General features: G+C 60.8%; 57 protein-coding genes and 1 pseudogene (2 of these 58 cut by a window edge). 15 read left to right on the top strand and 43 right to left on the bottom strand.

The window, feature by feature from the left end:
- The 11 genes from B5F39_RS04690 to hrcA all read right to left on the bottom strand — a co-directional run.
- Positions 1–192 carry the 5' end (the start) of a DUF6138 family protein gene (locus tag B5F39_RS04690; protein WP_087364481.1) on the bottom strand. The gene continues 1191 nt to the left of window position 1, outside the view, so only the first 192 of its 1383 coding nucleotides appear in the window; its start codon is at positions 190–192; its stop codon lies off the left edge, out of view.
- Positions 193–290: 98 nt separating this feature from the next.
- Positions 291–1043, bottom strand: a complete 753-nt coding sequence (locus B5F39_RS04695; RefSeq protein ID WP_158095933.1) for a DUF4304 domain-containing protein — start codon at positions 1041–1043, stop codon at positions 291–293.
- Between the two features lie 167 nt (positions 1044–1210).
- Positions 1211–1942 (bottom strand): ABC transporter ATP-binding protein, encoded by a 732-nt coding sequence (locus tag B5F39_RS04700; protein WP_087364484.1) that lies wholly within the window; start codon positions 1940–1942, stop codon positions 1211–1213.
- 4 nt (positions 1943–1946) lie between these two features.
- Positions 1947–2714 carry an ABC transporter ATP-binding protein gene (locus tag B5F39_RS04705; protein WP_087364486.1) on the bottom strand — a complete coding sequence of 256 codons (768 nt, stop codon included), beginning with the start codon at positions 2712–2714 and terminating at the stop codon, positions 1947–1949.
- Complete coding sequence (locus tag B5F39_RS04710; protein ID WP_087364488.1) at positions 2714–3595, bottom strand: branched-chain amino acid ABC transporter permease; 882 nt, start codon at positions 3593–3595, stop codon at positions 2714–2716. Before B5F39_RS04710 ends, B5F39_RS04705 begins: the two co-directional genes overlap by 1 nt.
- 16 nt (positions 3596–3611) lie before the next feature.
- Positions 3612–4496 (bottom strand): branched-chain amino acid ABC transporter permease, encoded by an 885-nt coding sequence (locus B5F39_RS04715; RefSeq protein ID WP_204245037.1) that lies wholly within the window; start codon positions 4494–4496, stop codon positions 3612–3614.
- A gap of 109 nt (positions 4497–4605) precedes the next feature.
- Positions 4606–5754, bottom strand: coding sequence for an ABC transporter substrate-binding protein (locus B5F39_RS04720; protein ID WP_087364491.1), 1149 nt, complete (start codon positions 5752–5754; stop codon positions 4606–4608).
- Positions 5755–5967: 213 nt separating this feature from the next.
- Positions 5968–7095, bottom strand: a complete 1128-nt coding sequence (gene dnaJ, locus B5F39_RS04725; protein ID WP_087364493.1) for a molecular chaperone DnaJ — start codon at positions 7093–7095, stop codon at positions 5968–5970.
- Positions 7096–7332: 237 nt separating this feature from the next.
- Positions 7333–9150, bottom strand: a complete 1818-nt coding sequence (dnaK, locus tag B5F39_RS04730) for a molecular chaperone DnaK (RefSeq protein ID WP_087364495.1) — start codon at positions 9148–9150, stop codon at positions 7333–7335.
- 59 nt (positions 9151–9209) lie between these two features.
- On the bottom strand, positions 9210–9779 hold the full coding sequence (locus B5F39_RS04735; protein ID WP_087364497.1) for a nucleotide exchange factor GrpE: 570 nt from the start codon (positions 9777–9779) through the stop codon (positions 9210–9212).
- Positions 9776–10801 carry a heat-inducible transcriptional repressor HrcA gene (hrcA, locus tag B5F39_RS04740; protein ID WP_087364499.1) on the bottom strand — a complete coding sequence of 342 codons (1026 nt, stop codon included), beginning with the start codon at positions 10799–10801 and terminating at the stop codon, positions 9776–9778. Before hrcA ends, B5F39_RS04735 begins: the two co-directional genes overlap by 4 nt.
- Positions 10802–11057: 256 nt before the next feature.
- On the opposite strand from hrcA, the gene B5F39_RS04745 reads away from it, so the two are divergent.
- The 4 genes from B5F39_RS04745 to B5F39_RS04760 are packed head-to-tail and all read left to right on the top strand — an operon-like array spanning position 11058 to position 14200.
- The gene (locus B5F39_RS04745) at positions 11058–11705 is read left to right on the top strand and encodes a histidine phosphatase family protein (protein WP_087364501.1); all 648 of its coding nucleotides are present in this window, start codon (positions 11058–11060) and stop codon (positions 11703–11705) included.
- Positions 11705–12922, top strand: a complete 1218-nt coding sequence (folP, locus tag B5F39_RS04750) for a dihydropteroate synthase (RefSeq protein ID WP_087364503.1) — start codon at positions 11705–11707, stop codon at positions 12920–12922. Before B5F39_RS04745 ends, folP begins: the two co-directional genes overlap by 1 nt.
- Entirely contained in the window at positions 12915–13415 is a 501-nt protein-coding gene (gene folK / locus B5F39_RS04755; RefSeq protein WP_087364504.1) for a 2-amino-4-hydroxy-6-hydroxymethyldihydropteridine diphosphokinase, read from the top strand. Before folP ends, folK begins: the two co-directional genes overlap by 8 nt.
- Positions 13397–14200 carry a hypothetical protein gene (locus B5F39_RS04760; RefSeq protein WP_087364506.1) on the top strand — a complete coding sequence of 268 codons (804 nt, stop codon included), beginning with the start codon at positions 13397–13399 and terminating at the stop codon, positions 14198–14200. Before folK ends, B5F39_RS04760 begins: the two co-directional genes overlap by 19 nt.
- Before the next feature lie 93 nt (positions 14201–14293).
- On the opposite strand, the gene B5F39_RS04765 is transcribed toward B5F39_RS04760, so the two are convergent.
- The 6 genes from B5F39_RS04765 to B5F39_RS04790 all read right to left on the bottom strand — a co-directional run bounded on the left by B5F39_RS04765 (position 14294) and on the right by B5F39_RS04790 (position 19334).
- Positions 14294–15160: a MurR/RpiR family transcriptional regulator gene (locus B5F39_RS04765; RefSeq protein WP_087364509.1), complete on the bottom strand. Its 867-nt coding sequence runs from the start codon at positions 15158–15160 to the stop codon at positions 14294–14296.
- Positions 15161–15426: 266 nt separating this feature from the next.
- Positions 15427–16587 carry an NADH:flavin oxidoreductase gene (locus B5F39_RS04770; protein WP_158095934.1) on the bottom strand — a complete coding sequence of 387 codons (1161 nt, stop codon included), beginning with the start codon at positions 16585–16587 and terminating at the stop codon, positions 15427–15429.
- 38 nt (positions 16588–16625) lie between these two features.
- On the bottom strand, positions 16626–17570 hold the full coding sequence (locus B5F39_RS04775) for a radical SAM protein (protein ID WP_158095935.1): 945 nt from the start codon (positions 17568–17570) through the stop codon (positions 16626–16628).
- Complete coding sequence (locus B5F39_RS04780) at positions 17564–18031, bottom strand: ImmA/IrrE family metallo-endopeptidase (RefSeq protein ID WP_087364515.1); 468 nt, start codon at positions 18029–18031, stop codon at positions 17564–17566. Before B5F39_RS04780 ends, B5F39_RS04775 begins: the two co-directional genes overlap by 7 nt.
- A complete protein-coding gene (locus B5F39_RS04785) occupies positions 18012–18380 on the bottom strand; it encodes a helix-turn-helix transcriptional regulator (RefSeq protein ID WP_087364517.1) in 369 nt (122 codons plus the stop codon). Before B5F39_RS04785 ends, B5F39_RS04780 begins: the two co-directional genes overlap by 20 nt.
- Positions 18381–18440: 60 nt before the next feature.
- Positions 18441–19334, bottom strand: a complete 894-nt coding sequence (locus B5F39_RS04790) for a triphosphoribosyl-dephospho-CoA synthase (protein ID WP_087364519.1) — start codon at positions 19332–19334, stop codon at positions 18441–18443.
- A 104-nt stretch (positions 19335–19438) separates the two neighbouring features.
- Here B5F39_RS04790 and B5F39_RS04795 point away from each other — a divergent pair, with 104 nt between their 5' ends.
- Genes B5F39_RS04795 through B5F39_RS04805 form a run of 3 tightly spaced genes read left to right on the top strand, consistent with a single transcriptional unit; the run spans position 19439 to position 21481 of the window.
- Positions 19439–20386 carry a lytic transglycosylase domain-containing protein gene (locus B5F39_RS04795; protein ID WP_158095936.1) on the top strand — a complete coding sequence of 316 codons (948 nt, stop codon included), beginning with the start codon at positions 19439–19441 and terminating at the stop codon, positions 20384–20386.
- Between the two features lie 7 nt (positions 20387–20393).
- Entirely contained in the window at positions 20394–20888 is a 495-nt protein-coding gene (locus B5F39_RS04800) for a YbaK/EbsC family protein (protein ID WP_087364522.1), read from the top strand.
- Between the two features lie 14 nt (positions 20889–20902).
- Entirely contained in the window at positions 20903–21481 is a 579-nt protein-coding gene (locus tag B5F39_RS04805; RefSeq protein WP_087364524.1) for an SMI1/KNR4 family protein, read from the top strand.
- A 19-nt stretch (positions 21482–21500) separates the two neighbouring features.
- Here the strand turns inward: B5F39_RS04805 and B5F39_RS04810 are convergent, their stop codons facing one another.
- From B5F39_RS04810 to B5F39_RS04825, 4 genes are read right to left on the bottom strand one after another with little or no spacing between them, the layout of a single operon-like run.
- The gene (locus tag B5F39_RS04810) at positions 21501–22844 is read right to left on the bottom strand and encodes a nucleoside recognition domain-containing protein (RefSeq protein ID WP_143330655.1); all 1344 of its coding nucleotides are present in this window, start codon (positions 22842–22844) and stop codon (positions 21501–21503) included.
- Positions 22845–22876: 32 nt separating this feature from the next.
- Positions 22877–23146 carry a hypothetical protein gene (locus tag B5F39_RS04815; protein WP_143330656.1) on the bottom strand — a complete coding sequence of 90 codons (270 nt, stop codon included), beginning with the start codon at positions 23144–23146 and terminating at the stop codon, positions 22877–22879.
- Positions 23147–23151: 5 nt separating this feature from the next.
- Positions 23152–24150, bottom strand: a complete 999-nt coding sequence (locus B5F39_RS04820) for a membrane dipeptidase (protein WP_087364528.1) — start codon at positions 24148–24150, stop codon at positions 23152–23154.
- Positions 24147–24980, bottom strand: a complete 834-nt coding sequence (locus tag B5F39_RS04825; protein ID WP_239391108.1) for a ThiF family adenylyltransferase — start codon at positions 24978–24980, stop codon at positions 24147–24149. The genes B5F39_RS04820 and B5F39_RS04825 overlap by 4 nt, the downstream gene beginning before the upstream one ends.
- A gap of 196 nt (positions 24981–25176) precedes the next feature.
- On the opposite strand from B5F39_RS04825, the gene B5F39_RS04830 reads away from it, so the two are divergent.
- Genes B5F39_RS04830 through B5F39_RS04840 form a run of 3 tightly spaced genes read left to right on the top strand, consistent with a single transcriptional unit; the run spans position 25177 to position 28596 of the window.
- Positions 25177–26838: an HD domain-containing phosphohydrolase gene (locus B5F39_RS04830; RefSeq protein ID WP_087364530.1), complete on the top strand. Its 1662-nt coding sequence runs from the start codon at positions 25177–25179 to the stop codon at positions 26836–26838.
- Positions 26839–26841: 3 nt separating this feature from the next.
- Positions 26842–27423: a sulfurtransferase-like selenium metabolism protein YedF gene (yedF, locus tag B5F39_RS04835; protein WP_087364532.1), complete on the top strand. Its 582-nt coding sequence runs from the start codon at positions 26842–26844 to the stop codon at positions 27421–27423.
- 6 nt (positions 27424–27429) lie between these two features.
- On the top strand, positions 27430–28596 hold the full coding sequence (locus B5F39_RS04840) for an aminotransferase class V-fold PLP-dependent enzyme (protein ID WP_087364534.1): 1167 nt from the start codon (positions 27430–27432) through the stop codon (positions 28594–28596).
- Between the two features lie 81 nt (positions 28597–28677).
- Here B5F39_RS04840 and ilvD read toward each other — a convergent pair whose 3' ends face one another.
- The 3 genes from ilvD to B5F39_RS04855 all read right to left on the bottom strand — a co-directional run bounded on the left by ilvD (position 28678) and on the right by B5F39_RS04855 (position 31882).
- Complete coding sequence (gene ilvD / locus B5F39_RS04845) at positions 28678–30378, bottom strand: dihydroxy-acid dehydratase (RefSeq protein ID WP_087364536.1); 1701 nt, start codon at positions 30376–30378, stop codon at positions 28678–28680.
- Positions 30379–30408: 30 nt separating this feature from the next.
- Positions 30409–31437, bottom strand: a complete 1029-nt coding sequence (locus B5F39_RS04850; protein ID WP_239391110.1) for a proline racemase family protein — start codon at positions 31435–31437, stop codon at positions 30409–30411.
- Positions 31438–31597: 160 nt separating this feature from the next.
- Positions 31598–31882, bottom strand: a complete 285-nt coding sequence (locus B5F39_RS04855; protein ID WP_087364537.1) for a hypothetical protein — start codon at positions 31880–31882, stop codon at positions 31598–31600.
- 234 nt (positions 31883–32116) lie between these two features.
- On the opposite strand from B5F39_RS04855, the gene B5F39_RS04860 reads away from it, so the two are divergent.
- Together B5F39_RS04860 and B5F39_RS04865 are read left to right on the top strand one after the other, a co-directional pair.
- A complete protein-coding gene (locus B5F39_RS04860) occupies positions 32117–32641 on the top strand; it encodes a hypothetical protein (protein ID WP_087364539.1) in 525 nt (174 codons plus the stop codon).
- A 35-nt stretch (positions 32642–32676) separates the two neighbouring features.
- On the top strand, positions 32677–33594 hold the full coding sequence (locus B5F39_RS04865) for a hypothetical protein (RefSeq protein ID WP_087364541.1): 918 nt from the start codon (positions 32677–32679) through the stop codon (positions 33592–33594).
- 233 nt (positions 33595–33827) lie between these two features.
- Here the strand turns inward: B5F39_RS04865 and B5F39_RS04870 are convergent, their stop codons facing one another.
- From B5F39_RS04870 to B5F39_RS04910, 9 genes and pseudogenes are all read right to left on the bottom strand, one after another.
- Positions 33828–34574: a hypothetical protein gene (locus B5F39_RS04870; protein WP_087364543.1), complete on the bottom strand. Its 747-nt coding sequence runs from the start codon at positions 34572–34574 to the stop codon at positions 33828–33830.
- A 279-nt stretch (positions 34575–34853) separates the two neighbouring features.
- Positions 34854–35108: pseudogene (locus B5F39_RS04875) on the bottom strand (sterol carrier protein domain-containing protein); the annotation flags it as partial.
- Positions 35109–35239: 131 nt separating this feature from the next.
- Positions 35240–36364 (bottom strand): sodium ion-translocating decarboxylase subunit beta, encoded by a 1125-nt coding sequence (locus tag B5F39_RS04880; RefSeq protein WP_087364547.1) that lies wholly within the window; start codon positions 36362–36364, stop codon positions 35240–35242.
- A gap of 70 nt (positions 36365–36434) precedes the next feature.
- A complete protein-coding gene (locus tag B5F39_RS04885; protein ID WP_087364549.1) occupies positions 36435–36866 on the bottom strand; it encodes a biotin/lipoyl-containing protein in 432 nt (143 codons plus the stop codon).
- Between the two features lie 42 nt (positions 36867–36908).
- A complete protein-coding gene (locus tag B5F39_RS04890; RefSeq protein ID WP_087364551.1) occupies positions 36909–37334 on the bottom strand; it encodes an OadG family transporter subunit in 426 nt (141 codons plus the stop codon).
- 18 nt (positions 37335–37352) lie between these two features.
- Positions 37353–38912, bottom strand: a complete 1560-nt coding sequence (locus tag B5F39_RS04895) for an acyl-CoA carboxylase subunit beta (RefSeq protein WP_087364553.1) — start codon at positions 38910–38912, stop codon at positions 37353–37355.
- A 143-nt stretch (positions 38913–39055) separates the two neighbouring features.
- Positions 39056–39460: a methylmalonyl-CoA epimerase gene (gene mce / locus B5F39_RS04900; protein WP_087364555.1), complete on the bottom strand. Its 405-nt coding sequence runs from the start codon at positions 39458–39460 to the stop codon at positions 39056–39058.
- 1 nt (position 39461) lies between these two features.
- Positions 39462–39878: a cobalamin B12-binding domain-containing protein gene (locus tag B5F39_RS04905; RefSeq protein WP_087364557.1), complete on the bottom strand. Its 417-nt coding sequence runs from the start codon at positions 39876–39878 to the stop codon at positions 39462–39464.
- Between the two features lie 30 nt (positions 39879–39908).
- Positions 39909–41588 (bottom strand): methylmalonyl-CoA mutase family protein, encoded by a 1680-nt coding sequence (locus B5F39_RS04910; protein ID WP_087364558.1) that lies wholly within the window; start codon positions 41586–41588, stop codon positions 39909–39911.
- A 283-nt stretch (positions 41589–41871) separates the two neighbouring features.
- Between B5F39_RS04910 and B5F39_RS04915 the strand changes: the two genes are divergently transcribed.
- On the top strand, positions 41872–43077 hold the full coding sequence (locus B5F39_RS04915) for an FprA family A-type flavoprotein (RefSeq protein WP_087364837.1): 1206 nt from the start codon (positions 41872–41874) through the stop codon (positions 43075–43077).
- Positions 43078–43083: 6 nt separating this feature from the next.
- Positions 43084–43815, top strand: coding sequence for an RsiV family protein (locus tag B5F39_RS04920; RefSeq protein WP_087364560.1), 732 nt, complete (start codon positions 43084–43086; stop codon positions 43813–43815).
- A 70-nt stretch (positions 43816–43885) separates the two neighbouring features.
- Here the strand turns inward: B5F39_RS04920 and B5F39_RS04925 are convergent, their stop codons facing one another.
- Positions 43886–44350 carry a hypothetical protein gene (locus B5F39_RS04925; protein WP_087364561.1) on the bottom strand — a complete coding sequence of 155 codons (465 nt, stop codon included), beginning with the start codon at positions 44348–44350 and terminating at the stop codon, positions 43886–43888.
- A gap of 54 nt (positions 44351–44404) precedes the next feature.
- Positions 44405–45946 (bottom strand): Na+/H+ antiporter NhaC, encoded by a 1542-nt coding sequence (nhaC, locus tag B5F39_RS04930; protein WP_087364563.1) that lies wholly within the window; start codon positions 45944–45946, stop codon positions 44405–44407.
- A 332-nt stretch (positions 45947–46278) separates the two neighbouring features.
- Between nhaC and B5F39_RS04935 the strand changes: the two genes are divergently transcribed.
- Complete coding sequence (locus B5F39_RS04935) at positions 46279–46452, top strand: 4Fe-4S binding protein (protein ID WP_087364565.1); 174 nt, start codon at positions 46279–46281, stop codon at positions 46450–46452.
- Positions 46453–46581: 129 nt separating this feature from the next.
- Here the strand turns inward: B5F39_RS04935 and panC are convergent, their stop codons facing one another.
- The 8 genes from panC to B5F39_RS04975 all read right to left on the bottom strand — a co-directional run.
- Positions 46582–47436 (bottom strand): pantoate--beta-alanine ligase, encoded by an 855-nt coding sequence (panC, locus tag B5F39_RS04940; RefSeq protein ID WP_087364567.1) that lies wholly within the window; start codon positions 47434–47436, stop codon positions 46582–46584.
- A gap of 17 nt (positions 47437–47453) precedes the next feature.
- Positions 47454–48299 (bottom strand): 3-methyl-2-oxobutanoate hydroxymethyltransferase, encoded by an 846-nt coding sequence (gene panB / locus B5F39_RS04945; protein WP_087364569.1) that lies wholly within the window; start codon positions 48297–48299, stop codon positions 47454–47456.
- On the bottom strand, positions 48296–49168 hold the full coding sequence (locus B5F39_RS04950) for a Rossmann-like and DUF2520 domain-containing protein (RefSeq protein WP_158095937.1): 873 nt from the start codon (positions 49166–49168) through the stop codon (positions 48296–48298). The genes panB and B5F39_RS04950 overlap by 4 nt, the downstream gene beginning before the upstream one ends.
- Before the next feature lie 405 nt (positions 49169–49573).
- Entirely contained in the window at positions 49574–50983 is a 1410-nt protein-coding gene (locus B5F39_RS04955) for a rhodanese-like domain-containing protein (RefSeq protein ID WP_087364573.1), read from the bottom strand.
- Between the two features lie 99 nt (positions 50984–51082).
- Complete coding sequence (locus tag B5F39_RS04960) at positions 51083–52249, bottom strand: ELM1/GtrOC1 family putative glycosyltransferase (protein ID WP_087364575.1); 1167 nt, start codon at positions 52247–52249, stop codon at positions 51083–51085.
- The gene (gene kdsB, locus B5F39_RS04965; RefSeq protein ID WP_087364576.1) at positions 52246–53001 is read right to left on the bottom strand and encodes a 3-deoxy-manno-octulosonate cytidylyltransferase; all 756 of its coding nucleotides are present in this window, start codon (positions 52999–53001) and stop codon (positions 52246–52248) included. Before kdsB ends, B5F39_RS04960 begins: the two co-directional genes overlap by 4 nt.
- A 1-nt stretch (position 53002) precedes the next feature.
- Positions 53003–54214, bottom strand: coding sequence for a hypothetical protein (locus tag B5F39_RS04970; protein ID WP_204245038.1), 1212 nt, complete (start codon positions 54212–54214; stop codon positions 53003–53005).
- A 20-nt stretch (positions 54215–54234) separates the two neighbouring features.
- On the bottom strand, positions 54235–55301 hold the 3' portion of the coding sequence (locus B5F39_RS04975; protein WP_087364578.1) for a glycosyltransferase N-terminal domain-containing protein. 202 nt of this gene lie beyond the right edge of the window; the window shows 1067 of its 1269 coding nt (coding positions 203–1269); its start codon lies beyond the right edge, outside the window; the stop codon is at positions 54235–54237.

Here is a 55301-nt window from a genome sequence, read left to right on the forward strand (position 1 = left end):
TTGCCATGGGAGGAACGGCGTCCCGTTGTGACTGCGCACAACCGTCGGGAAGGCCGAGTGGTTTTCCAGTGCGGTTCCGTCAAACACGTCCTGAATACATACATCCGCCTCCGCCAGCAGCTCCGGCGCTGTGTCCGGCTCGTGTATCAGATAGTACCGGCCGTGCAGGCCGTCTCGTTTTGGTAAGTTCACAGCGTTTCCTCCTTGAAAATCATGATTTTTCTCGTTGGTGTGTTTCGCCCTACGGGCATATTCCCGCGGCACTCCGCGCGGCAGAGCATTGCACGCCGCTATCTCAGCCCCAGCTTCGCCGCGAGCCCGTCCAGATAGTCGAGATGCCCGCGGCTCGCGCCGTATATTGTGACGAAGCCGTCCTCCTGCGCGGTTATATCCTGCCCCATGTACACGATACGCTCGCCTTTTTTCAGATAATAACGCCGGCCGTTCTTCGTCATGTCATTGTATTCTTCCAGCTTCAGCCTGTAGTGCTTTTCAAAAAGCTCTCTCGCTTTCTCCACATCGCCGAGATGTCCGTATATCATGGATTCTTCGAGCAGTATCTGGTTTCTGCATAAAACGTCGAACGACGGGAAATCCCTGCGGCGCGTGAGTACGGCCCGTCTCTCCGAGAGAATGTCGAAAACCGGCAGAACTTTGTTCAGCACGTCGCAGAGTATCTCATTTGCGGCGGCCTCCGTGCCGTCCGTGACACGGAAGCATTTCTCCACTCCGCCGTCGATAAACCCGAGTCTCGAACGGATAGTGCATTCGTATTCCTTGTAATATTTTTTCACGGGCCTTGACGGGAAGAACTCCCTCTCAGAGCATTCCGGCACTCTTATTCCGAGGTTGACCCACATACGGTCCGTATCGCCTCTGTACGCCTGCCCGCATTGGAAACTGATTACCTGCGATATGTCCTCGGAGACGAATCTGTGAAGTGTACGCCCGTGTTTGCGGAATCCGAATTTTTTTATTCCGGCGTATACTGCACCTTCAATAGCGTTGATCGCCTCGGTTACCGGCGAAGCCGCGTTCTTCATTAAAATTCTCCTTCGTCTCGCGGCCAGCCGTTCCGCCGCGGAAATATGATCCTCTTTACCAGTATTATACCGCCGCGCGCATTTCACGCCGCCGGCGGACGATACGGAAAAGGGGCGCGGAATCATCTTCCGCGCCCCGATTTATGCTGCTTTGCCGTAATTTGAGCTTATTTTTTGCCGCCGAGGTAGGCTTCCTCGATTTCCGGATTGTGGAGCAAGTCTTCGGAGCGTCCTTCCATGATTATCGTTCCGGTCTGAATGACGTAGGCGCGGTGCGAAAGTTGGAGCGCCTTTTTCGCGTTCTGCTCGACTATCAGTATCGCCATGCCGAGCTTCCTGTTGATCTCGGTCAGCTCTTTGAATATTTCGTTGATGATGATAGGCGCGAGGCCGAGCGACGGCTCGTCGAGCAGCAGCACGCGCGGACGCGCCATAAGCGCGCGGCCTATCGCGAGCATCTGCTGTTCTCCGCCGGAGAGCGTGCCCGCGTACTGGTTCTTGCGTTCAAGCAGGCGCGGGAACAACTCGAAGACGCTTTGCTTGAGATGCTCTATCTCGGCTTTGTCGGAAAGCGGGAAGGCTCCCATGTCAAGGTTTTCAAGAACCGTGAGCGGCGCGAAGACCTTGCGTCCCTCGGGCGAAATGCTGACGCCGGCGGAGACGACCTGGAAGCTCTTCGCAGGCAGCGCTCTGCCGTCGAGCAGTATCTCGCCCGATACGCGCGGGACGTCGCCCATGATGGCGTTCATCATCGTCGATTTTCCCGCGCCGTTCGCGCCGATGACGGCGACTATCTCTCCCGGGTAGACGTCGAGCGACGCCCCTTTGAGCGCCTGTATCGCGCCGTAGCGGACTACGAGGTCTCTTACAGCCAGAATAGGAGTGCGGGCTTCCGTCATTTCCCTATTCCTCCTCTCCAAGGTACGCCTTGAGAACGTCGGGATGGCTCTGTATCTCCGAAGGCGTGCCTTCGGCTATCTTCGCGCCGAAGTTCATGCAGACGATGTGCGGGCATATCGCCATGACCATGTCCATGTGGTGTTCTATGAGCAGTATCGTGAGGTTGAAGTCGCGGTGGATGCCCGTAATCAGATCGTTGAGCTGTAAAACCTCGTCTGCGTTCATACCGGCCGCAGGCTCGTCGAGAAGCAGCAGCTCGGGTTGGAGCGATATGGCGCGCGCTATCTCAAGACGGCGCTGCAGTCCGTAGGGCAGAGTGCCTGCGGCCTGGTTCGCTCTGTCGGCGAGGCCGACGCGGTCGAGAAGCTCCATGCTTTCTTTGCGCGTGGCGGCTTCCTTGCTTCTCCAACGTCCCATGTGAGTGACGGCTTCGAGGAAGTTGTATTTGTAATGCTGCTGCGCGGCCGTCATGACGTTCTCAAGCACCGACGAGGCCGCGAAGAGGCGCAGATTCTGGAACGTCCTCGCGATGCCGCGCGATATGACCTGGAAGGTCTTGAGCTTCGCTATGCTCTCGCCTTTGAAGACGATGTCGCCGCTCGTCACGTCGTAGACGCCGGTGACGAGGTTGAATATCGTCGTCTTCCCGGCTCCGTTCGGGCCGATGAGTCCCGCGAGCTCCCCCTTCTCTATCTTGAAGGTCATGTCGCGGACGGCGTGGACTCCGCCGAATTTTTTGTTGACTTCTTTCAGTTCAAGCAATGCGCTCATCAGCGGGCTCCCTCCTCTGCCGTTCCGGTCTTTTTGCGCGAAAAGAGCTTCTTAAGGTAGGACGGCGTCAGCTCGTTCGTGCCCATGATACCCTCGGGGCGCAGAACCATGACGAGCACGAGGACGAGCCCGTAGATAAGCATACGGTACTGCGATATCGGGCGGAAAAGCTCCGTGACGAGCGTCAGTATCGTCGTGCCGAGCAGGCATCCGCTCATGGAGCCGAGTCCTCCGAAGACGACGATGGAAACGAGCTCCGTCGACTTCGCCATGTCGAACATTATCGGCTGTATGAAGGACATATATCCGGCTATCAGCGCTCCGGATACGCCGCAGTAGAAGCCCGATATTGCGAGGCTCAGGTTGCGGTAGTGCGCCGTGTTGAATCCGAGCAGCGACGCCGCCACATAGTCGTCGCGGCATGCCTTGAAGGTGCGCCCGTAGCTGCTGTTGACGAGGAAGAACATCGCAACGGCGAGCACAACGAAGAAACCGACAGCGACCGGCATACTCGTGAAGCCGTCTATGCCGGGGTAGCCGCGCGCGCCGCGCGTAACGCTGTTCCAGTTCTCGATGATGAGGCGTATCGCTTCGCCGAGGCCGAGCGAGACTATGGCGTAATAGTCGCCGACGAGCTTCAGCGTCGGAAGGCCTATCAGGTAGGCCAGTATCATCGCAAGGATTCCGCCCGCGATAATGGCCGGGATGAAGTGCAGCCCGTATTCGACAGTGAGTATAGCCGCGGTGTACGCGCCTATCGCCATATAGCCGGCGTGGCCCAGCGTGAATATGCCGGTAAAGCCGGTGAAGAGCGAGACGCCCATAGCGGCGATGCAGTTTATAGCAAGGAGGGTGATAACGCCAACGGCATAACCTTCCATAACAGACCGCCCTCCTTTACACTTTCTCGCCGACGGATTTTCCGAAGAGTCCCGTCGGACGGACGATAAGCGTGATGATCAGGATGCCGAATACGACGAGGTCGCGGAACTGGCTCGATATAAATCCAGCCGTGAGCATCTCGGCGAGGCCGAGTATGATGCTACCGATAACGGCTCCAGGCAGCGAGCCTAGGCCGCCGATGACGGCGGCGACGAACGCCTTCGTCGTTATCATGCTGCCGAGCTGCGGATAGAGCGTGTAACGGACAGACAGGAATATACCGCCGACGCCCGCGAGAAGCCCGGCGACGAAGAACACTATCGAAATCAGCCTGTTGACGTTGACGCCCATAAGTCCGGCCGTTTTAAGGTTATAGGACGCGGCGCGGATTGCGAGCCCCCACTTCGTTCTGACGAGGAAAAGCTGGAGGCCGGCGAGGAACACGACCGCGGTCACGAGAGACAGTATGTCGAAAGCGCTCGTCGTAGCGAGGCCGAGGAAATTTACCGGGTCAGTCGGGATGACTGGGGGGAGCGCGCGGAAGCGGCCTCCGACCGTCACCACGAAGATATTTTCAATGACTATGCTCATGCCCATCGACGCGATAAGCATATAGAGCGTGATGGGAGTACGTTCGCGTATCGGGCGATAGGCGAGGCGCTCGACTATTATCGCCGAAATTCCCGCGCCTATCAGCGCCGCGAACGAGGCCACCCAAATGTTGGCGCCGCCGGAACGCAGCGCGTAGTAGCATATATAGCCGCCTATTACGAGAAATCCGCCGTGGGCGAAGTTAGAAAACAGAAGTACAGAATACACAAGCGAATATCCGACGGCGATAAGAGCGTAGACCGAGCCGAGGGACAATCCGTTGATAAGCTGCTGGATAAAGGTCTCCAATAGCAACACCTCAAACTTTCTTGCCTGGATAAACGGGTAAGCGTGAGCTTATTTAATGAGACGTCCAAGGCTCTCGCACCAAAAAGCCTTGGACGTCCGTCGGATGTGCTTATTTAGGTTCGACTTTCTTGTAGAACTTAGCTTTCAGGTCGTCGCCGACTTTAAGGATGATACCGGCCTTGTTCACGGGGTCGTGGGTCGCCGGGTCGATGGTCAGGGTCGCGTGGTTGAGCTTGAGGTCCTTCGTCTCTTCGAGAGCCTTCGCTATCGCGGGGCCTTCGGCCTTTCCGGCGCGGTTGATCGCGTCTACCAGCCACGTCATCGCGTCGTAGGACATCGTGCCGTTCACGAACTCTTTGCACTCGTCGTTGTATTTTTCTTTATAGCGGGCGAATATCGGAGCCATCGCGGGGTCTTCCATGTAAGTGTGGTTGACCCAGTAGGTTCCGACCATCGCGGGGCCGGCTATCTCGTTCATGAATTCGGCGTATCCGTCGCCGCCGACGATTGTAATGTCAAGCCCCAGCTCCTGAGCCTGCTTGATGGCGAGCGCCATATCTTTTCCCATTCCGGGGAGAAGCATCATTTCGGCGCCGGAGTTCTTGATCTTCGTAAGCTGGGCGCGGAAGTCAACGTCGGTCTCACGGAAGCCTTCATCGGCGACTATCTTTCCGCCGAGTTCCTCGTAGCGCTTAATGAAGAACTCTCTGAGCCCGTGGGCGTAGTCGGAGCCGACGTTGTAAAGGATGGCGGCTTTGCTCTTCTTGAGGTCGTTGTAGGCGAGATCCGCCGCAAGAGCTCCCTGATAGGGGTCGGTGAAGCATATGCGGAAGGAATAGGGGCGGACTTTGCCTTTATTGTCTACTGTGACGAACGGGTTGGAGGCGACGGTGCCTATCTGAGGGACCTTGCCGTCGGCGACTATCGGGGCGGTGGCTATATTGATGCCGCTCGAGTTCGCGCCGACTATCGCGCAGACTTTATCTACTTCTATCATGCGGCGGACGGCGTTGACCGCGTCCTCGTTGCGCGTCTTGGTGTCATAGGGGACGAGTTCGAGCGGACGTCCGAGCACGCCGCCCTTGGCGTTTACTTCGTCAACAAAAAGCTTGGCCATGTTCACTTCGGTGATGCCGTACTGGGCATAGTCGCCGGTGAGGGCTGCGAGGTAACCGATCTTGATAGGTTCGGCCGCGAAAGCGGCGCCGGCTGCGAGGACTACGATAACAAGAGACAGAATAGCTAGTACCTTTCTCAATATAGTGCACCTCCATATTGTGTTGTGTAGCTGTGTGACTCTGGCTCTATTGTATAAGTTGTGAAGGGATATGTAAAGAAAAATCGGCATAGTTAATTTAGTTAATTAAAATTTTTGAAATGAACGAGCGGCGGAGTTCAGTTTTTACATAAAAAAACGGCTCCTCCGTTCTGTGGAGGAGCCGTTAGTATTGCCGAAAAACGCGCGGCGCCGCTAGGCTTTCACCTGCTGTCCGCTCTCGCGCGCGAGCTGGATGAGAAGCTCTCGCTCTTTTGCGCTGAGGGATTTCGGAACCTTCACGCGCACGAGTATATTCATGTCGCCGCTGCCTTTGCCGCGGAGCCTCGGCATGCCGCGCCCCTTTATGCGAAGCTTGGAGCCGGCCTGAGTGCCCGCCGGGATGTCGAGCTTCTCGACGCCGTCGAATGTGTCTACCTTCACCTCGCAGCCGAGAGCGGCCTGCGGGTAGGATATCTCTATCGTCGTGTTGAGGTCGTCGCCCTTCCTCGTGAACCTGGCGTCGGGCATCACTTCAGTAAGTATGAAGAGGTCGCCTGCCGGGCCGCCGTTGATTCCGGCCTCGCCTTTGCTCGAGACGCGGAGCCTCGTTCCGTTATCGACGCCCGCGGGGATCTTAACCTCGACGCTCTGCGTCTTCTGAACGCGGCCGTTGCCGCGGCATACGGTGCACACTCGGTCAACGGTTCTGCCTTTGCCGCCGCATTTGGCGCATGTCACTATCTGCTGCATCTGTCCGAACGGCGTGTTGACGACCTCGCGCACCTGTCCAGTCCCGTGACAGGCCGGGCAGGTCTCGACCTTGCTGCCAGGCTCGGCTCCGCTGCCGCCGCAGTGCGGGCATGTGTCGAGCCGCGGTATTTCGAGCTTGCGCTTTGTGCCTTTATATGCTTCCTCGAGCGAGATTTTTACGCTCGCCTCAAGGTCCGCGCCGCGCTTCGGCGCGTTCGGGTTGGAGCTTCTGCGGCGTCCTCCGCCGAAGCCGCCTCCGAATAAATCGCCGAAGAGGTCGCCGAGATCCTCCTGCGTGAACGTCTGTCCGCCGAAGCCGCCGAAACCTCCGCCGGCGCCTCCGAAGCCGTCCGGCGGAACGTCGCCGACATAGCCGAACTGGTCGTACTGCGCGCGCTTTTTGGGATCGCTAAGCACCTCGTTCGCTTCGTTGATTTCCTTATATTTAGCCTCGGCCTCTTTGTCGCCCGGGTTGGCATCGGGATGATACTTCCGAGTCAGAGCGCGGTAGGCTTTCTTTATCTCGTCAGCCGATGCTCCCCGGCTAACGCCCAATATTTCGTAATAGTCTTTTTTACCGGGAGCAGCCATCAGCACTTCACCTCTCAATGGGATTTATTTCCTCCGCGCCGCGCGCGAGGGAATATTTTTTATTGCGCGCCTGGTTCAGACGCGCGAACTGCTGGGCAGGATTATAACCGTCCGCAGGCATTTGTCAAGATTAGTAAAAAATTCCGGCTTCAGCCGCAGGTACCGCGGCGCAGAAAAATTTGCGGAGCCCAGCGGCATTCCGCGCCGGCTCCGCAAATACTGTTTCTTCAGTTCCTCTTACTTGTTGTCCTCTTCGTGGAACTCGGCTTCGACCGTTTCTCCGTCGGAGTTGTCGGCCTGCTGCGCGCCCGCGTTCTGCTGCGAGGCTCCGGCGCTCTGGGCGGCCTGCGCGAGTCCGTTCATCGCCTCGGTCAGTTCGCGCGTTCCGCTCTTGATGGCTTCGGTGTCTTCGCCGTTCATCTTTTCGCGTAGCGCGGAGATTCTGTCGTTCACGCGGCTCTGAGCGCCCGCGTCGGCGGAGCCGGACTCCTTTACGAGTTTCTCGGCCTGGTAGATGACGGACTCGGCCTCGTTGCGCGCCTCGATAAGCTCTTTGCGCTTCTTGTCTGCGCTTTCGTTGATCTCGGCGTCGCGGCGCATCTTCTCGATCTCTTCGTCGCTCAGGCGCGAGGACTGTATCGTGATGTTCTGCGCCTTGCCTGTCGCCTTGTCTTTCGCCGTGACGTTGACTATGCCGTTCGCATCGATGTCGAAGGTGACTTCGATCTGCGGGACTCCGCGCGGCGCCGGCTTGATTCCGTCGAGGAAGAAGCGGCCCAGCGAGACGTTGTCGCTGGCCATCGCGCGCTCGCCCTGCAGGACGTGTATCTCGACCTGCGGCTGGTTGTCCGCGGCCGTCGTGAAGACCTGGCTCTTGGATACCGGTATCGCGGTGTTCTTGTCGATTATCTTCGTGAAGACTCCGCCGAGCGTCTCAAGACCGAGCGACAGCGGCGTAACGTCTACAAGGACGATGCCCTGCTGTTCGCCGGAGAGTATCGCGCCCTGGATGGCTGCGCCCATAGCGACGCATTCGTCGGGGTTGATGCCCTTCGTAGGCTCTTTGCCCATCAGTTCTTTGACCAGAGTCTGCACCATCGGCATACGGGTAGAGCCGCCGACGAGCAGTATTTTGTGTATCTGAGAGGCTTCGAGGCCGGCGTCCTTGAGCGCCGTCTTGACCGGCGTCTTGGTTCTCTCGAGGAGGTCTCTAGTCAGCTCTTCGAATTTGGCGCGCGTCAGTTTCTGCTCCAGGTGTTTCGGTCCGTTGGCGTCGGCCGTGATGAACGGAAGCGAAATGGTCGTCTCCTGCATCGAGGAGAGCTCTATCTTCGCCTTCTCCGCGGCCTCGCGCAGGCGCTGCGCGGCCATCTTGTCTTTCAGAAGGTCGATGCCGTCGCTCTTCTTAAATTCGCCGGCGAGCCACTCGACTATCCTGTTGTCCCAGTCGTCGCCGCCGAGCCTGTTGTCGCCCGCGGTCGAGAGGACTTCGAAGACTCCGTCGCCTACGTCGAGTATCGAAACGTCGAACGTTCCGCCGCCGAGGTCGTAGACCATTATCTTGTTGTCGCTCTTCTCAAGGTTCACGCCGTAGGCTAGGCAGGCCGCCGTAGGCTCGTTGATGATGCGGAGCACGTTGAGTCCCGCTATCGTGCCAGCGTCCTTAGTAGCCTGGCGCTGTGCGTCGGTGAAGTAAGCCGGGCAGGTGATGACGGCGTCGGTAACCGACGTACCGAGGTATTCCTCCGCGTCTTTTTTCAGCTTCTGAAGGATCATCGCGGAAATCTGCTGTGGCGTGTAGCTCTTTCCGTCTATGGAGACGGTCTTGTCGCTGCCCATCGAGCGCTTGATTGATATGACCGTGCGGTCCGGGTTGACTATCGCCTGACGCTTCGCGAGCTGTCCTACGAGTATCTGTCCGTCCTTCGAGAAGGCGACGACCGACGGCGTCGTGCGCTGTCCTTCGGGGTTCGGGATTACGGTTACGTTGTCTCCTTCTTTCACCGCCACGCAGCTGTTAGTAGTTCCGAGGTCTATTCCTATTACTTTTCCCATGGTTGATTCCACCTTTATTAAAATCTCGCGGCGTGCGCGCCGCCTGGTATTTCCTTAATTTATCCGTTGTACTTGCCTACGCGGACCTGCGGCGCCTTGAGTACCCTGCCCGCGAGCTTGTAGCCTCTGCTGACGGCCCCGATGATGTGACCGTCCTTGGACTCGTCGTCCACCGGCTCCATCGAGACCGCTTCGTGCAGAGCCGGGTCAAACTCTCCTTCGGTCGGAATGAATTCGAGCCCAAGCTTGCACAGCCCGTCCGAGAACTGCTTGATGACCATCGCCATGCCTTTCGCCATCCCGCTCTCGGGGTCGTTTATCGCCGCCGCTATCCGCTCGAGGTTCTCGAACACCGGCAGCATCTCGTTCACCGCCTGTTCGGCGGCGAGCTTAGCGTTGCTCTCGCGGTCGCGCTCCATCCTCGTCCTGAGGTTGAAGTAATCCGCGCGGGCGCGCGCTACCTCTTCTTTCAGCTTCTTTATCTCTTCCGCCTGCTTCTCAAGCTCGGCGGAGAGGGCTTTCATATCCTCCGCGGTTTCGGAAGAGGCGGCCTCCCGAGCCTTCGCGTCGTTCTGCGCGGCGTCGTCCTCCCGAACCTCGCCGCGGTTCACGTTTTCCTGTTCGGTCATTTGTCTATCTCCTCTTTCTCGCCTGATTCGGAGTCGAGCTTACGCAGCACTCCGTCTATCGAAGCTATAGCTTTTTCATAGTCCATGCGTTCCGGCCCTATCAGGCCGACGACGGCCTTCTGCCCTCCGGCCTCGCCCGTTGCGGCTACGAGAGCCGAACGCTCCATGCCCGGCAGCTCGCTTTCGTCGCCTATCATGACGTTGAGTTCGTCTATCGAGCAGCGCCTGACGAGCGCAGCCATGTTCTCTTCTTCTTCCAGGAAAGAGCAGAGCGCCTGCATGCGCCCGAGATCCTGGAAATCCTGAAGGTTCATCATGTGGCTGAACGAGCCGGTGAATATCTTCGGCTCGTGAGAGCCCAGCATCGAATCTATCGCCAGTACGGCTTTCTCGCATTCGTCGCGGCAGCGTCCTATGTCGGCGAGAAGCTCCCCTTTCACCGTCTTTTTTATGTCGCTCCACGCCATGCCGGAGAAGCGGTTGAGGCGCGAAGCGAGCGCGTCGAGGTCGTCCTGCGTCATGTCCACAGCGATATCTATGAATTTCTGGTGGACGAGGCCGCCCTGAAGAACGACCAGCAGGAGCACCTTGCGGTCGTCCATGCGGACGAAGTTCACATGATGAAAGCGCACCGTGTCGAGCGGGGTTATCGCCGCAATGCCGACGTAGTTCGACACGCGGCTGAGCATGTCGGAGGCCGACGCCAGCATCTTCTCGAGCCCCTGCTTGTGCTCCATCATCTTCTTGAGAAGCTTCACAGAAGGCCCCGCGTTGTTCACGCGCTGGAGCACCGAATTCACGTAGAGCCGGTAGCCCTGCGTCGTCGGTATCCTGCCTGACGAGGCGTGCGTCTGGGTGAGGAACCCGAGGTCTTCGAGGTCGGACATCTCGTTGCGTATCGTCGCGGAGCTGCGCCCCGGAAGATAGCGGCGCGAAACAGTGCGCGAGCCGACCGTCTCGCCGTTCTTGATATATTCGTAGACGACCGAGAGCACGACTTCGAGCTGCCTTTCCGTTATCATCCGAACCTCACCGCCTTTCTCCGCATTTATTAGCACTCACTCAACCCGAGTGCTAAATACCTTCAACGCGATACATGATAATCGTCATATACATATTTGTCAATACAGGTCAAAAAAAATTTTTTTGTAAAAACTGCCTTTCGCGCGCAGCGGCATCATGCGTGAAGCGGCGCGGTTATTGTATAATCGTTAACTGTCCGGCGTTCGCCGCGGCGCGGCGTTAAGTTTAAGCCGGCGACTGGAGTTTTAGACGGAAATGGAAAAGGACAAGACGACCGTATATCTGATCCGCCACGGCGAGTGCGCGGGCAACAAGGAGAACCGCATACGCGGATGCGTGGATTTCCCGCTGAACGAGAACGGCGTGCGCCAGGCGCACGCGCTCGCCGAAGCTATGAAGGACAAGCACATCGACTATATTTATACGAGCCCGCTGTCGCGCGCGACCGCGACGGCGGCGATACTAGGCGAGACGCTCGGGCTGTCCTACGAGGCGCGTGAGGGGTTCTGCAACATACATCTGGGGCCGTGGGAGAACCGCCTGAAGGCGGAGCTCGCCGTCGAGGAGCCTGAGAAATGGCAGACGTGGCTCAACCAGCCGGAGGAGCTCGTCATCGAGGGCGGCGAGACTCTCGACCAGGTGCGCGACCGCGCGCTGGCCGAGCTCAATAAGGTCATAGAGGAGCACCGCGGCGCGAACATCGCGCTGATCGCGCACCGCGGAGTGCTGAAGCCGCTGATGGCGGGGGCCATCGGCGTGCAGCGTCCGAGCTACTGGCGGCTGCACGTGGACACGGCGTCGTACAGCGTCCTGACCTTCGACAGCCTTCACGGCTACTGCCTGATGGGCCTCAACTTCACGGAACATCTGAAAGGCCTTCCTATAATTCAGGAATTCGACTAATGATGAAGGCTCACCTTATAAAGTTCACAGGCGAGAAAGAACTCGCAGAGGCGGTCCTGCGCCTCGGGGGCAGCGAGGCATCTCTGCGCTTTTTCGAAGCGCGGCGCGAAACGCTTCAGCTATACGTCAGGGACGTGCCGTCGCCGGCCGCCTCGATAATCAAGCAGGAGGCGCTCGCGCGCGGCTGCGACGCGGCAGTCCACGCGCAGGTCATAACATGCGGCGTCGAGCGCGGCGACGTGATAATCTTCGGCTCCGCGAAGCAGCTGGGACATATCGCCGACAAGCTCGACGAAATGCCGTGGTGGGATCTCCGCGGCCTCGCTGCGGAGATACGCCGGCTGACGGCGAAGCGTGCGCCGAGGCGCGCGGCTCTGCCCTGCGGCGCGGAGCTGACATTCGGCGAGCGCACTCTGCTGATGGGCATAATAAACCTGACCGACGACTCGTTCTTCGAGGGGAGCCGCTGCTACGGCGACGCGGAAAAGGCCGCCGCGAGGGCGGTGAAGATGGCGGAGGACGGAGCCGACATACTCGACCTCGGAGCGGAATCTACGCGCCCCGGCGCGCCGCGCGTCCCTGAGGAGCAGGAGCGCGAAAGAATGGCGGCGGCGGTCGCCGCGATACGGCGCGAGCTTCCGCGAATGCCGCTTTCCATCGACACGACGCGCGCATCCGTCGCCGGGGCCGCTCTCGAAAACGGCGCGGACATCATAAACGACGTGTCCGGCCTCCAGTTCGACAACGGCGTCGCTGAGGCCGCCGCGCGCCACAAGGCTATGCTCGTGCTGATGCACATGCGCGGCACTCCGTCTGACATGCAGACGATGTGCCGCTACGACAATCTCATGTCCGAGGTCTGCTCCTTCCTCGACGAGGCGGCGGAGAAGGCCGTTTCTCTCGGCGTCGCACGCGAAAGTATTATAATTGACCCGGGGATAGGGTTCGCCAAGGACCACGCGCAGAACCTTTTCCTCCTGCGCCACTGCGAAAGCCTGAAAGCCCTCGGCTATCCGGTGCTCGTCGGCGCCTCGCGCAAAGGAACGGTAGGAAAGGCGACGGGACGCGCAGACGCGGGTGACAGGCTGTATGGGACTCTCGCCGTCACGTCCGTCTGCTGCTGGCAGGGCGCAGACATAATAAGAGTCCACGACGTGCGCGAGAACAAGGACGCGCTGATGATGACCGAAGCTATAAGAGGGGCTGAATATGTCTGATAAAAGGATTTTTCTCGCGTTCGGTTCAAACCTCGGCAACAGGCTGGAGCATCTCAAGGCCGCGCTGAAATATCTCGAGGAGCACGGCGTCCGCATCGAGAGCAAAAGCCGCGTGTGGGAGACCGCCCCGTGGGGCGAGACCGACCAGCCGGCGTTCCTAAATATGTGCGCATCGGCGCGCACGGACTTGGACCCGTTCGCGCTGCTGCGTCTGCTTAAGAACGCCGAGGCCGACCTCGGACGCCGTGAGAGCTCGCACTGGGGACCTCGCGAGATAGACATCGACATAATATTCTTCGGCTCGCTCGTGATGAACGACCAAAAGCTGACGATCCCGCATCCGTATATGCACGAGAGAGGCTTCGTGCTTAAGCCGCTCTCCGAGATAGCTCCCGACGAGGAGCACCCGGTCTCGCACAAGACCGTGTCGGAGATGCTTTCGGAGCTTCCGAAGGCCGAGCTGGAAAATATGGTATGGATTTCGGAAATATAAAACGCGCGGCCGGCGGGCGCGGCGGGAAAAATCTCGGGATGCTGCTGATCCCGGCCGTTGCGGCGGTGATGGCGCTCGTCCTCTGCCTCGCGCCGTCGCCCGAGGGCGAGGGGCGCGAGATAAGTATACGTATGCTGGAGCTTCCGGCTTTTCCGATAACTCTGGTGCTGGAGCAGAACGAAGGCGCCGTTACCGACGCGTGGCTGCGCACGCCCGCCGGCGCGCGGCGGCTCGAGCAGCTCGAGGGGCTGTCGTTCGTTTCGAGCGACCCCGTAATCTCCCGCGTCGACCAGGACAACAGGGACGACCTGCTCTGGCGGCTCTCCTTCATGAACGTGAAGGGCGAGGGGCTGCACCTGTGGATAGGGATGACTACATGGGCGCCGCGCGTGTATATCGCGACGACTCCGTTCCGTTATACCAGGTGGCACGCGCTGCCCGCGAAGATAGAGGTGCCGAAGGGCACAAGCCTCTACATATCGCCGGAAGCCCCGCTCTACAGGACGCTCGAGAAGCAGTTCGGCGGCACGGACAGCTACTCCTTCGTCTATACGATGATGCTGACGCCCGAGGGGCTGACGTTCGTCCCGGTGCCGTCCGTCTACCAACAGCTGGCGGTACTGCTGCGCGCCGGAATGCACGGCGAGAGTTCGCCGCCGAAGCGTCTCGCCTACGTCCGGATGCTGACGGAGTTCAACCGTCTCGCGGACGGCAAGGCCCCGCAGGCCGACACTCTGCTCAACCTGCAGATAGAACGCATAGGGACTCTGAGCTGGAAGAAATAGCGCGGCGGAAGCGCGAAGCGAAAGGCGTAAAAAGACGAAAGGGGCCTTACGGCCCCTTTTTATTTTCGTTCAGTTTCCCAGAAGACCGGGCGTTTAATATTTCAGCCCGAAGATGGGATGGAAGATCCTCTCGTCGTGGAGGAACTGCGCCTGCTCGTCGAACGACTTCTTGGCCTCGTCGCCGAGAGAGACCGCGAGCGACGACGTCAGGACGTGCGTGAGGAATATCGGCCCGATGATGCTGCTGCCGAAGGTCGGGCTGTTCGCCGAGACGTTTATCTGCAGCTCCGCGAAACGGCAGACCGGGGCGGCGGCGCTGTCCGTCATCGTTATGACGCGAGCGCCGTTCCTGTGCGCGATCTCGACCGATTCCGTTACCTCGACCGCGTAGCTCGGAAGCTCGCATACGACTACGGCGTCCCCCTCGCGGACGCTGCGGACCTGCTCCCAGAGCGAGAGCCCGCCGCGGCGGCAGAGCAGCGCGCGGCAGCCCATGACGGTGAGGCGTATCTGCATAAGCTCCATCACGAGCGACGAGATGCCCCAGCCGACGCAGTAGACGTTGCTGGCGCTTTTGATTATCTCGCAGAACTTGTCTATGTCGGCCGGGACGAGCTGCGCCATCGTGTCGTCGAGGTTCGCGTGCTCGGCCTTGAATATGCTGTCTGGAAACGAGTCGTTGGAGCTGACGGCGCGCGCGAGAAGCGCGGCTGGATTGATCTGTTCGAGTATCGTTTTCTGCAGGCAGGCCTTAAGCTCGGCGTAGCCCGAAAACCCCAGCATCTGCGCGACGCGTACAAGCTGCGCCTTCGACACCTTGAGCTCGTCGGCGATGTCGCCTATTGAACGGAATGAGGCTTCTCTCATGTTGGCGAGGAGATACTCCGCGACACGCCGCGCCTTGTTCGGCATCGTATGCGCTTTCTCCATTAAAAGGTTCTGTAACTGAGTACTGTCCATCTACCTACACTCCTTAAATTTTTCTCTGCTGCGTGTGCTTTCCTAAACTTATGTAGAATTTACTGAGGTTAGTTTAATTTCTATCTTTCCATTTGTCAACACAAGTCTAATTTAATTTATGCAGGTTCACCAATTAGAGCCGTATATTCGGGGAGAATAATATATCTATGCACTACTCGAACAAAACGCGGCGGAAAAGCGAGGCCGCGGCCGCCGCCGGGCTGCACGGCGCCTGCCGCGGCCCGGCGGAGTTTTTCACGCGCTGATCAAAGCGGCGCCCATTCTCCCTCTTCCCTGTCGCGCATGACGGGGCAGCTCACAGGGCCGCGCGCGGCCGTCTTGAGGCAGGCGTTGCACGAGACGCAGGCTGAGGGGCGCGCGTCGTCCTCGGCCCAGCGGTTTACCAGATCCGGCTCCGCTATGAACGGGCGGCAGAGGCCGAACATGTCGGCCGCGCCCTCGTCGAGCAGGCCGGCTATGACCGGAAGCGAACGCAGGCCGCCGGTCAGTATGACGACGGCGTCCTCCGGCGCGCGTTCCCTTATCATGCGAGCGTACGGCGCGAATGGAGCCTCTGACTCTCCGGCGGATACGCCGACGACCGACGGTCTATGCGCCGCCGGCGTGTAGTCCGCGCCGGACGAAACTTCAACTGCGTCCGCGCCCGAGGCCAGCGCCGCGAGCGCAGCGAGCGTCCCGTCGTCGGGGCCGTAGCCCCCGTCCATACCTTCGTTGACGCTGAGCTTCACCCACAGCCGGAAATCGCCGCCGACAGCCGCACGGACGCCGGCGCATAGTTCACGAAGAAAACGCGCGCGATTTTCGGCGCTTCCTCCGTATTCGTCTGTTCTTTTGTTGAAGAGCGGCGAGAGGAACTGTGTTACGAGGAAGCCGTGCGCGCCGTGTATTTCAACGCCGTCCGCGCCGCCCTCCTTCGCGCGCAGCGCCGCGGCCGCAAACTCGCCGAGCACGCGCTCTATGTCGTCCCTTGTCATCGCGCGGCTGCCCGTATCGCATCCCGGCATCGTCACGCCGCTCGGCGAGACGCCAGCGCCTTCGGCGAAGGCGGACGAGAGCAGTCCGCCGGCGTGGCAGATCTGGACTATGAGCCTCGAGCCGTGCGCGTGGACGGCCTGCGCGAGACGGCGGACTTCCTCCGCTCCGCGCTCTCCGTCGAGCCCCCACTGGCGCGTCGCGGCCCGTCCTTCGCGGCTTACGTAGGCGAACTCGGATACGACGGTCCCCGCTCCTCCGGCGGCTGCCTCGGCGGCTCGCGAGACGGCGGAGGGCGTCAGAGCGCCGCTCTCGCCGTCGCAGCAGCCGAGCCACGCGGCGGCGCGGACGAAGCGGTTGCGGGCCGAAAATTTTCCATGCTGAAAGCTTTTGAACAGTCTTTGTATCTTTTCTCTCTCCGATGTTGCGGACATGTCTATGTTCCTTTCGGCGCGCCGGCGGCGCGCGGATATCATACGAAGCGGAGCAGCCCTGCGGCCTCTTCCTCGACGATGCCGGCGTGGGCGGCTAGGCGCTTTATTCCGAAGCGTCCGTGGCCCGTAAAGCGCGAGATTTCGCGGCGCGGAACGTTCCACGGTCCTCCGGGGTTCTCGCGTGTGAGACGGCGCGCCGAAGCCTCGGCGAGTATCAGCTCGCCTAGCGCCGGATGGTGCGGCCCCGCGGCGACGTCCGAGGCGAGCGACTCCGTCTCCTGAAGCCCTATCCTTATCGGCACGAAGCCGTATTCGAGGGCTTCGTCGATAAACTCGCCGCCCCATAGCGCCGCCTCCTCGACAGAAAGCGGGCGGTACTCGCCGCTCCTGTAGAGGCGGCAGAGCTCCGTCCCCTCGAGGACGAGACACGGATAAAGGCGCAGCTCCCAAGAGTCCGCGCCCTTGAGCGCTGCGAGGCGGCGAAGGTCGGAGAGGCTGCTTTCGCGTCCCTGTCCCGGCAGCCCTATCATCATCTGCACGCCTACCGGCAGTCCGTCGGCCATGAGCAGCCGTATGTCCTCGAATATTTTTTCAGGGTCGGCCTCGCGGCGGCAGGCGGCGAGCACGGCGGGGTCGAGCGTCGGTATGCCGAGCTCTATGCGCGAAACCGGATATTGCTTTATCAGCCCGCGCAGCGCGCCGTCGCGCAGGTCGCCGGGGTAGGTCGAGAAGCGCACGGCGCTCCCGGCGGGCGCGTACATCGTCACGCAGTCGAGGTATTCCTTCACCCTCTCGGGCGGAAAGCGGCAGAAGGAGCCGCCGAAATAGCATATCTCGCGCGGCTCGGCAAGGCCGCTCAGCGCGGCGCGCACGTCATCGGGCGAGGGCACGGCGCGCACGCCGGTTATGACGCGCTGGTCGCAGTAGACGCACTGACCGCGGCAGCCGGCGAGAGGCAGGAAGAACGGAAATTTTTTCAGCAAGGCCAAGACTCCTCACCGTCCCAGTCGCGGTACTGCCCCTCCTCCCATTCGGGCCAGAGCGCGGCCCAGGCGAAGGTGTCGGCGCGGTTTTCAAAGCTCTCCATAGAGACGAAGCTGCGCGACCAGAAGCGCGCGCCTTTCGTGTGATACAGCAGATGGTAGAGCTCGTGAAAGAGCGCGAAGCGCCGCCACAGCAGCGGCAGCATCGAGTTGATGAAGATGCGTCCGCGTTCGCCGCGCACCAGATGTATCCCCCACACGCCGGAGGGCAGCGCGACGCGCTTTATGTCGAGAGAGAGCCCAGTGCGTTCCTCCGCCTTCGCGAGTATGTCGAAATCGTCGAGGAGACGCCACTCCGCGGCCTCGCTCACCGCCCATTCCGGCAGGCGCGCGGGCGGCTCCGGATACTGCTCCTCGAGCAGGTCTTCAACTTCTTCTTCCCTACTTGTCTTCGGAAGCATCCTTCTCGTCCCAATCGTCGAGCGCCGCCTCGATCACTCTGTAGACGCGTCGCAGCTCCTTCTCCGAAAGCTTCTTGCTGCGATACCATATCTCGAGCTCTCCGTCGTCGAGCATGGACTCAAGCTGGACGCGCCCGGGCTTGTCCGGCGAGGAGAAGTCCTGAAGGAGGTCGGCGACCTCGACGTTGAGGGCCGGAGCCAGCCTCTGGAGCAGCTTCATGGACGGAAGCCTGCGGTTGCTCTCGAGCGCCTGCACATAGATGCGGCTGACCTCGACTTTGTCCGCGAGCTTCTGCTGAGTTAAATGCTGCGCTTTGCGCAGCGATTTGATCCTGTTGCCAAGACTCATACTTATAGTCTCCTTTTCATAGAATCTTGCGAAAAAGCATTACTATATATCAACATAATACTATATAGTCCGTTTGTTGACAACGGAGAGAGTACGAGCGTCAGAGATACTATGCAGGAAATATACGCAGCTCAGAAGGTCGGCGGCGCCGCCGGGGCTTACGCGGCGTTCCATAAATCTGCGTTCCAGCTCGTAAAGCGGCGCGCGGTCCCACGACGGAGCGCGGAATGCGGCGCGCGCGCGGCGGACGAGCTCCATATACCCGCCGCGCCAGTAATCGAAACCCGCGCGGTGTATGACGTTGCTGTCCTCGCACACGAGCATCATCTCAAGAAGGGCCGCAAGTCCAGCGTCGTTGAAGCTCGCGCCGCCGCCGAGCGCGCGGCGCAGAGCGGGAAGGCCGGCGCATATTGCCGACGGAAAGCCGCGCTCGGCCTCGCCGCGCACCCCCGTGACTCCGTGCTCGAGATACAGCCGCTCGCCGTTCGTGAGAGCGCGCCGCTGCGATGCGCCGCGCAGGACGCCGAGCTCGCGCTCGACCGAGCCGCGCACTGCGAGCGCCGCGAACCTCGCCGCCGTCTCTGCGCTGAGCGGCGCGCCGGAAAATATGGCGAAGCCGGCCCCGTAGACGAGCAGAGACATAAGGTAGATAAGCCCCTTGTGAGTATTCACCCCGCCGGCAGCCTCGAGCATCGCGCGCTCCATTTCCGCGCCGGCCGGACGCAGCAGCTCCATCGCGCGCTCCGGCGGCGCGCCGCTTAGGCCGGCGCGCGCCTGACGTATCCAGAAGGGCGCTATGGCGCGCGCGCTTTTCAGAAAAAGCGCGCAGTCCATGTCGTCGTGGCATCCGCTGCCCTCCGCGTCCACGAGCCCAGGCTTCGGAGAAGTCATGACCTCGCGCACGGAGGCCTCGTAGGCCGCGATTGCGAGAAATTCCGCGCCGCTTGACTTCATCGTCCTTCTGGCGGATACTTTCTTATATTATCTTGATTGTAAGGAGCCGCTCGATGCATCTTATTCCCTCCGCGGCGAAGTACGCCGCCACTAAAATAGCGCAAATGGCCGAACGGGGCAAGACGGCTATATTTTTCCGCCGCTTCGCCGCGCTGTGCCTTATCGCGCTGTGCGCGGCGGCCTTCGGAGAAGCGGTCTGCCTCGTCTCGGCGTCATGCTGGAACGAGGGGCGCGCGGCGTGGAAGAACGGGGACTGCGAGGCCGCGCTCGAGGCGTGGTCGCGCGGCGCGTGGGCCCAGCCGTTCGCGATACGCCCGGCGCGCCTATATTACTGGAAGATACGCGCGCTCGAAAGGCTCGGGCGCGACGGAGAGGCGGCCCGTACGGCCGCGCTGCTCGCGCTGCGCAAGCCGCTCGACTTTTATTCTTTCGTCCTCGCTTACGAGGGCAAATACCCGAAGCTCACGCGCGCGGTGAACGACGCGAAGTCGCGCGCCGCGGCGGCGCGCCGCTGGGCCGCCGAAGCAGAGGCCGCGGCGTCGAGGACTGGCGTGCGCGAAAACGTGCTTTTCGGCATAATGAAGCGCGAGAGCAAATTCAAGCCCGGCGCCGTGAGCGCGCGCGGAGCCGTCGGCCTCATGCAGCTCATGCCGCCGACGGCGCGCGAGGCCGCCGCGCGGCTCAACGATGAAACTCTCTCCCCCTACGTGCCGGAGCAGAACGTGATGCTCGGAGCGGCGCACTTCGCCTATCTCAGCGCGAAATTCAGCCGCAGGCTGCCGCTCGCGGTCGCGGCCTACAACGCCGGCGCCTCCGCCGTTTCACGCTGGAGGGCGGACGAGGCCGCCGACTGGGTGGAATGGATAGAGGATATACCGTACCCGCAGACGCGCGAATACGTGCGCTCAGTGCTCGAAAACATAGAAATCTACGACTACGGCGGAAAGGGAGCCAAGCAGGGAAGACGCTCTTTCTTCGCGTGGGCGCTGCTGCCGCCGTCGATAGGCGCGGAGTTCGCGGGCAAACGGGAAAATCCAGCAAGGATGGAGTGATCGCGCTATGGCGCGTGCTGAAGGAAATTTCGACCCGGTGGAGGCTGTGCGCGCGTTTCTTGAAGAAGCGCGCTGCGATTCTCAGATAAAACATACGGAGGCGACGATATTCACAGTCTCCGACGCTTCGGCCGCGGTCGGAGCGCCTGAAGAAGAGATACTCAAAAGCATACTGCTGCGAGTGAACCACGGAAAATACTACGCGCTGGCGCTGATGTCCGGCGTCAACAAGGTCGACGCGAAAAAAGTCAAAAAGGCGCTCGGCGCTTCGCACGTCTCGTTCGCAGGAGGCGAGGAGTGCGAAGAATGGTCCGGCTTCCGCCCCGGAGGCGTGCCGCCGGTCGGCTATCCGGAACAGCCGCGCACGCTGCTCGACGAAGACCTCTTCAACTATCAGACAGTGTGGGCAGCCGCAGGCACAGATCACGCCTTCTTTCCGGTCGCGCCAGAGGAGCTGCTGCGCATAACCGGCGGCGAAAAGAGCGACATAAAGAAAGACTAAAGAGGAAAAGACAAATGGACTGCGCAGAATACCGCGCTTATATGAAAGAATTTTTCGAGCGTCTGTACGCCAGTTATTCGGAGGGAAGCGGCGCCGGCGTCATGCTCCCGTTCGGAGACGAAGGGCGCGAGATGTGGGCCGACGGCGCGGAAGAGGACGAAGAATGGAAGAAATGGAAGCTCGTCCCCGCGTCGATAAGCGGCGAGGAGATAGCCGCCTTCGAGGACGAAATAGGGACGAAGCTGCCGCTCTGCGTCAGGGCCTTCCTCACCACCTATCACCACTGCTTCGAACCGCCCGTCGGACGAAACCCGACTTTCGCGCACTTCGAGGGCATGAGGGAGGCGTGGAACCCGACTCTCGTCGCGGCCGGCTATCTGCCCGTCGCGTGGGACGAGGAGGGCGGATACATCCGCTGCGTCGATTTGTCGAATATGCCGGACGAGGAGAAATGCGGCGTCTTCGAGATAGACCACGAGATACTTTTCTCGCTCGACGAAAACGCCGGACGCGGCGCAATCGAGGCAGAGATGATGCCCGTCGCCGAAAACTTCATCGCATTTCTCGACGGGATAGCGGGCGGCGAGATTTAGAAAACAGGCGGAAGCAGCCTCAGAGCGGGAAGAAGAACCGCGCGGCGGGGACGATCAGCAGGGCCGATACGCCTACCCTTATCGCGTAGACGACCGCCATCTGCCAGAGTTTCAGAGGAATATTCGAGTGCCATACGTGCAGGCCGACCTCAGTAAGATTGACGAGGCCGACGACCGAAAGGCAGACGCAGGCGAACCTGTCCGCCTCGGTCAGCAGCGCGTGGCCTGCGGCGGCCGCGAGATACTGATCGACGAAGGCGAATACGACGGACTCGGCGGCGAGCCTGCTTTCAAGCGCGCCGAGCGCGTCGAGCAGGGCCGCGAACGGGACGGCGAGGGCCGAAGCAGCCGGCGTAAATTCCGCAGCGAGCAGCAGAAGCGTGCCGAAAGTCATCATCAGAGGAACGGTGCCGAAAAGCAGCGAAAACATAATATAACGGCTCTCGCGCATATATGACGAGAGCGTCATGCGGCGCGCCTGAGCCGTGCCCCGGAAAACCGCCCAGCGCAGCGCGGACATACCGCGCCGCCCGTCGCCGCGGCGAGCCGCGTATAACGAACGGCCGCGCGCATATTCGTCGGGCACGGACGAAAGAGGCGCTATCCTCGGCATCAGCGCCGCGAGCAGGATCATCGAAGAATACGAGACGAGCAGTATCTGAGGCATGGCGTATGATATGTCCATGAGTTCCGCGACGGCGTATATGTTGTATATCCCGGCGAGCGAGAAGCCGCAGACGATCGACGCGGCCTCGCGTCCCGTATAATAGCCGGCGTCGTACATCTTCGCTGTGAATACTACGGCCATCGAGCTGCTGCCGAGCCACGAGGCGACGCAGTCTACGGCGGCGCGCCCGGGCACGAGAAAGAGCGGACGCATGACGGGGCCGGCGTATACGGCTATGAACTGGACGAGGCCGAAGTCCATCACAAGCGGCGAGAGAAGGCCGAGGACGACGGAGAGGGCCGCTAGCCTAGACACTATGCTTCCAGCTATAAACGCGGCGTTCTCCGCGAACGCGGACGCCAATCCGCCGGGCTCCACAAGCTCCGCCGCGCCCGGCAGAGCGCACAGAGCTATAGGCAGCGCCGCGACGCGCGCCCAGAACCACAGAGCGCCGCCGGTGAGATTCTCGTGCAGTATCTCGTCGCGCAAAATCCAAGCCGGGCGGAAAAATTTCGCCGCGACTGCGAGAACGGCCGCGGCTGCGGATATCGCGGCCGCCGTCTGCGGCCCGCGCCCATCGAGCAGAGACAGCGCGGCCTCCTTGATATGTCCAAGCAGCGTGTTGACTTCGCCGTGGAGGGAAAAGGGCACGAGAAACACCGCGGCGCCGATGAACGACGGTACGGCGAATTTCATCAGAGCCGACGGACGAACTTCGGGCGGCCTTTTCACAGCGGTTTCTTAGCCCTCACAACGCACACCTCGCCGGCGCCTGACTCTTCAAGCCAGCGCACCGGCGGAGCGTGCGGCGGGGTCCAGCCGGTCTCGAAACAGGCTGATGCGTATTCCCAGAGCACCGACGGAGCGAGGCGCAGCACCTCCTCCTTCGAGGCCGCTTCAAGCCAGCAGCCGTGAAGCCCGGGAAAATTGCCGCGCCAGACCCTTTCGCCGTTCTCCACGTCCTCGTATACGACCATCGGATATTCAAAATTTTCCACCGGCGTCACCTCATCGCCGTTTCAAATACTCGCATGAAGTTCCCGCCTAAAATCGCCGCTGCCTGTTCACGCGGGTAACGCGCGCGGACAGCCTCGACGAAGCGCGCCGCGTCGGCGTGCCCGGCGAAAATATCTTTCGGCTCCGGGCAAGGGCCGCGCAGCGACTCCACGCAGTCGCAGAGGTCGAAGCCTATGCCGGCGTGTTCGTATCCGAAATTACCGACGGCGTGCGCGAGATGCGCGAGCAGCGATTCCGCCGTGCGCCCGTGCTCCTTCGTCTCACAGAACGGGCCGTAAGCGTTCATGCCTGCGACGCCTCCGGCGCCGGCGAGAATTCCAAGCTGCTCGTCCGTCAGGTTGCGCGGCGAAGGGGTCAGAGCGCGGCAGTCGGAGTGCGACGCGATGAACGGGCCGCCGATAAGTCTGGCGGCCTCGAAAAAGCCGGCGTCGTTCAGGTGGCTTACGTCTACAACCATGCCGAGGCGCGCGGCCCTGCGCACAAGCTCGCGCCCGAACGGCGTCAGCCCTCCCTCGCGCGCGTACGGAGGCGCGTCCTCGAAAGAAATCCCGTCGCAGGCGTAGTTGCGGCGCGACCACGCAAGTCCGAGCAGGCGCACGCCGAGAGAATAAAAAATATCAAGAAGCAGTATGTCTCGCCCGACGGGCTCCGCTCCCTCAAGCGAGAGAAAAAGAGCGACGCGTCCCCCGGCGGCTGCGGAATAGCAGTCGCCGGCGCCGCGGCACAGACGGAACGACGGAGACTCCTCGAGGTCGCGCTTCAGCGCCGCTATCTGGTCGAGCGCCATGCGAAGGGAGCCCTCCGGCACGTACTCGTCCGGGATGAAGAGCGAGCAGACTACGGCGTTTATACCGGCGGAGCGCAGCCCCGGGAGAAAACGTTCCTCAAGCACTGACTTTTCTCCGCGCCGCCGGAGGGCGAGCACGTCGAGCAGTATATCGGAATGAGCGTCGAGAACTATATCTGGTTTCGCGGTCTCTGTCATTTAAGCTTCAGCCTCTGCATCGCGCAGCGCGAAAGGTCGAACCAAAAAAGCGTCTTTTCCGGCGTATCCCCCGCGCGCGCCAAAATTTTTATCGCCGCGGCGGCCTGCGCCGAGGCTATGAACGGCGGAGTGAAAGGAGGATTCCCCGTCTCCGTCTCGCTTCCCTTGTCTCCCGCGCCGAAGAGCTCCCACGGCGGCGTGTCTCCCGCGCGCAGCACTGCGGTCTCTCCGCAGAAGCCGCCTATAGCGCCGTGGACGAACGGGACGCCGAGCCCTGCGCATGCGCGGAATACGACGCCGCGTGCCTCGTTGCCGTCGAGCGCGTCGATTACGACGTCCGCGCCCGCGAGCGCGGACTCGCAGTTTTCCTCGTTCAGGAAAATATTCAGCGCCGCGGCCTCGACCGCCGAGTTCACGCGCCTGACGCGCCGCGCCGCCGCCTCGGCCTTAAACTCGCCGATGTTGTCCTCCGAGGCGTAAAGCTGCCTGTTCAGATTGCTCTCGCCGAAGCGGTCGCCGTCTATGAGAATCAGCTTGCCCACCCCCGCGCGCGCGAGTATCTCTATTATCCATCCGCCGAGGCCGCCGCATCCAGCGACCGCGGCGCACGACTCAAGCAGCCTAGCCTGTCCGTCTAGTCCGAGCGTCCCGACGCTGCGCTCGTACCGCGACGGACAGAGCCCGGCGCGCAGCGCCGCCGCCTCGGCTTCGCGCGGCGAAATGCCGCAGCGTTCCGCCGCCTCGCGGCAGAGCCGGAGCGGCACGGCCTTTACGCCGCCGCTCTCCGGCGCCCCGGCCTTCATAATTTCAACGGCGTCCTCCAAATCCACCGGACGTCACCTCCGCGACGATATTTCAAAAAACATAATCAAGCGCAATGCGCGCTTTTCCCTTTCATTATACATTCATTTGTCCTCTTACGGCACTTCATTGTCTTTACATCTTAATTTTTTGTAAAATTCTGCTACAATATTGACAGGACGTAAAATCGCGAAAAATATTCTTGTCCGCCTCGGAGGAGTTCAGATGTCTATCAAAGTAAAGATCCAAATATTCCTGGGAGTAGTTATGCTTTCGGCGCTTCTGCTGCTCGACGTGATGTTCACCAACTTCCTGATCACTTCGGCGGGCGAGGCCGACCGCGAACGATTGACGCGCGAGCTGTCGCGCACCGTCATGAGCGTCAAGGGAGAGGAACGTATGCTGTCGGCGATCGCCGGCAACTGGGCCTACTCGGACAAGACGTGGGACTTCGTGAACGGCAAATATCCCGAGTACCCGTCGGTCTACCTCAACAGGGACGTGCTCACCGAGATCGGAATTTCGTCGATGATATACCTCGACAAGAACTTAGACGTCGTGCTCTTCCGCGACTTCAGCGCGCCGGACGACGCATCCACCCCGCAGAGCGAATTCAACGCGATATTCAGCTCCGACGACAGCAGCAAAATATTTGAGAGCCTTCCCGACGGCGGCTTCTGCGGCATCGTCATGAAAAACGGCAACAGGCCGATACTCTTCTCCGTCATGCACATACGGCGCTCCGACATGAGCGGCGAAGGGGCAGGATACCTCATCGCCACGATGGCCCTCTCGCCGAAGATGGTACAGCGCCTCACACACGGAATAAACTTCTCCTTCGCGATAGAGCCGGTCAAAGAATCCGAAATCAAGGGCGACCTCCCAGGCATCGTGATCGAGGGAGGACGCAAGGACAGCTACATAGCGGGGCGCGTGCTCGTCAAGGACTTCAAGGGAGCGCCGGCTTTCTGGATAACGGGCATAATGCCGAAAGTGGACATTACGGAGGCCGACAGGCAGCTTCAGCGCCTCTTCCTCTACCTCGCGGTCGCGGCCGTCGCCATAGTGCTGCTCTCCGGGCTCTACCTCAACGAGCAGCTCACGTGGAGGCTCAAACGCCTGCAGCAGGAGATAGCCGGCATACGCGACGAGTCGCGAGAGATACGCCGCATCACGATAGACCGCAAAAAGCGTGACGAGATATCGAGCATACAGCGAACTCTGAACGACTTCATGGCCTTCTTCTCGTTCAAGGAGGGCGAAAAGGAGCGCATCGACGACATAACGATAGACGTCTACAAGCGCTTCGCCGACGCGGGCAACGACTTGTGCGTGAAGACTCTCGAGGAGATAGCCTCGTCCTTCACGCCAGGCGACGCGAAATTCCGCTCCGCGATACCGCGCGCCGCGAAGACGGCGAGCGGCTTCGCCAAAGAACTGGGAGTGCTCGACGAGGAACTTCTATACGTCTACCTCGGCTCGCTGTTCAGCCGCATAGGGATGCTGGCGCTGCCCTTCTCCATCCGCACCAAGACGACGCCGCTGACGCAGACCGAACGCCGCGAGTACGACAGATACCCCGTCAAGTCGCGCGACATGATGGAATCGATAGAGCTTCTGCGCCCCGCCTCCGGCATCCCGTACTCGTGGAACGAGAACTGGGACGGCACGGGCTTCCCGCAGGGCATCTCGGCCGGCGCGATACCCTATCAGGCGAGGATATACGCCGTGGTCGACGCGTGGAACGAGATGACGCGCCCGTGGCCAGGACGCCGCATTCCCGACGCGCGGGAGGTCGCGGAAAGACTTCGCTCTATGGCTGGGACTCGTCTTGATCCCCAGCTTGTCGAGAAATTCATAGAGTACATGAAAAAGGAGAGTTTGTAGGAAATGGTTGAAATTGATGCGAGAAAGCTGGAGTGTCCGAAGCCTGTGCTTCTGACGAAGGCAGAGACGGACAAGGGGACTGAGGCCGTGCGCGTCTGCGTGGACAACGAGGTCGCTGTCGGCAACGTGACGCGCTTCTTCGAAAACGCCGGCTACACTGCGCAGCGTGAGGACGGTCCGGACGGCAAGTGCTTCTACATCACGGGAATAAAGAGCGGCAAGGCCGCGGAGAAAGCCTCCGGCGCTAAGACGACGGCGATACTCTTCGCCTCGGACAAGCTCGGCGCGGAGTCCGACGGACTCGGCGAGGTGCTCATCAAGGCGTACCTCGGCACGATAGCGCAGTCCGACACGCCTCCCGCGTCGATAGCCCTGATGAACGAAGGCATCAAGCTCGCGCTTCCTGAGTCGTCCACGCTCGAAACGCTCCAGGAAATCGAAAAGCGCGGCACGAAGATACTCGTCTGCGGCACCTGCACGAACCACTTCGGCGTCACCGACCAGATAAAAGTCGGCGTGATCTCCAACATGTTCGAGATCGCCGGCTCTCTGATGAACGCAGACAAAGCGATAGTCCACGGCTAAACCGTCATGAGAAAAGTCTACATGAACAACGCGGCCACCACGTGGCCCAAGCCTCCGGCAGTCGCGGAGGCCGTGTACGACTTCATGACGCGCGACGGGGCGAACGCCTCGCGCGGTTCGGCGTCCGAACGTGACATAAAGAGCCTCGACATCCTTTTCACCGCGCGCGCCAAGGCGGCGAAGCTCTTCGGCGGCTACGCGAAGGGAAATCCGAAATACGTGACGCTCACCATGAACGTGACACACTCGCTCAACGTAGTCATAAAGGGCTTCGTCAAGAGCGGGATGCGCGTCGTTACGACCTCGATGGAGCACAACTCCGTCGTGCGCCCGCTGCGCGAGGCGCAGAAGAACGGCGCGACTGTCGAGGTCATCCAGGCCAGCCTGCGCGGCTACGTCGACCCGAAAAAATTTTCCGAGGCGGCGCTCGAGCATACCGACCTCGCCGTCGTCACCCACTGCAGCAACGTCTCGGGCTCGGTACAGCCGATAGCCGAGATAGCGGAAATCTGCTCAAAGCGCGGCATCCCGCTCGTCGTCGACTGCGCGCAGACTGCGGGCGTGCTTCCGTTAAACGTCTCGGAGCTCGGCCTCGCTGCGCTCTGCTTCACGGGACACAAGGGGCTCTTCGGCCCGCAGGGCACGGGCGGCATCGTCTGGAAGCCGGAGTTCGCGGAAGCATGCGCCCCGTTCATAGTCGGAGGCACGGGAAGCCTTTCCCACGAGGAGACGCAGCCGCTCATCATGCCGGACAAGTTCGAGGCCGGGACGATGAACCTTCCTGGATTCGCGGGGCTCGACGCGGCGCTCGGCTGGATAGAGGCGACCGGCGTCGACGCGATAAGGACGCGCGAGGAAGAGCTCGGACGGCGGCTCGAAGAAGGGCTGCTCTCGATAGACGGCCTGCGCCTGCTCGGCTCGACCGGCGGAGAAGCGCCGCGCCTTCCGGTGTATTCCTTCAACATCGACGGGAAGGACAACGGCGAGTTCGCCAACGACCTGAGCATGAACTACGGCATAGAGGGACGCCCGGGGCTGCACTGTTCGCCGTTCGCGCACAGGACGCTGGGGACGTTCCCAGAGGGGGCGCTGAGGCTCTCTCCGGGCTATTACACGACGGAGGACGAAATCGACTACACGATAGAGTCGATACGGGCCCTCGCCCAGAAGTGATACAGAAGCCCCCGCGGCGCGGGGGCTTCGTCGTATTTACGCGCGGCCGCCTGAAAGCGCACGGCGTTTTTGAGATTTTCCCTATTTTCCTAAAATCTGCCCGGCGTCCGTCACTTCGTCGTCGATCATGCCGCCGAGATGCGCCTGGAGCGCAGTCTTCGCGTATATGCCGAGTATGCCACGCGACTTTTTGAGCGGCGGCCTCCAGCGCGCGAGCCTTTCTTTTATAACTTCGTCCGGGACTCGCAGATTTGCATAGCGGGCATCGACGTCTATCTCTATCGTGTCGCCGTCCTCGACGGCCGCTATCACGCCGCCGACTGCGGCTTCGGGCGAGATGTGCCCTATCGCCGCCCCTTCCGTGAAGCCCGAGAAGCGTCCGTCTGTCAGCACGAAGACGTCCTGCCCCATGCCGAGGCCGACGAGGGCGTCGGTCGTCATCATCATCTCGCGCATACCGGGCGCGCCGCGCGGCCCTTCGTAGCGTATGACGACGACGTCGCCCTTCTTTATCTTCCCCGATACGACGGCGGCGTGCGCGTCCTCGTCGCAGTGGAAGACGCGCGCTGGCCCAGTGAATTTCCGCGCCTTTTCAGAAATCGTCGTCGTGCGGCAGATCGCTCCGTCGGGCGCTAGATTGCCGCGTATCACGACGAGGCCGCCGTTTTTGAAAACCGGCTCCTCGACGGTCGTGAGCACGTCGTGGTCGAGCGATTTGCTTACGGCGGCTATTTCGCCTATCGTGCGCCCCGACACTGTGATGCAGTCCTTATAGAGGAAATCCTTCATCTCCCCCATCACCGCGGGGACTCCTCCGGCGTGGTACAGATCGACGACGCTCGCCTTGCCTGTCGGGATGACGCGGCTGATCACAGGGACTGCCTCGGAGAGACGGTCGAAGTCGTCTAGCGTCAGCTCGACGCCGACCTCTCGCGCGAAGCTCAGAAGGTGCAGCACCGCGTTCGTCGAGCCCGCCAGCGCGAGCGTCAGTATAACGCCGTTGAGCAGCGATTCGCGCGTCAGTATATCCTTCGGCTTTATATCCTGTTTGACAAGCTCGACGATGCGCCGCCCCGTCTGAGTCGCGCAGCGCTCCTTTTCCGCGTAGACGGCCGGCACAGTGGACGAGCCGGGCAAAGCCATGCCGAGCCCTTCCATGAGTATCTGCATCGTGTTCGCAGTGCCCATCAGCGAGCAGGCGCCGGGGCCGGGGCATACGTGATCCTCGAGCCAGCGTATTTTTTCGCGCGCCTCCTCGCTCGCGTAGTCCGCTCCGAATACGAGCTGGTCAAGCTCGCTCATGACGGAGTTGCGCCCCTCGACTTTGCAGACTTCCTGCGAACCGCCGGTTATTACGATGGCTGGGACGTCCGCGCGTATCGCGCCGATGAGCACGCCGGGGATTATGCTGTCGCACGAGGCGAGCAGCACGAGGCCGTCGAGGAGCTGCACTCCCGTCATTATCTCGACGGAGCTCGCTATCACGTCGCGTATGACGAGCTCGTAGCGGAAGTGCGGCATCCCTATCGGCACGGCTCCGCATGTCGCTATCGTGCCGAACTCGAACGGCGTGCCGCCGGCCTGCAATATCCCCGCGCGCACGCGCTTCGCGAGGCGGTCGAGGTGCGCGTGGCCGAGCCCCGCGTCGTTCGCCGTGTTCACTATCCCGATGAGCGGACGGCTGAGATCCTCGTCGTCATAGCCGCAGCCCTTATATATCGCCCTTCTTGAAGAAGAGCCCTTTCCCGAAAAAAGGCCGAGCCTCTTTGAGCGGTAAGTCATTCTCCCCATCCCCCACTTTTGATGAAAATCCTACAGACGGAAGCCCTCGGGCAGAGGGTCGTCCTCGTCGAGCACGAAGTTGCTGAAGGCCGTGATGTTCGCGCTGCCCGAGACGCGCGGGATTATCGCGCGCCGGCCGCCGACCTCCGTCTCGCGCACGGCCTCGGCCTCGAATACGGTGTCGATGATGCTGTGGTGCTCGAGCTTCATTCCGGGCTTTATAACGCCCTTCATGTAAAGCTGCGTCAGCCGCGCGGAAGTCCCCGTGCCGCAGGGAGAGCGGTCTATCTCGCCGTTTGCGAAGACGCACACGTTGCGCGCGCGCACCGTATCGCCGTGCGTCTCCGGCGCGGAGGTCAGCAGAGTGCCGTAGATTCCGCGCAGCTTCGGGTTCTCCGGGTGGACGACCTCGAACTTGCGCAGCGCGTCGTACTTTAGCTCCATCGCCCGCGCCGCGAGCACGCGCGCGTTCTCGGGCTTGAGTTCAAGCCCGAGACGCGAAACGTCGGCGAATACGTAAAAGTCGCCGCCGAAGACTATGTCGCACGGAATTTCGCCTATTCCCTCGGCCTCGAGCAAAACGTCCGAAAGATATACGAACGTCGGGACGTTCTCGAACGAGACGCGCTTCACGCGCCCGTTTGCCACTTCGGCGTAAGCCGTTATCCGTCCCGCCGGAGTGTCGAGCTTCAGTATGTTTTCGCCTTCGCGCGATTCCTTCATGCCCGTCTCGAAAATCACCGTCGCCGCCGCTATGCAGCCGTGGCCGCACATCGTCCCCATTCCCTCGTTATGCATGAAAAGAATCCCGAAATCCCCGTCCTCCGTCGCCGGCGGCAGAAGAACGCCGCCGTACATGTCGGAGTGTCCGCGCGGTTCGAGCATCAGCATGCGGCGGATGCCGTCAAAGCGCTCGCTGAAATACGCGCGCTTATCCAAAATCGTATCGCCTGCGAGCGGCGGCACGCCGGACGTGACGACGCGGAAGGGCTCGCCCATCGTATGGGCGTCTATACAGCTTATCATTTTGCGGAAGCGCATCATCGTCGGTACCTCCATTTGACAGTTTGGCTTTTCTCTCGTGAAGTTCACAATTTCCGCCACTATTATATTACGCTCAACAAAATTATCAAATAAACAAATTTGTTGAATCGGCGGCAAGATACAAAAAATCCCCCGCGTCTTGCGGCGCAGGGGATTTTTACGATCGTCCGGCGTTTTATCCCGCGATGTAGCCCTTAGCTACGAGGACGGCGCGCGAATACTCGTCGTCTGGGCGGTAGCCCTTGTTCAGCAGCTCGCGGATATAGGTGCCGTTGTAGGTGAAGCTCAGGACAAGCTGCGCGAGAAAAAGCGTAAGGATGCTCGCGATGAACATGATCACGGCCCACTTCGCGTCGCCGCGGAAGATCGGCACGAGGAAGCCGAAGAAAAATGTCGTCCAGCTGAAGCCTACTTTCGCTGTGCGGAGCTGCCCGTCGGAGTTTACGAGTCTTACGATCATAAGGATTCCCCCCCAAGGAACTCGCCTTCGGGGCCGCCGCGCGTACGCGGGCCGCCCCGTTGCGTCTCCTTGATAAGAATAGCATAGCGGCGCGATTTATCAAGCTCGCCGCGTTTTTTACCTGTTTTTTACTCTCGGGTAAGCCGGACGCTCCGGAGACGGGGACATAGCCCGCGCTAAATTTGCTATAATCAGCCTTGCCGCGTCTAAACGCGGGGAATCGGGAGGATGCATATGAAAAAAATAATGGCGCTGCTTACTGCGCTCGCGCTCTCCTTCACGGCTCACGGAGCCGAAGCGGCGAGCCTCGGCATGAGCGTCCCCGTATTCACGGCGCACATGGGGATGGCCTTTGACCGCGTTAAATGGGGCTTCTCGCCGGAGAGCATAAGAGAGAAGCTCGTCAGAACGAACGACGGGAACTACGCCGCGGAATACAGCCCGGAGATATTCCTCTACCTTTTCGTCGAGCCGGGCGACGAGAACATCAACTACATAGCCTTGTCGTTCAGCGTCAACGCAGAGTCTAGCCTGAAGTCCACCGACGGCGAGTCGCAGTACGAGAGCCTCTGCCGCCAGCTCGTCTTCGCGCTCGAGGAGGGCGCGACGGAGAAAAGCGCCGCAGGGATGCTCTCGAAGCTTGGGCTTTACGGCCCCGTGCTCGACGGCAGGCAGCGAGCCGAAAGAAGCAAAAAATATATATACATGACGAGATATTGCGAATCTAATATAATGCTCTTAATAATCCCCGCGCCGTAACAGAGGCGCGGACACATACAGAGAGGATAAAAAACATGACTAAAGAAGAACTGCTTGCAAAGCTCGACGAGGCGGAAACGAACGAAGAAATCGCCGAAATAGGAAAAGAGCTGCTCACGCTCGACCCCGAGAGCCCGTACGGGAAGCTCGCGGTATGGGAGACGATGGAGTACGAGGAGGCTATGGAGAACCTCGGCATGCTGCGCGAAGCTATCGATAAAATCCGCGCCGTCGTCGAGGCGCGCGAGCTGCCGGCGCTCGTAGACGACGACCGCGACGCGCTGGTCTACGCTACGGTGATGATGAATCTCGGCTTCTCGCTGCTCTCCGAAGGCGAGACCGAAGAGGCTTACGAGATCGCGAAGGAGCTTGCGAACTTCGACGACGAAGGGGCCTTCGAGAGCCGCACTCTGCTCTACCGCTGCATGCTCGACCTCGAGCTATACGGAGAGATAATAGATGCGCTCGAGGCCGACCCGATCGAATCCGTCGTCGGCGAGCACGCTCGCGCGATAGCGCTGCTCGAGACCGGCGCGGAGCACGACGAAGTCTTCGACGCCATCAACTACGCTATATCGCTCTCGCCGAACGTGCCGTTCTTCGTCGTAAACATCTGGGACATGCCAGAGAGCGACGAGGACGCCGACGACGAGGAGATGGACGTGCTTAACGACGCCGCCTACCTCGCGGAGCCGTGGTGCGCGACAGACAAGCGCCTCGCGGCGCTGAGCGCGCAGACCTTCCTCTTCGGCTACCTCACAGACAGACTCGCCGACGAAAAAGAGATGAAGGTCCTCAGAGAAGGCTACGAAAACGCAGGCATAGCGGACCGCATCGAAGCCGTGAGGAAACATCTCAAGGAAATGGGAGAGTCTGGCCGCGACCCCGAGGAGATAGACGCAGAGGCTCTCAGCGAGACAGCGAACATACTGAGCGAACTGGAAGAGGAATAGCCAGAGCCTCGGAACACACGAGGCCGCGCGGCGGTTACGCGCAAAAGCCGGCGCTTCGCACGACGGGCGAGGAAGGGATGTTTTCTGCGCCCTTCCGCCGCGCGAAAGCGGAGCATGTCGTTTATGTGCGGCGGACGCGGCGCAAAACCGCCGCGCATAATACAAATTCTCATAGAAACACAGAAAAGCGCCCTCCGGCTTCGGAGGGCGCTTCACTTATGACTCCGGCCTACCTAGTCGACGTCGTAATCCACGTCGCTCGGGTCGAAGACCTTGTAGACGTAACCATGGACGCGGTCCCACGCGTATGGGCCGTTCGGCGCGACTCCGCCGAAGCCGTCGAGGAACTGGTAGCCTTCGGCTATCGCCTTCTCGCGGCGCACCCAGCCGTTAAAGACCGGCACGAAAGGCCACGGCCCTTCAATACGCGTAGTTTCCCACGCGCCGGGCATCCCGGTCTCCGCGATGAGGCGGTCGAGCGTCTCACGGAACTGCGCCGGCATGGAGTCGATAAATATCAATTTCGCACGCGACGTAGAGCCGAAGCGCGTCATCAGCCACGCCGCCGCATACTTTCCGTCTGAGAGCTCAGACAGCGCCGTCACAGCGTTATACAGCGCGTTGACTGCGACTATCTGGCGCGGCACGTAGCTGCCTCCGCCGATGAAGCCGCTGACCATCTCCCAGTTCGCCGGGTCTCCGTCCGGGAACAACTTCTTAACGAGCGCGGCTCCGGCGGCAGCGCGCGTCTCGACCGACGGAGCCTCCGTCGAAAGCCTAAAAAGCTCCGCGTCGCTTCCCTGCGGCGCGAGCAGCGCTATACGCGTATAGGCGGACTCCCCCTCTTCCTTTATCTTCATCCTGCTCTCCATCTCCGCGACGAAAGAGTCCCACTCGGCGTCGGCGAACGCCGCGCCGCACGAAAAAACAGACATGGCCGCCGCGGCGAACAAGGCCGCGGCAATCGACAGCCGTCTCATTGCAACACACCCCTTTTGCTGAATATCAAGGCCGCCGTTCCCGGCGGCACGGAAGGCGAAGCCTCCTTCCATATCCGCATTTTAGTAGCTTCTTCCGCCAAGTCAACGCCCTTAGGGCTTTAGCCGACAGCATAAACTTCCGCAACTCTTGAGTCCCATTCAAATATAGTCATAAGTATAAAATAAAATTTATTACTGGCGTATTTATTATGCAAAAACATAAAAACAGCTCCGCCGCTCGCTGCTGGGAGCCTTGAATCAGCGCATCCGGCCTCGGCGTCAGAAATATGTATAGTTGCGCGGCCTCTCGTCCCAGCCGAGCGCGGACTGAACGTCGCGCATATACGAAAGATCGCTCAGTTCCGCGCCGCCAAGGCGTACGAGCTCCTTCAGCGGCACAGCGCCCACGAAGAACGAGGAAAGGTCGGCGATGTAGGCGCGCAGCCTAACGTCGGGCGCGCCGTCCCTGACCGGCGACACGCGCGAGCCCTCGGCGCGCAGGAGGAAAGTCCCGTCGTTCGCCGGCATGAAGGTGTCCTCGACATCGCTTCCCGCTCCGCTCCGCGGACGCGCCCGGCCCTTCGCCTGCGGCGCGCCGGTTTACGAAAAGAGCCCGAAGGCGCAGGCCTTCGGGCTCTGTATCGGCTGTCGTCCGCGCTCGACGGCTATTTGCTCAGCAGAGTGAGCATCGCTCCGGCGGCTACGGCTGTGCCTATGACTCCCGCGACGTTCGGGCCCATGGCGTGCATGAGGATGTACGAACCGGGGAATTCTTTCTGTACGACTTTCTGGCAGACGCGCGCGGCCATCGGGACGGCGGAGACTCCCGCGGCCCCGATGACGGGGTTGATTTTGCGTCCCGACATGACTTTCATGACCTGGCCGAAGATGACGCCTCCGGCCGTGCTGAAGATGAAAGCGATGAGTCCAAGCGCGATTATCTTTATCGTCGCGACGGTGAGGAAAGTTTCAGCTTTCATCGTAGCGCCGACTGAGATGCCGAGGAATATCGTAGTCGCGTTGAGCACTTCGTTCTGAGCGGCGAGAGAGAGCCGTTCGGTGCATCCGCACTCGCGAAGCAGGTTTCCGAACATCAGCATACCGATAAGCGGGACGGAAGCCGGAAGGACGAGTCCGCAAGAGATCGTCGCCACTATCGGGAAGAGTATCTTCTCTGTGCGCGAGACGGGACGGAGCTGTTCCATCTTAATGGCTCTGTCTTCTTTCGTGGTAAGGAGCTTGATAACCGGCGGCTGGATGAGCGGTACGAGCGACATGTAGCTGTACGCCGCGACGGCGACCGCCGGGAGTATGTCGCGCGCGAGCTTCGCGCAAAGGTAGATTGCGGTCGGGCCGTCGGCTCCGCCGATGATTCCGATTCCGGCGGCCTGCTGGATGGTGAAGCCCATGCACATCGCGCCGATGACGGCGACGAAGACGCCGAGCTGCGCGGAGGCTCCGAGCAGGAAGGTTATCGGGTTCGCAAGCAGCGGGCCGAAGTCGGTGAGCGCACCTATACCCATGAATATGATGACGGGATAGAGCTCATGGTCGATGCCGAATTTTACGAAGTAGAGGAAGCCCCCCGGATCGACAATGCCGGAGAGCGGCAGATTGACGAGCAGGCATCCGAATGCTATCGGCATAAGGAGCAGCGGCTCGAAGCCCTTCGCTATGGCGAGGTAGAGCAGTACAAACGCCACGAGGAGCATGACAAGCGTCGGCCCGTTGAGCGCGACGAAGCCAGACTGCTCGATAACGCCTCTCAGCGCTGTCAAGTAGAGTTCCATAAAAGTTTTCCTCCCCAGGAAAAAACTTTAGAACGTTATTTCGTTGTTCGCTGTTAAGCTTATCAGCTTATTAAGCGACTACGATCAGCGCGTCGCCCGTGCTGACGGTGTCGCCTTCTTTGCAGCAGAGCTGCTGGACGGTGCCAGCGACGGTCGTGTAGATTTCGTTCTCCATCTTCATGGCTTCGAGGATGAGGACGAGCTGTCCGGCGGTGACGGCGGTGCCGGGCTGGACGAGTATCTTGAGGACCTTACCGGGCATCGGGGCTGTTATCGTGCCTTCGCCGGCGGGTACCGGCGCGGCGGGCGCAGCGGGAGCGGGAGCCGCCGCGGGCGCAGGGGCCGGGGCGGGCGCAGGAGCCGGAGCCGCTACAGGGGCAGGGGCCGCTACGGGCGCGGGAGCGGGTACGGGCGCAATCGCGGGGGCCGCGCCGGCTCCGAGTTCTTCAACGTCCACATCGTATGCTTTGCCGTTTACCGTTACTCTGTATTTGCGTGACATGAAAGAATACCTCCTGATTATTTATCGTATTTGATGAAAGGCTTAGTAAAGGCCTTCCGTGTTCTGGAGCCTGCCGACGCTCTTCCACGCGGAAGCGGCGGGGGCTTTTACCGGGCTGTAGGAAATTACGCGCGCCGTCGGGCCGCACTCTGCGGCTATCGCAGCCGTTATGACGGCGAGCAGCTCGTCGTCATCTGCCGCAGCCGCTGCGGCCGCCGCCGCGACGGCCACTGCCTGTTCCTGCGCCGGCGCCGGCGCAGCGGGGGCTGCAGCCGGAGCGGCGGGCGAGGGAGCGGCGGGAGCGGCCGGCTTTTTGCCGATGCCGTCGATCGCGCCGGAGACGTGCTTCATTCCCATCATTACGAGCATAAGGCCGATGATGACTATGAAGACTATGCTGAACGCGATAAACGACATTATAAGCCCGCCGGGAACTCCGACGAAGAAGGAGCTGATGGAACCGTTCATAGCTCTCAGCCTCCCGCCTTAGTTGGGCATTATGCCGTGTTTGCGCTTCGGGCGGAGCTCGCTCTTGCTCTCGGTCATTACAAGGGCCTGGTAGAGGGCCGGACGCGTCTCTTCGGGAAGTATGACGCGGTCGACGAATCCGCGCTGCGCCGCACGATACGGGTTGGCGAAGGATTCCTTGTATTCCTCTATCTTTTCGGCGCGCTTGGCGGCTTTGTCCTCGGCGGCTTCAATTTCCTTGCGGAAGATGATGTTCGCGGCGCCTTCGGCTCCCATGACGGCTATCTGGGCCTGCGGCCAAGCGAGCACGACGTCGGCGCCGAGGTCCTTGCTGCACATGCCGAGGTACGATCCTCCGTAGGCCTTGCGCATGACGATGGTGATCTTCGGAGCGGTCGCTTCGCTGTAGGCGTAGAGCAGCTTCGCGCCGTGACGGATGATTCCGCCCATTTCCTGGTTGAGTCCGGGGAGGTATCCGGGGACGTCTTCAAACGTTACGATAGGAATGTTGAAGGAGTCGCAGATGCGGATGTGGCGGCTCGCCTTGTCGGAGGCGTCGATGTCGAGGCATCCGGCCATGAATTTCGCCTGGTTGGCTATGATTCCGATGACGCGCCCGCCGACTCTCGCGAAGCCCGTTACGATGTTCTTCGCGTAAAGTTCCTGCACTTCGCAGAAGTCGCCGTTGTCAACAACCTTTTTGATGACGTCGCGGACGTCGTAGCCGCGGTTCGGATTCGTCGGGACGATCTCGCGAAGGCCCATGTCCGTGCGGTTCGGGTCGTCGCCGGTCTCGACGAAGGGAGGCTCTTCCATGTTGTTGCTGGGCAGGTAGCTCATGACTTTGCGTACCTGAGCGTAGCACTCGGCCTCGGTCTTCGCAAAGAAGTGGGCGCAGCCGGAGTGCGCGTTGTGGGCCATCGCTCCGCCTATCTGCTCGGAGGTCACGTCCTCGCCGGTGACGGACTTGATGACCGCCGGTCCGGTGATGTGCATGATGCCGATTTTATCGACCATGAAGATGAAGTCTGTAAGCGCCGGGCTGTAGACGGCTCCGCCAGCGCAGGGGCCGGCTATTATCGAGAACTGCGGGATGACGCCGCTCGCCTTGACGTTGCGGAAGAATATCTTTCCGTAGCCGGAGAGCGCGTCTACAGCTTCCTGTATACGCGCGCCGCCCGAGTCGTTGATGCCGATGCAGGGCGCGCCGTTGGTGAGGGCGAGGTCGAGGACCTTGCATATCTTCTGGGCGTGCATCTCGCCGAGCGAGCCGCCCATGACGGTGAAGTCCTGGCTGAATACGTAGACGATGCGTCCGTCTATCGTACCGTAGCCCGTCACGACGCCGTCGCCGAGGAACGTCGTCTTGTCAAGTCCGAAGTTGGTGCAGCGGTGTTCGACGAATTCGTCTATCTCCACGAAGCTGCCGGGGTCAAGAACTGCGTTGATGCGCTCGCGCGCGGTCATCTTGCCTTTGTCGTGCTGTTTGGCGATGGCCTTCTCGCCTCCGCCGAGAGCCGCTTTCTCTCGTTTTTCGATGAGAGAGGCGCACAGTTCGTCAATCGTTTTTTCCGCCATTACCTCTTACCTCCTCATTATCTGTTAAGCGGAGGGTTTCAGCCGTCCCGGGACGTTTTGACGCTCGGGACACAGCAGGCCCTCCGCATACAGTTCGTGTTATAAGGCCGCGCGCCTATTTGGCGCGGCGGCTCTTTTGACGCTTAGTCGCGCTGGCAGAGCTCGAGGAGCACGCCGCCGGTCGCCTTCGGGTGGAGGAAGGCTATCTTCGCTCCGCCCGCGCCCCTGCGCGGCTTCTCGTCTATCAGGCGGACGCCCTTCTCTTTGAGCTCGGCGAGCGCCGCTTCGATATCGGCGACGCGTATCGCTATGTGCTGGATGCCCTGTCCGTTCTTCGCGATGAATTTGCTGACCGGGCTGTCCTCGCTCGTGCCCTCGAGAAGTTCGATCTCGGAGTCGTCTATGGGCAGGAAAGCCGTCTTGACCTTCTGCTCGGCGACTTCTTCGACGCCGTGGCATTTCACGCCGAGAGCGCCTTCCCAGAACTTCATCGCTTCATCGATGCTGTTTACAGCTATGCCGATGTGGTCTATTATTTTTGTTTCCATACTACTTCGCCTCTTTCGCTCTCTTTTCGGCTACGGCCTTTTCGAGCCATTCGATGGTCTCGGAAGTCGGGGTGCCGGGGCCGAAGATGGCCCCCGCGCCGTACCCGAGCAGCGTCGGATAGTCGGTCTCGGGAATGACGCCGCCGCCGAAGACGATGATGTCGTCGGCGTGCTTCTCCTTGAGGAGATTGATTATCGTCTTGAAGCAGTAGTCGTGAGCGCCGGAAAGGATGCTGATGCCGATGGCGTCTGCGTCTTCCTGAATGGCGGTGTTGACTATCTGCTCCGGGGTCTGGCGGAGACCGGTGTATATGACTTCCATGCCGGCGTCCCTGAAGGCTCTCGCGATGACCTTCGCGCCGCGGTCGTGTCCGTCGAGTCCGGGTTTCGCAACAACTACGCGGATTTTACGATCCATTTTTCTTCCTCCTTAAAAGCTCTCGCGATTCTAAAGAACCACGTTCTCTTTGTACTCGCCGAAGACTTCGCGGAGAACGCCGCAGATTTCGCCTTCAGTGGCGTAGGCGTGGACCGCGTCGAGGATGAGCGGCATGAGGTTTGCGTCGCCCTTCGCGCCTTCGCGCACCGCGTCGAGGGTGGTCTTGACTCTCACGTTGTCGCGTTTTTCCTTCATTTCGCGAAGTTTCTTGATCTGGTTCTCGCCGACGCTCGCGTCCACCTTGAGGAGCTTGCGCTCGGTCATATCTTCGTCGATGTGGAACTTGTTGACGCCGACGATGATGCGGTCCTCGGACTCTATCGACTTCTGGTAGTCGTAGGCGGCGTCCTGGATGTGCTTCTGCGGATAGCCTTTTTCGATGGCGGCCATCATTCCGCCGAGGTCGTCTATCTCCTTGATGTAGGCGAGCGCGCCTTCCTCGATCTCCTTAGTCAGAGCTTCGATGGCGTAGCTTCCGGCGAGCGGGTCTACGACGTTGGTGATGCCGGACTCGTATGCTACTATCTGCTGCGTGCGGAGCGCTATGCGGACGCTCTTGTCGGTCGGCAGCGCGAGCGCTTCGTCAAGGCTGTTGGTGTGCAGCGACTGCGTGCCGCCGCAGACCGCGGCCATCGTCTGAATGGCGACGCGGACGATGTTGTTCTCCGCCTGCTGAGCGGTGAGCGTGCAGCCCGCCGTCTGGGTGTGGAAGCGGAGCATCTGCGCGCTCGGGTTGGTGACGCCGAAGCGCTCCTTCATTATGTGCGCCCATACCTTGCGCGCAGCGCGGAACTTCGCGACCTCTTCGAGGAAGTCGTTGTGCGCGTTGAAGAAGAACGAAAGGCGCTTGCCGAATACGTTCGGATCCTGTCCGGCCTTGATGGCGGCTTCGATGTAGGCGATGCCGTCCGCGAGCGTGAAGGCGACTTCCTGAATGGCGGTCGAGCCGGCCTCGCGGATATGGTAGCCGGAGATGGATATAGTGTTCCACTTCGGAATGTTGCGCGAGCAGAAATCAAAAATGTCGGTGATGAGGCGCATCGACGGCTTGGGGGGGAAAATGTATGTGCCGCGCGCGATGTATTCCTTGAGTATGTCGTTCTGGATGGTTCCCGCGAGGGCGTTCATCGGCACGCCCTGTTTCTCCGCGACTGCGATGTACATGGCGAGGAGTATCGACGCGGGCGCGTTGATGGTCATCGAGGTCGAGACTTTATCGAGCGGGATACCGTCGAAAAGTATCTCGGCGTCGGCGAGGCTGTCTATCGCGACGCCGACCTTGCCGCACTCGCCGACCGCCATCGGGTCGTCCGAGTCGTAGCCTATCTGGGTCGGAAGGTCGAACGCGACTGAAAGGCCGGTCGTCCCCTGGCTCAGAAGGTAACGGTAGCGCTTGTTGGAATCCTCCGCCGTGGCGAAGCCGGCGTACTGGCGCATCGTCCAGAAGCGTCCGCGGTACATCGTGGGCTGAACGCCGCGAGTATAGGGATAGACGCCGGGGAATCCGAGATCCTTCGCGTAATCCACGCCGTTCACGTCTTCGGGAGTGTACGTCCTCTTAAGCGGGATGCCTCCGCCGGTCGTGAAGTTGGCCTTTCTTTCGGGGCCTTTGGTGAGAACCTTCTCGACCGCCGCTTCGTAGGCCTTCTTTCCTTCTGCTACTTCCTGGAGCTGTGTTGGTTCGAACAATTACTCCGCCTCCTTGCGAAACTTGTCGGGCCACTTCTGAGAATGACCGTCAGCACACTGGGATCTTCAAAATTACCACACGCCGCTATTATTGCCCAACTTCCCGCAAATTGCAACATTTGCGCGTTAATTTCAGACAAGTCAGTTCATTCTTTTTTAAATACAAGGCCGACGCGGAATCAAAGCGCAGAAATGCGGCGATATAATCGAAGGCGGCTCGCAAATCGAAGCCTCTGCTATATAATAACGTCAAATACATAAAGCACTGGAGGGTGCCACAATGATGCAGAACGCTATAAAAATCACCGATTCGATATACTGGATAGGCGGCAACGACCGTGAGACGGACCTCTTCGAGGGACTCTGGACTCTGCCGCGCGGCGTCGCCTACAACGCCTACTTCATCAACGACGAGAAGACCGCCGTCATCGACACCATAAAGGCGGACAAGCTCTCTGACTATATGGAGCGCCTCGTCTCCGGGCTCCCGGAGGGACGGACGATAGATTACCTCATAGTCGACCACATGGAACCCGACCACTCCGGCTCCATAAGCATCATGCGCCGCCTCTACCCCGAGATGAAGATAGTCGGCAACAAGAAAACGCTCGAGATGATCGACGCATTCTACGGAATAAAAGACGGGACGGTAGAGGTCAAAGAGGGCGACGTGCTCGACCTCGGACATCACAAGCTCACCTTCGCTATGATACCGATGGTCCACTGGCCCGAGAGCATGGTCACATACGACACGACGGAAAAGGTACTCTTCTCAACCGACGCCTTCGGCGGCTTCTGCGCTCTCGAGGGCGGCATCTTCGACGACGAGCTCGATATGAGCCTCTACGAAGATGAGACGCTGCGCTATTTCGCGAACATCGTCGGGCGCTACTCCGCACCGACGCAGAAGGCCATCGCCAAGGTGCGCGGCCTCGACCTAAAGATAATCTGCCCCGCCCACGGCCCGATACTCCGCTCAAACCCGAAGCACATTGTAGACCTTTACGACAAGTGGAGTAAACAGGAGACTGACGAGGGCGTCGTCGTCGTCTACGGCTCGATGTACGGCAACACGAAGCTGATGACGGACGCGATAGCGCGGGCCGCCTGCGAGGCCGGCGTCAAAGACGTCATAGTACACGACGCCTCGCGCTCCAACCTCTCCTGCATCGTGCGCGACGTGTGGAAGTACCGCGGCCTCGTGCTCGGGAGCTGCACCTACAACACGGAGCTTTATCCGCCGGTTGCGACGCTCTGCCGCACCCTCAAGAACAAGATGATGAAGAACCGCTATCTCGGCATCTGCGGCTCCTACAGTTGGAGCAAAGGCGCGCTCGCGGAGCTTCAGGTATTCGCGGAGCAGGGCGGCGACTGGAAGCTCGTCGAGCCGACCATCGAAGTCAAGTCCTGCCCGAAGGAGCCTGACCTCGAGCTCTGCCGCGAGCTCGGCAGAAACATGGCTGCGGCGGTAAAATCCCCGCGGGAATAGCCTCCGATGCGCAAAACTCCCAAATATCTCGCCGCGGCCGCAGCGCTGCTGCTCGCCGCATCGGCCGGAACCGGCGCCGCCTCCGCGCGCGAGATAAACGTGCAGGTCTCGTCCCTCGGCGTCTACGAATCGAAATACGAGGGATGCGAAGCGCGCATCGTTACGCCGCTCGTAACCGGCCTCGCTATGGATTCCATACAAAAAGAGGTCAACACCATGCTTGCCGAAAAAGCGCTCGAGATGCAGGAACGCTACGAGCTCGAGGTAATAGAGCTCATGGACGATCCTTTCGCGGGGCGCGGCGCGCACACCGGCTGGCTGATGGATTACAGGATAATCGACGGAGACCCGCGATTCCTCACGCTCGACGTGGTGGAGATGAACACCGTCGGCTCATCCTCAACGAAGCGCACGATAATGAACTTCGACCGCGAAACCGGAATGCCGGTGACGCTCGGAGAATTCTTCAATCCGCGCGCGAACTACGTGAAGGTCGTGAGCGACGCAGTCAGAGGCGTCATGCGCCGCGCCAACAAGAAACAGAAGGGAACCTACTGGGTTGCGCCCAAGGACGACGGAGGCTTCTCATCGATAAAGGCCGGCCAGAACTTCTACGTAAACAAGGACGGGCGGATCGTGATATGCTTCGACAAGTACGAGGTCGCCCCCGGCTCAAGCGGCTGCCCGGAGATAGAGCTCGACATGAAGGAGCTCGCCCCGTGGCTCAAGGCCGAATGACGGAAGATTCCGGAAAAATATGAAAAGCCGCCGCGGGTGAGCCGCGGCGGCTTTTTTAGCGTTTACTCCGTTATCTCTGCCCCAGTTCCTTGATGACTACCTTCACCTTAGGGGCGTATTTCTTAAACAGCCCGTCGAGCGCCGCCATGTCGTTGCGCTCAAACAGAAGCTTCCAGCCTATCACGTCCTTTTCGAGAAAGGCCGTCAGCCCCGTGCCCTTTGTAACGAGCGTGACGTGACGTATCTCGTCCCAGCGCAGCACCTCGCGATGGTGCGAGAACCATGTGTGCGTATCCTTCACAAAGCCCAGCGGCGAGGCGTAGACCTTTTTCTCGAACTTCAGCACGAGCACTCCGCAGATACATAGGAAGGCGTTGATGACGACCTTCTGATTAACCCCGGAGGCCCGGAACTCCGTGACGCCCGTGACGAGCAGATACGCCGCGAGCGCCCCGAAGGTGAAGCGCCGCCATCCGTCGATGGTGCGGCTCGACTTGGATTTGAGAAGACATTCGAGCTGTTCAAGTTCGGCCAACAAACTATCCCCTTTTCAGAAAAACAGACTTCGACCGATATTATACCATTCCTCCTACGCGAGCTCCGGCGGACGCGTCTTTCCGCCGCGCACCGGCTCGCCGTCCTTGCCGCGCCAGAAGATGCCTATGCCGAGATAGGTCATAAGCACGGCGATCACCGGGTTCATCCAGTTGAGGAAGGCGTAGGGGCCGAACTCGGCTACGGAGAGATTGAAAAGCTGAGCGTGGTAGGCTCCGCAGGTGTTCCACGGGACGAGCACCGACGTAAGCGTGCCAGAGTCTTCGAGCGTGCGCGAGAGCATTCTCGGATGCAGCCCCATCTTGTCGAAAGTTTCTTTGTACATCGTGCCGGGCATCGCGATTCCGAGATACTGGTCTCCGAGGAAGAAGTTGCAGACGAGGCACGAGATCACGACGGAGAGGATGAGCCCTCCGACGGAACGGACGCGAGAGGCCACGGCTTCGAGTATCGCCTTGATGAAGCCGCAGACGTTCATCGCCGAGCCGAAGACGAAGGCGCAGATAATGAGAGAGACCGTCCAGTTCATCGACTGGAGGCCGCCCGCAGACATAAGCTCGACGATGTCGTTGCCGACTTCCTTGGCGATCGAAACGTCGAGCGTCAGCCCGTGCTTAGCGAGAAGCGCCGCCAGCGCGGCCTCGTCGGCGGCTTCGGCGAGCTCTGCGGATACTGTCGGCGTATAGCCGTTCTGCATAACGTTGAGCACAGCGCCGTAATCGTAGCCTTCAATGAACATGAAAGCAGCGGCAATGAACACGCCGGCCCAGAGCGACGGCAGCGCCGGCTTGCGCAGCGCGGAAAGCACGATGACAGCGATAGGCGCGAGCAGAGCGACCGGGCTGACCCAGAACTCCTTGGAGATGACGTCCTGAATGCCGCCTATCTTTGCGTAATCGAGAGTGCCGCCCGCGTAGTTGAAGCCGAGCACGATAGTGATGATCGCGACGATCAGCCACGTCGGCCCCGTAGTCCAGCACATCGCTCGGATATGCTGGAAAAGGTCCGTGCCCGAGACGGCGGGCGCGAGGTTCGTCGTGTCGGAAAGCGGTGACATCTTATCGCCCGCGTAGGCCCCGGACACTATGACGCCGACAGTGAGCGGCGCTGGGATGCCGAGGCCTATCGCTATGCCGAGCAGCGCGATGCCCACCGTGCCGGACGTTCCCCACGACGTACCCGTAGCGAGCGAAACAATGGAACAGATGACGAGCGTCGCAAAAAGGAATATGGACGGAGAAAGAATCGACAGCCCGTAATAGATCATCGTGGGCACGACGCCGGAGTGAATCCACGTCCCGATGAGCACGCCGACGGTATAGAGGATGAGGCACGCCTGCATCGTCGTCATGATGCCCTCGATAATGCCCTGTTCGAGCTCCGCGTAAGAATACTTCAGATAAAGAATGCCGACGGCTCCGACGGCGATAGCGCTGAAAATCAGCATTATGTGCACGTCCTGACCGTAGATGACGACGCCGGAGAGTATGAGGGCGGCGGCTATAGCCAGCATCAGGACGGAAAGCGCCAAAGTCGGTTTTCTCTTTTCGGTCTGTTTCACCTCGTTGTTTGGCATGATTGGTGTTTCTCTCCTTTCGTTATACGAGTATGGTCCGATACGCGGCAGGCCACGCCTTCCGTAAAACCGCACCTCCTTCCGCGAGGGCCCGCTGCTTTTCTTTTTTACACTGTACGTAGAATTGCTTATTGTATCTTATTAAAACATTATAACCTCATACTGTGTTTTGTCCATACAATACGCTCTGATATATCTGCGTGAAGATCGTTATACGAGAAAACGGGCGCAAAAAGCTTGAAAGCTTCGCCCGTTAGCGTTAGAATACACGCGTGTGCGGGGGTACGCGCCCCCAAAGTTGAATCGCATCTTACAAGGAGGAAATTCATATCATGGCTAAAGCTTCTGTCGATCAGTCCGTATGCGTAGGCTGCGAGGCCTGCGTCGGTGTATGCCCCGTTTCCGCCATCGCCGTTGAGGACGGCAAGGCCCACGTCGACGCCGACACCTGCGTCGAGTGCGGAGCCTGCGTGGCCACCTGCCCCGTCAGCGCCATCGCTCAGTAATAACAGAGAAACACGCGATTAAAACCGGGCCGGGACGAGAGTTCCGGCCCGATTTTTCGTCTAAAGACAAAAACACGCCGCACGGCTTTATGCCGTGCGGCGTGTTTTTACATTATTGCAGAAGCTTCGTCAGGCGCGGTCTCTGAATGTGAAGTTGTCGATGAGGCGCGTTTTGCCGATGTAGACGGCGAGGGCCACGAGGGTGCCGTCTTTGATCTTTTCCGACGGGGCCATCGTTTCTCCGTCCACGGCGGAGACGTAGTCGACGCGCGCGAGCGGCTCAGCCTCTATGAGCGCGCGCATCGCAGCAGTGACCTTCGCAGCGTCGCGCTCGCCCTCCTCCGTCATTTTTTTGCCGAGCGCGACGGCCTTCGAAAGCACAAGCGCCGCGCCGCGCTCTTCCCCGTCAAGGTAGGCGTTGCGCGATGATTTCGCGAGGCCGTCTTCCTCGCGCACTATCGGGCAGCCTATCACCTCGACAGCCATCGAGAGGTCGCGCGCCATGCGCTTGACTATCGCGAGCTGCTGCGCGTCCTTCTCGCCGAAGAACGCCATGTCCGGCTCGGCGATGTTGAAAAGCTTGCAGACGACCGTGCAGACGCCGCGGAAGTGTATCGGGCGGCTTTTGCCGCAGAGCTGCTTCGGCATGTCGGACTGTATCTCGACATAGGTGGCGAAGCCTTCGGGATACATTTCCCCAACGCTCGGATGGAACACCATGTCGCAGCCCTCGCGCTCGAGTATCTCACGGTCGCGCTCGAAATCGCGCGGGTATGTCGCGAGGTCCTCGTTGGGACCGAACTGGGTGGGGTTGACGAAGACGGAGGCGACCGTCCTGTCGCAGCGGCGGACGGATTCGCGCACGAGGCTCGCGTGCCCTTCGTGCAGGTAGCCCATCGTCGGGACGAGTCCGACCGTCAGCCCCTGTCTTTTCCATTCGCGCACGACGGCGCGGACTTCGGCTATCGTTTCGGCTATTATCATTTTTTCTTTCCTCCGCTCTAAAATTCCGCATCGAGTGCCGCGAGGTATTCGTCGGAGCAGTCGGATTTGGCGAAGCTGTGCTCCGGCGCCGGGAAGGCTCCGCTCTGCACGTCTTCGACGTAGGCGCGGAAGGCCGCCGTCATCGTTTCGCCCACGGCGGCGTATTTCTTGACGAACTTCGGCGTGAAGTCGGTGTTCATGCCGAGCATGTCCTGATAGACGAGCACCTGCCCGTCGCAGCCCGCGCCGGCGCCTATGCCTATCGTCGGTATCGCGAGCTTTTTCGATATGAGCGCGGCGAGCTTGGGCGGCACGCACTCGAGGACTACGGAAAAAGCCCCGGCCTCCTGCACTGCGAGCGCATCCTCGAGCAGACGGCGCGCCGCGGCTTCGCCTTTGCCCTGCACTTTGAATCCGCCGAATACGTTGACGCTCTGCGGAGTCATGCCGATGTGCGCCTGCACCGGGATGCCGGCGTCGGTTATCGCGCATATCTGCTCCGTCACAGCCGCGCCGCCCTCAAGCTTGACGGCCTGCCCGCGCCCCTCCTTCATCATCCGCCCTGCGTTCGCCACGGCGTCGTAGACCGACGTCTGGTAGGACATGAACGGCATGTCCATTATCACCATCGTTTCGGAGCAGGCGCGCGCGACGGCGGCGCTGTATCTTATCATGTCGTCGAGCGTGACCGGCAGCGTGTCGGAGTAACCGAGCATCGTCATGCCAAGCGAGTCGCCTACAAGTATGGCGTTGACTCCCGCGCGCTCGACGAGCTTCGCCGTCGTGTAGTCGTAGCAGGTGAGCTCTGCTATACGGCGGCCCTCGCCCTTCATTTTGATAAATTCCGCGACTGTGTTTTTCATCTGTCGTTCAGCTCCTGTTCCGTTATTTTCGTGAGTTTTTTTATTTCTCCATAGTCCGCACCGGGATGGCGGCGCTCCGCCATTTCGACGAGGCTCGCGCTGAGCGCTTTGTAAAGGAGACGGCGCTTCGGCTCCGTGATGTTTTCGAGGTGGCGCCGGACCGTGGCCGCGTCGCACCTCTCTACAGGACCGGTGAGCGCCGCCTCGGGACCGTCCGCGATTATGTGTTCCAGGTTGCTCCGCATGAGCGGCGCGAGAGCGCCTATCGCGCCCTCGGAGGTGAAGCCGCAGGAGACTAGCAGCGCGGCGGCCTCCCGAGCGAGCGCGCACATGAAGTTGCTGGCCATGACGCAGCCGGCGTGGTAGCGCGCTTTGCCCTTCGACGGGATGAGCTGCGTTTTCGCGCCGAGTTTTTCGAGCGCCGAACGAAAGTACGCGGCAGGTTCGCAGTCGCCTTCGATGCAGAAAAGTGCGTTTTGCAGCTCCTTGTAAGATTCGTACTTCGAGCTGACAGGAAAGAGCGGATGCAGCGACAGCGCCCCGGCGCCGCGCTCCGCAGCTCCCGGGAAGGCATCCGCAGCAGTGAGCGAGCCGCTGCAATGGCAGAGGAATTTTCCCGATATGCCGAACTCCCGCGCGCATACGTATGTTTCGATTATCGCGCCGTCCGGCGTCGTGAAGAAAAGCGCTCCGCAGCCGCGCACGAGGCTTTCCAAATTTTCGTAGGCGCGCGAGCCGGTGAACTCCGCCGCCTCTCGCGCGCTTTCCTCGCTTCGGCTCCAGTAGCCCGCAAGCTCGAGGCCGCCCACGGCGAAAAATTTCCCAAGCGAGAAGCCGACCTTGCCGGCTCCGATTATCCCGATTTTCATAACATAAACCTCTCCCGCACCCGTTTCGCCTCGGGGCGCGGTTTTCATACACTAACCTTTTCTTTGCGAAAAGTCCGCGAGTAATGTGCAACGGGTTACATTTTATACGTTTTTGACTTTTAGGTAAAGCATGGGCGATTCAAGCGGACAAAGCACGGCCCTGTTTGCAAAAAGCAAGTCTGTAACGCGGAAGAGAAACATCAGGACCGTCCGACAGCGCAGCCGGCGCTTGCGGGAAGGAGCCGTGTGTATGGAATTCCGCACGCATTTTGAAACATTCAGCGAACGTGCGAAACGCCGCCGGCCGCACCTTGCGTCCGCAGTTTCGCGCGGGCGCTAAAAAGCCGCCGAGCATATCATGCGCGGCGGCTTTGCGTGTTTCGTCAGTCTCGTTATGCGCGCGGCTTACTGCGTCACGAGCGGAAGGTCGGGATTGCCGGCCCAGGCTTGGAAGCCCGCGTCGTAGCTCTGGCTCTTCTGGAAGCCAGCGTAGCGCAGGAGCATCGTGACGAAGGCGGAGCGGACTCCAGCCGTATCGTAGACGACTATTTCCGTGTCTGTGGTTATTCCGTAAGGCGCCAGCAGAGCGGCGACTTCCTCCGCGCTCTTGAAGTGTCCCTGCTCGGTGACGAAGTTTTCACGCGATATATTGATCGCTCCGGGGAGGTGTCCGGCGCGCTTTTCCTGGAACGGGCGTATCTTGCCGTTGTATTCAGGCTGAGTGCGCACGTCGATGATCGCGAGGCCGGGCTTGCCGAGGTTGTCGTTTATCCACTGGGTCGTCGCCGTGTAATTGGGAACGTATTTCTGTATGGAGAAGGCTACGGTCTGGTTCTTGACCTTGTTCTTCGCAAGCTGTCCGCCGGCCGCCTTCCACGCGCCTATGCCGCCTTCGAGTATCTTCGCGTTCTTGATTCCGGCCTGGCGGAGTATCCAGAGGGTCCATCCGCTCTGTCCCCAGCCGCCTGCGTCGCAGTAGGCGACGACGGTTTTCTTGCCGTTTATTCCGAGAGCGCCTATGCGCTTCGCCATCGTCGCCTCGGGCCAGATGACTCCCCACTGTTCGGATCCCTGCTTCGCGTTCATGTTCGCGAAGTAGGTCCACGGAGCGTTGACGGCTCCGGGGATGTGTCCGCCGAGGTAGAGGCTCTCGGGGCGCGAGTCTACGAGCACGACGTTCTTGATGTTGGTTTTAAGCCAGTCGGCGCTGACGAGTATGCTCTCTCTCGTCTCTGCCGCTCCGGCCTGCATAGCCGACGGGTTCAGAGGCCTGCCGGCCGGGACCTCGGCTGTCGCCGCGGCGGGTGCGGCGGGCTGAGCCTCAACGGCCGAAGGTATCTGGACCGTCTTGGCGGGAGCAGCCGGAGCCTCGGGCTGCGCTTCGCTTTCAGCGGCGGGCTGCGGCGCTTCGTCCCCGGCGTCCGACGCTTCGGTCGCGGCCTCTTCCTGCTGCGTCGCCGCGACTACGCCTCTATTGTTGCCGGCGTCGCCGGCCGCCTGGGCGGCCTTAGCCGCCTCCTCGCGTACTATCTGGTCGACCGCGGCCGCGGCCGGATTGGGAGCAGCGGGTTCGGCGGGCTGCTGCTGCGCGGACTGTTCGGGCTGCGCCGCGGGCGCGCTCTCTTCGGCCGCCGGGGCTTTTTCCTCGGCTTTGTCCTCAGAGACCGCTCCGCCGGTCTTTTCCTGGTTCGTCGCTTTGAACGCGTTTATCTGCGCCATTATCGAGTTCGCGCCGTCGTCCTCGGCCGCGAGCGCGAACTGCGAGCCTCCGGCTATCATCGACGCGGCGAGCATCAGCGTTAGGAGTTTCTTCATGTTACCAGTCCTTTCTTTTCATTCCCGGCCTGCGCCGGATTTTTTCGTTTCCGCCGTACGCGGGGATTATAGCACAGTAATTTGTGAGTTTTATGGAAGCTACTTCCAGTTGTCGTATATCCACTGCGCCGCGCGGCGCGCCTCGTTGAACTCCCCGGCTTCTCCGCCGCCGCGGCTTCCGCCGTCGCGTCTGAGCCGGAGCCAGTCGCCGTACTCCACGAGGACGCCGCCGTGCGCGAAGTGGTCGAAGACGAGGTCGAACTTCGGTATGCCCCAGAGCATGTCCGGGCGTATCGCGCCGGCGCCGACCAGCGCGGATGTGGCACGCTGCAAAAAGCTCTTTATCCCCTTTTTATGTCCGACGCGGAGGAGCACGGCGCGGTGCCCGCCCGTTATCGTCTCTGACACCATATTGACGGAGTCCTCGGTGCAGAATACTTCCGTAGAGAATCCGAGCATCGCGGGGATGGGGTTGAAGGCGTCCTCCGACGCTATCAGCAGATATTTGACGCAGGGCGAGTGCGAGGCGAGCGTCTTTACCATTTTCGACGCCGCGTCGCTCGTGCGGCGCGAGGTCGTTATGAAGACGTCGGCCCCGGCGTGCTGCGCAAGGTTAAGTATCTGTCCGATCTGCTTTTTCACCCATTCGGCGCTTATCTCGTAGTTAGCGTCGTCGCCGCCTATCAGCACAGACCATCTTTCCGGCGCGTCGGACGGATGGGCCGCGAGCAGCTCCTCCGCCTCTTTTTTGAGATTTTCTTTTATGACGTTGTTCGGCGAGCCGAGAGTGACGAAAACGTTCGGCTTGCGCTCGGGGTAGTCGTGTTCCGGCACTATCGCGAAGTCGAAGGGCTCGGTGCCGAGGACGCTCGGCGTCATTATCGTCGCGCAGGCGCAGCGCCAGATGTAGCCGAGCGCTATGTTATAGGGAGCTGGCGCGCTTCCGGCGGAGAGTATCAGAGCCGTGCCGGAGCCCTCCTGCACGCCGCGCTCTGCGAACCATTGTCCCACGCGGCGTATCAGCTGCTCGCCTCCGTTAGCGGAGAGCCAGTCGCGCGCGTCGCGCCTCGTGCCGCCGAGCAAGGCCTTCGACGACGATTTCGCGCGCGCTTTAGCCGCCCCCGTCAGGACAGGGACTTCGGCTTCAAGGACTTCGGCGCCGGTGAGCTTCGAGAGCCAATAGGCTACGCCGCGGCTCTGGTTGACGTGTCCGCGGATGCCTTCGCTGAGTATGACGATCACCTTGAGCGCGTCGCCGGGCTTCATTTTTCTTCGTTCTTCCTCTGCGCGAATATCCTGCGCGCTTCTTCAAGGTCTTCGAGCGTGTTTACGTTCGGCCCTTCCGACGGATATTTCGTCGGGATTACCGCCATCGAGTAGCCGTGTTCGAGGATGCGGAGCTGTTCGAGGCTCTCCGTCTGCATCAGCGGCGTCGGCGGCAGCGCGACGAATTTGAGCAGAAATTCTTTCGTGAAGGCGTATATGCCGAGGTGTTCCCACACAGGGCAGCCGGCCGAATTTCTCGGATACGGTATCGGCGAGCGGCTGAAGTAGAGCGCGCGCCCGTTCTGCGCGCGGACTACCTTGACGATGTTCGGATTGCGGAAATCCTCTTCGTTCGTTATCGGCACGCAGACCGTCGCCGAGTCCGCGTCCGGGTCGGCTATGAGGCCGTGCGCTAGCTCGCCGAGCATTCGCGGGTCGAGCATAGGCTCGTCTCCCTGTATGTTGATTACGTAGTCCGTGTCGATTTTCGCGGCTATCTCGGCCGCGCGGCTCGAGCCGTCTGGATGGTCCGCGCGCGTCATGGCGACGTCGCCGCCGAATTTTTCCGCGGCGTCGTATATCCTGTGGTCGTCGGTCGCGATTATGACGCGGAAGAAGACGCCGGACGCGCATGCGCGGCGGTAGACGTGTTCGAGCATCGTCTTGCCGCCTATTTCGAGAAGCGGCTTTCCGGGAAGGCGCGACGACGCGTAGCGCGCGGGGATGACTCCGAGTATTTTAGGCTGGGTCATCTTAGCGCGCGGCTTTCCATTCGCGGAACTTCCGCAGCATCTTGTCGCGGTCGAGCGGGCGGACGTTTTTCACTATCCACTCGCGCATCGCTTTGCCGTCCTCCGTCTCCTGCTTGTAGCTCATGAAGGAGAGCTCTATGCCGAGGGCGTCCGCTATGCGCAGAGCGAAGACGGGCCATATCATGCCGATGTCTCCGATGACCGGCAGGCTCCCTTCGTGGCGCGCGAAGGCGGACATTTCCATGCGGAACGGGATTTTCGAGATTTTCGTCTTGGGCAGCCCCTTGTCGATGGCCTCCTGTATCATCGCGCTCGACTTCTGGAGGTCCTGCGCACGGCGCAGGTTCTCGTCGAGGTCGAAGCGGACGAGCGTCTTGTTTTTCAGGCTGTATACGCGCTGTCCCTGCCACCACGACCAGATGCCGTGGCCGGTGTATGTCTCGAACGGGCCGTCGTGTATCTCCTGCGTGAGCGCGACCGCAGACTCGATTATCACGTCGGCGGAGCCGAGCATGTCCGCGATGCGGCGTGAGCGCTCCGCTACCGGGATACTGTCGCCGACGGAGAGGCCGATGTGTCCGCCGCCGACCATCTGCGGTATTGTGACGAGCACGGGGACGCCGCGCTCCGCGCCGGCGCCGAGCATCGTGCGCGGGTCGCAGCCCCAGCCGGCGACGGTCTCGAAGGGCAGGCCGCACTGGCGGCAGAGCGAGAGTATCTCCTCCGCGAGCTTCTCCGTGCGAAGCCCCATCGGGTAGGCCATGTTCGCCGCGGCCTTGATGACCATGTGCCCCTCCGCGTCGTGACGCTTGGCGAGCAGTTCGCGGTCGAGTATCATTTCTTTTGAAAGTTCGCCGAGCTCTTCGTCGCTCATATCGGTGAACTCAAAGACGTTGCCGCGCGGCATTTTCTCCTCGTCCATGCCGAGCTGCGCCGCGCCGCACATCTTGACGCGGTCAAGCGCGCCGCCCATCTCATGGTTTACGACGGCGGAGCTGGTCGTTACGCCGTCGACGACGCCCTTGCTTATAAGTTCGGCTATCAGCGTCGTCACGCCCTCGTGGAGGTTCGGGCCGCTGCCCGTGACCACCGCAACTTTGCCGCCTCTTCTCTTGGCTTCGACGACTTTCTCCACCGCCGCGTCGAGAGCCTCGCGCGAACGTTCGTCAAGTCCGTTGTAAAACTCTTCTATAAGTCCGCGGTTTATCGTCATTATGTCTCCTCCACTTCTGCTCAGAGATATTTTTTTATGATTTCCCACGTGCGCGCCGAAGCGCCGCGCGATTTGTCAAAGTATTCGCGGCTCAGCGCGAGCCATTTTTCGCGCCCGCCGTCCCCTTCGCCGGCGATTTCGAGCCAGACGCGCGCGAGGCCGCGCTCGTCCGCCACCTGCGAGGCCGCGCCCATAGCCAGAAAGGCGCGCGACGCCTGCGCGAAATCCTCCATGTGCGGCCCGTACTGGACGGGCACCCCCCACGAGAAAGGCTCCAGGATGTTCTGCCCGCCTTTGTCGGCGAAGCTGCCGCCGACGAACGCGGCGCGCGCCGTGCCGTACAGGTCGAACAGCACGCCTATGCGGTCTATTATCAGCACATCCCAACCGGCGGTCAAGTTTGAGAACATCGCGAGCTTCAACTCCGGCGGCACGAGCGACGCCACGGCCGCGGCGCGTTCGGGATGGCGCGGCGCTATGACAAGGCGCGCCTCGGGATGATCCTTCCGCAGTTCCGCGAAGGCGGCTATGACTTTTTCGTCCTCGCCGGTGTGCGTGCTCCCCGCGACGAATACTGGGCGCTCCGGCTCGCCAAGCTCTTCCGCGAGCCTGTCGCGCGCGGCTTCGTTTCTGCGCGCGAGCAGCGCGTCTACCTTGCCGTCGCCCATGACGAAAAGCTTTTCCTTCTCGACGCCGATGCGCGAAAGGCGTTCTCGGTCTTCTTCGTCGCGCAGGAAGAGCGAGGTAAAGAGCGAGTATGCGCCGCGAGCGAGCGGGCGTTTCACGCCGCCCTGCACACGCCCCCACGTCCTGTCCGATATGCGGCCGTTTATGAGGAACGCCGGAATACTGCGGCCGCGGCACTCCCACAGCATATTGGGCCACAGCTCCGTCTCCGCGGCCGCGAAGGCCGCGGGGCGCAGCGCGTCGAGCGCGCGAGAGACGAAGAGCCGCTTATCCCACGGATAGTAGACATGTACATCGTACAGCCCCCCGCCGAGCCGCTCCGCCATAGCCTTGCCGGTCTGAGTCGTCGTCGAGATGACGAAGGGGCCGTCCCATCCGTCCTCGCGCGCGGCTTTGATGA

It is taken from the genome of Cloacibacillus sp. An23 (genome assembly GCF_002159945.1).
In the GTDB taxonomy this organism is placed as follows: domain Bacteria; phylum Synergistota; class Synergistia; order Synergistales; family Synergistaceae; genus Caccocola.

Excerpts from the sequence above, each read along its gene's own strand:
- dnaK (WP_087364495.1), bottom strand. The coding sequence starts at position 9,150 with ATGGGAAAAGTAATAGGAATAGACCTCGGAACTACTAACAGCTGCGTG.
- B5F39_RS04785 (WP_087364517.1), bottom strand. The coding sequence starts at position 18,380 with ATGAGTCTTGGCAACAGGATCAAATCGCTGCGCAAAGCGCAGCATTTA.
- B5F39_RS04905 (WP_087364557.1), bottom strand. The coding sequence starts at position 39,878 with ATGGATCGTAAAATCCGCGTAGTTGTTGCGAAACCCGGACTCGACGGA.
- B5F39_RS04840 (WP_087364534.1), top strand. The coding sequence starts at position 27,430 with ATGAGAAAAGTCTACATGAACAACGCGGCCACCACGTGGCCCAAGCCT.
- B5F39_RS04830 (WP_087364530.1), top strand. The coding sequence starts at position 25,177 with ATGTCTATCAAAGTAAAGATCCAAATATTCCTGGGAGTAGTTATGCTT.
- B5F39_RS04920 (WP_087364560.1), top strand. The coding sequence starts at position 43,084 with ATGCGCAAAACTCCCAAATATCTCGCCGCGGCCGCAGCGCTGCTGCTC.
- B5F39_RS04860 (WP_087364539.1), top strand. The coding sequence starts at position 32,117 with ATGAAAAAAATAATGGCGCTGCTTACTGCGCTCGCGCTCTCCTTCACG.
- B5F39_RS04855 (WP_087364537.1), bottom strand. The coding sequence starts at position 31,882 with ATGATCGTAAGACTCGTAAACTCCGACGGGCAGCTCCGCACAGCGAAA.
- B5F39_RS04960 (WP_087364575.1), bottom strand. The coding sequence starts at position 52,249 with ATGAAGCCCGGCGACGCGCTCAAGGTGATCGTCATACTCAGCGAAGGC.
- B5F39_RS04890 (WP_087364551.1), bottom strand. The coding sequence starts at position 37,334 with ATGAACGGTTCCATCAGCTCCTTCTTCGTCGGAGTTCCCGGCGGGCTT.
- folP (WP_087364503.1), top strand. The coding sequence starts at position 11,705 with ATGATGAAGGCTCACCTTATAAAGTTCACAGGCGAGAAAGAACTCGCA.
- B5F39_RS04795 (WP_158095936.1), top strand. The coding sequence starts at position 19,439 with ATGGCCGAACGGGGCAAGACGGCTATATTTTTCCGCCGCTTCGCCGCG.
- dnaJ (WP_087364493.1), bottom strand. The coding sequence starts at position 7,095 with ATGGCTGCTCCCGGTAAAAAAGACTATTACGAAATATTGGGCGTTAGC.
- B5F39_RS04950 (WP_158095937.1), bottom strand. The coding sequence starts at position 49,168 with ATGAAAATCGGGATAATCGGAGCCGGCAAGGTCGGCTTCTCGCTTGGG.
- B5F39_RS04870 (WP_087364543.1), bottom strand. The coding sequence starts at position 34,574 with ATGAGACGGCTGTCGATTGCCGCGGCCTTGTTCGCCGCGGCGGCCATG.
- B5F39_RS04850 (WP_239391110.1), bottom strand. The coding sequence starts at position 31,437 with ATGGAGGTACCGACGATGATGCGCTTCCGCAAAATGATAAGCTGTATA.
- B5F39_RS04735 (WP_087364497.1), bottom strand. The coding sequence starts at position 9,779 with ATGACCGAACAGGAAAACGTGAACCGCGGCGAGGTTCGGGAGGACGAC.
- B5F39_RS04810 (WP_143330655.1), bottom strand. The coding sequence starts at position 22,844 with ATGAAATTCGCCGTACCGTCGTTCATCGGCGCCGCGGTGTTTCTCGTG.
- yedF (WP_087364532.1), top strand. The coding sequence starts at position 26,842 with ATGGTTGAAATTGATGCGAGAAAGCTGGAGTGTCCGAAGCCTGTGCTT.
- B5F39_RS04800 (WP_087364522.1), top strand. The coding sequence starts at position 20,394 with ATGGCGCGTGCTGAAGGAAATTTCGACCCGGTGGAGGCTGTGCGCGCG.
- panB (WP_087364569.1), bottom strand. The coding sequence starts at position 48,299 with ATGAAAAACACAGTCGCGGAATTTATCAAAATGAAGGGCGAGGGCCGC.
- B5F39_RS04710 (WP_087364488.1), bottom strand. The coding sequence starts at position 3,595 with ATGGAAGGTTATGCCGTTGGCGTTATCACCCTCCTTGCTATAAACTGC.
- B5F39_RS04915 (WP_087364837.1), top strand. The coding sequence starts at position 41,872 with ATGCAGAACGCTATAAAAATCACCGATTCGATATACTGGATAGGCGGC.
- hrcA (WP_087364499.1), bottom strand. The coding sequence starts at position 10,801 with ATGATAACGGAAAGGCAGCTCGAAGTCGTGCTCTCGGTCGTCTACGAA.
- B5F39_RS04885 (WP_087364549.1), bottom strand. The coding sequence starts at position 36,866 with ATGTCACGCAAATACAGAGTAACGGTAAACGGCAAAGCATACGATGTG.
- B5F39_RS04760 (WP_087364506.1), top strand. The coding sequence starts at position 13,397 with ATGGATTTCGGAAATATAAAACGCGCGGCCGGCGGGCGCGGCGGGAAA.
- B5F39_RS04865 (WP_087364541.1), top strand. The coding sequence starts at position 32,677 with ATGACTAAAGAAGAACTGCTTGCAAAGCTCGACGAGGCGGAAACGAAC.
- B5F39_RS04805 (WP_087364524.1), top strand. The coding sequence starts at position 20,903 with ATGGACTGCGCAGAATACCGCGCTTATATGAAAGAATTTTTCGAGCGT.
- folK (WP_087364504.1), top strand. The coding sequence starts at position 12,915 with ATGTCTGATAAAAGGATTTTTCTCGCGTTCGGTTCAAACCTCGGCAAC.
- nhaC (WP_087364563.1), bottom strand. The coding sequence starts at position 45,946 with ATGCCAAACAACGAGGTGAAACAGACCGAAAAGAGAAAACCGACTTTG.
- B5F39_RS04765 (WP_087364509.1), bottom strand. The coding sequence starts at position 15,160 with ATGGACAGTACTCAGTTACAGAACCTTTTAATGGAGAAAGCGCATACG.
- B5F39_RS04705 (WP_087364486.1), bottom strand. The coding sequence starts at position 2,714 with ATGAGCGCATTGCTTGAACTGAAAGAAGTCAACAAAAAATTCGGCGGA.
- ilvD (WP_087364536.1), bottom strand. The coding sequence starts at position 30,378 with ATGACTTACCGCTCAAAGAGGCTCGGCCTTTTTTCGGGAAAGGGCTCT.
- B5F39_RS04820 (WP_087364528.1), bottom strand. The coding sequence starts at position 24,150 with ATGACAGAGACCGCGAAACCAGATATAGTTCTCGACGCTCATTCCGAT.
- B5F39_RS04745 (WP_087364501.1), top strand. The coding sequence starts at position 11,058 with ATGGAAAAGGACAAGACGACCGTATATCTGATCCGCCACGGCGAGTGC.
- B5F39_RS04695 (WP_158095933.1), bottom strand. The coding sequence starts at position 1,043 with ATGAAGAACGCGGCTTCGCCGGTAACCGAGGCGATCAACGCTATTGAA.
- B5F39_RS04935 (WP_087364565.1), top strand. The coding sequence starts at position 46,279 with ATGGCTAAAGCTTCTGTCGATCAGTCCGTATGCGTAGGCTGCGAGGCC.
- B5F39_RS04700 (WP_087364484.1), bottom strand. The coding sequence starts at position 1,942 with ATGACGGAAGCCCGCACTCCTATTCTGGCTGTAAGAGACCTCGTAGTC.
- B5F39_RS04970 (WP_204245038.1), bottom strand. The coding sequence starts at position 54,214 with ATGACGATAAACCGCGGACTTATAGAAGAGTTTTACAACGGACTTGAC.
- B5F39_RS04790 (WP_087364519.1), bottom strand. The coding sequence starts at position 19,334 with ATGAAGTCAAGCGGCGCGGAATTTCTCGCAATCGCGGCCTACGAGGCC.
- kdsB (WP_087364576.1), bottom strand. The coding sequence starts at position 53,001 with ATGACCCAGCCTAAAATACTCGGAGTCATCCCCGCGCGCTACGCGTCG.
- B5F39_RS04880 (WP_087364547.1), bottom strand. The coding sequence starts at position 36,364 with ATGGAACTCTACTTGACAGCGCTGAGAGGCGTTATCGAGCAGTCTGGC.
- panC (WP_087364567.1), bottom strand. The coding sequence starts at position 47,436 with ATGATAATAGCCGAAACGATAGCCGAAGTCCGCGCCGTCGTGCGCGAA.
- B5F39_RS04895 (WP_087364553.1), bottom strand. The coding sequence starts at position 38,912 with ATGGCGGAAAAAACGATTGACGAACTGTGCGCCTCTCTCATCGAAAAA.
- B5F39_RS04770 (WP_158095934.1), bottom strand. The coding sequence starts at position 16,587 with ATGTCCGCAACATCGGAGAGAGAAAAGATACAAAGACTGTTCAAAAGC.
- B5F39_RS04780 (WP_087364515.1), bottom strand. The coding sequence starts at position 18,031 with ATGCTTCCGAAGACAAGTAGGGAAGAAGAAGTTGAAGACCTGCTCGAG.
- mce (WP_087364555.1), bottom strand. The coding sequence starts at position 39,460 with ATGGAAACAAAAATAATAGACCACATCGGCATAGCTGTAAACAGCATC.
- B5F39_RS04955 (WP_087364573.1), bottom strand. The coding sequence starts at position 50,983 with ATGAAGAAACTCCTAACGCTGATGCTCGCCGCGTCGATGATAGCCGGA.